Origin of the sequence: Caballeronia sp. ATUFL_M2_KS44 (assembly GCF_023630965.1) — a bacterium.
Taxonomy (GTDB): domain Bacteria; phylum Pseudomonadota; class Gammaproteobacteria; order Burkholderiales; family Burkholderiaceae; genus Caballeronia; species Caballeronia concitans.
On sequence record NZ_JALQEA010000058.1, the window covers coordinates 1 to 55891 of the forward strand.

Consider the following 55891-nt stretch of genomic DNA (forward strand, 5'->3'; position numbering starts at 1 on the left):
ACGAACTCGTCGGTGTTGAACTGCAGCGGCTCGCCTTTGCGTTGCGGAATCGCGATCGGCACGATTTCGTCGTTGAAACGGCCGGCCTTCTGCGCGGCTTCCGCCTTGTTCTGCGAGAGCGCCGCGAACTGGTCCTGCGCTTCACGCGTGATGCCGAATTCGCGCGCGACGTTCTCGGCGGTCGTGCCCATGTGGTAGTTGTTATAGACGTCCCACAGGCCGTCCACGATCATCGAGTCGATCAGCTTCGCATCGCCCATGCGGAAACCATCGCGCGATCCCGGCAGCACGTGCGGCGCCGCGCTCATGTTCTCTTGACCGCCCGCGACGACGATCTCCGCATCGCCCGCGATGATCGCGTTGGCCGCCAGCATCACCGCCTTCAGGCCCGAGCCGCACACCTTGTTGATCGTCATGCCCGGAACCATGTCCGGCAGACCGGCCTTGATGACCGACTGACGCGCCGGATTCTGACCCGAGCCGGCGGTCAGCACCTGACCCATGATGACTTCGCTCACCTGTTCGGGCTTCACGCCCGAGCGCTCGAGCACCGCGCGAATCACTGCTGCACCGAGATCCGGCGCCGCGATTTTCGCGAGCGAGCCGCCGAACTTGCCGACCGCTGTACGCGCGGCCGATACGATCACTACGTCAGACATGTTTGATCCTCGTCGAACAACCAGAAACATCGCGGAAGCCGGTTCCGGCCCGGTTGCGCGGGAAGCGCGGCTCCGCGTGGATTGAGGCCCGCACTACGCGGGGCGTGAGGGGGCGCACGGCTGAAGCAGACTGTCTGCCCGGACGGCGCCGCGCCGCATTCACGGCGCATTCTGGAAATCGGCATCAAGAAGCAGCCGATGTCGGCATTCCCATTGGGTCAAGCCGATCACTACGGGTTTCAAGCGAACTACGTGGTCCATTTATATGGGCCTTTAATTAAGTCTCTCAGGTCAAACACGAGCCAAATAAACCGGGGCGCAAAGCTCCATCCGCGTGAATGCCGCGCGAAGTTTCAATAGGGGCTTAAAAAGTTAATGGGCGAAGATGCTTGTGCGTCGCACCAATTGATCGCAATTCTAAACGGAAACTATCGACAAAAAATTGCATATTTCTAGGTAAAAACCCTAGGAATGGTAAGAATTCCCGCCGCCTTCGTGCGACAAAACGCGCCTGAGATCGAACGTACGTTCAATATAACCGTTTTTGAGCATTTTTTATTGTGCAGGCCATATGAGGAATGCGTAGGTTATGCGAACCTGCGACTATGCGACCCGCCGGCATTGAGAAATGAACATTGATTGCCCAAAAGTCGCAGACTATTGAAATGACGCTTAATAAAGAATGCATCAATTAATACATGCCTAATGCGTGGATATGACGCAGGCGTGAAATCGGTTTCATTCGTCGACTCGTCGCCTGCGTCGTGTGGATCGCAATTGGCTATTAAATCGCCAATACCAGTTTCATACCTTTCGCACGCGAACAGCACGTCATCATTCGCTGATTCGCCTGCCGTTCGCCTTTCGTCAACACGAGATCGCGATGATCGATCTCGCCCTCGATCACGCGCACTTCGCACGATCCGCACAGCCCTTCTTCGCAATCGCTCTGGACGTCGACGTTCGCGCGCCGGAGCGTGGCGAGCAGCGTCTGGTCGGCGGGCACCGTCAGCGTGAAGCCGGAGTCCCTGAGTTCGACCTCGAACGCGTGTTCCTGCGCGGCGTCCAGCGTGCCGAGCGTGGATTCGAAGTGCTCGATCTTCAGCGCATCGTCGGGCCAGGCGGCGCTCGCGGCGATGAGCGCATCGAGCATCCGCGCGGGACCGCACGCGTAGACCTGCGTGTCATCATCGACGCGCAAGGCCGCGAAATCGTTGCGCGCGCCCTCTTCCGACACGAACACGCGCAGGCGATCGCCGTGCAGCGCGCGCATCTCGTCGAGGAGCGCCATCGACGCGCGCGAGCGTCCGCTGTAGTGCACTTCATAGTCGATGCCGATTTCCCGCGCACGACGCGCCATCGCGCTGATCGGCGTGATGCCGATGCCGCCCGCGATCAGCACGAGCTTGCGCGCGGTTTCATCGAGCCGGAAGTGATTGCGCGGACCGCGAATGCGCCAGTGCGCGCCGGGCTTCACGTTGTCGTGAACCCACGCCGATCCGCCGCGGCTTTCCGTTTCGCGCAACACGGCGATTTCGAATGCGTGCGCGTCGGCCGGGTCGCCGCAAAGCGAGTATTGACGCGACAAGCCGCTGTCGCCGCACACGACGTCGATGTGCGAACCCGGCGTCCAGCGCGGCAGCGGACGGCCATCGGCGGAAACGAGCCGCACGCGCACGATGCGTTCCGCGCACGCCGACACCGATTCGACGATCACCGCGCGGTTCACCGCATGCGACGACGGCTCGCCGATGCGCACCACCGCGCGCGGCTCGCGCACGAAAGAATCGGTGCGTTCGGGATTCATCGCCGCGTCCCATTCGACGTAAAGATGCTCCGGCCCGCGAAACGACGTGTTCGGCACATACGTGAAGCGCTGCTCGGCGAGCCGCATGTGCGGCAGGCGGCGGGTGAGTTCGTCGAGAAAGACTTGCATCTCCATGCGCGCGAGGTTCTTGCCCATGCACTGATGCGCGCCGTAGCCGAAGGTCAGTTGATCGCTCGCATTTTCGCGGCGAATATCGAAGAGGTCGGCATCCACGAAACGATGCTGATCGTGATTTGCCGACGACGTCACGATCAGCAATTTCGCGCCCGCCGGAATGTCGATGCCGCCGATCTTCACGTCCTTCGTCGCGAGCCGCCGCCACGCCGCCACCGATCCGTTGTGCCGCAGGCATTCTTCGACCGCGTTCGGAATCAGGCTCGGGTCGTCGCAGATGTCGCGCCACGCATCGGGATGTTGCAGCAGCAGCTTGATTGCGTTCGCCGATGCGTTCGCCGTCGTTTCGTGCGCGGCGACGATGCCGGCCATCATCATCGAATGAAGATACGAATCCGTGACGACTTCGGGCATGTCCTTCTGCTTGCGGATGCCGTATTGCATCCAGCCGCCGCCGGACGGGTCCTCGCGCATCTTGTCGAGCACCTTGCCCGCGTACTGCCAGAACTTGCCGACCGCGTGCGCCACTTCGACCTGTTCCTCGGGCTTCGGTCGGCCCCACGTGTTCACCGTATGCGCGATCGAATATTCGCGCAGCGTGTCCATGTCCTCTTCGGGCACGCCGAGAAAATGCAGCGCGACGGTGAGCGGCACTTCCCACAGCATCTGATCGACGAGATCGGCGCGGCCCTCGTCGATGAAGCGGTCGACATACTCGCGGGTGAGCGCGCGGACCATCGGTTCGTGATGCGCGAGCGCCTCGGGCGTGAACGGGTCCATCAGCGCGCGGCGGCGCGGCATGTGCGCGGGCTCGTCCTCGTTGACGAGCGTGCGATTCAGCGCGAAGCCGTACGACGCGAGCACCGCGTTCGCTTCGGGGCCGGTCGGCGTGATCTTTTCGAGCGCGATCGACGGGCTGAACGTGAGGTTGTCGCGGAAGATCGCCTTGATGTCGTCGTAACGCGTGACGACCCAATAGCCGAGCTTCGGGCTATAGAACACGGGCTCCTGCTCGCGCGCCCAGCGCACGTATTCGGGCGGGTCTTGCTGATAGCCGTCGCTGAACGGATCGAAGCCGGCGGCGCGCGGGCTTACCGGACAGCCGTTCGGCGCGGCGATTTCTGAAGGTCCGCCCGCGTGAAAGGGGCACTGGGCCGCATCGGTCATTCAACTGTCTCCTGTTAGTTATTGTTAGTCAGATATCGGCGGCGTCAGATCGGCTTGCCTTCGCTCGACGCCCAGTTCGGCATCAGCGCGTTGCTCGGCAAAGTCTCGTCGATGAGTTTCTGCGCCGTCTGCCGCCCCGCGACCGGCAGCCCGGTCGGATCGAGCACGCCGATCTGCACCAGCACCGACGCCTGATCCCAATAGATATGCTCGTTGTAGAGCTTGTCGCCGCGAAAGCGGATGACGGCGAGCATCGGCACTTCGAAGTAGCGGCCGGTCGGCGCGAGTCCGGGCAGCAGCCAGTCGATTTCGCGATCGTGCGTCGCGCAGAACACGAATTCGTCGACGATGCGATCCGCGCCGATCGTGCGCGACACCGGAATCAGCTTCGTGTCGCTCGGGTTCGAATCGACGAAGTGGTACTTATAGAAGCGCTTGAGCTGATCGTGACCGACGCCGCCGGTCATCGTCGGCACGTGGTTGACGTAAGGCTCGGCGACCATCGTCGGCATGACGGCGTCGACATCGCGCGTCGCGAACTCGAAATAGCAATGCTGCTCCCACAAGTGATTCAGATCGAAGACCGGCCCGAGCACTTGGCGCAATAACGCGAGCGAGCGCGAATAGGCCATCAGCGCGGCGGGCTTGTCGTGCTGCGGGCTGTCGGGCCGAGCGAAGCCCGCGCGGCAGCCGGGATAGACATATCGCTCGATATCCTGCTTGCCCGCGAAGGCCTCGCTCTGCTGGTAGTCGGCGAAATGAAAGACCATCGGGCAGCGGATCGTGGCGAGGTCGTGCAGGCACGCGTTGGGATCGTCGGGATAGTAGGCGACCGCGCAGTCGATGTCCGTGTTCGCCGCCGCGTGCGTCGCGAGCCGGCCGCCCGCGCCGAAGCCGATCACGCCGACTTTGCCCGCCTGCTCTGGCAACGCGCGCAAGGCTTCCTCGATCGCGGCGAAATCTTCGATCGACACGCCTTCCCCGTTCGCCGCGCGGCCGGCGAGATCCGGCGCCAGCACGACGTAGCCTTCCTCGGCGAAACGGTCGGCCGTCGACTGGATGAAGGCGTCGAAACCGGATGCGTCGTGCAACAGCAGCAGCCCCGGACCGGAGCCGCGAGCGGGCCGGGCCGCGTAGGCGCGGATCGTGGCGCCCTCGCCCGCAGCGATGTCGATGAAAGTGCCGGTCATGGCGCGCGTCTCCCGTTTGTGGTCAGGAGAGCAGCGTATCGGCAAGCAGCTTTACGTTCAACACGACGATCACGCCCGCCACGAACCACGCGAGCGCGGCGAGCCATCGGCTGATCGTGAAAACGCCCATCTGGCGGCGGTCGGACACGAATCGCACGAGCGGGACGACCGCGAACGGAAGCTGCATCGACAGAATGACCTGGCTCAAGACGAGCAGTTGGCCGGTGCCTTTTTCGCCGTAGATCGCCGTGACGATGATCACCGGAACGATGGCGATGCCGCGCGTGATCAGCCGCCGCGCCCAGTTCGGCAGACGCAGGCGCAGAAAGCCTTCCATCACGATCTGGCCCGCGAGCGTCGCGGTGACCGTCGAGTTGAGGCCCGAGGCGAGAAGCGCGACGGCGAACAACGTCGATGCGATCCCGAGTCCGAGGAGCGGCGACAGGAGATGGAACGCGTCGCCGATTTCCGCGACCTCCGTGTGGCCGTTCGCGTGGAAGACGGCGGCGGCGACGATCAGGATCGCCGCGTTGATGAAAAGCGCGAGCGTCAGCGCGATGGTGCTGTCGAGGGTCGCCCAGCGGATCGCGTCGCGCCGGGCTTCGATCGATTTGCCGTACGCGCGCGTCTGCACGACCGACGAGTGCAGATACAGGTTGTGCGGCATGACCGTCGCGCCGAGGATGCCGATCGCGACGTACAGCATCTCCTTGTTCGCGACGATCCGCGGCGACGGCACGAAACCGCGGAGCACCTGCGCGATCGGCGGCGACGCGGCGACGATCTGCAACGCGAAGCACACCGCGATCACGATCAGCAGCGAAATGACGAACGCTTCCAGCAAGCGGAAGCCCTTGTTGACCAGAAGCAGCAGCAGGAAGGCGTCGAGCGCCGTCAGCAACGCGCCGGCGATCAGCGGAATGCCGAACAGCAATTGCAGCGCGATGGCCGTGCCGATCACCTCGGCGAGATCGCACGCGACGATCGCCGCCTCGCACGCGATCCACAGCGCGAGGTTGACCGGTTTCGAGTAGTGATCGCGGCACGCCTGCGCGAGGTCGCGGCCGGTCGCGACGCCGAGTCGCACGGCGAGCGCCTGCAGGAGAATCGCCATCAAATTCGACAACAGGATGACCGCGAGCAAGGTGTAGCCGAACTTCGAGCCGCCGGCGATATCTGTCGCCCAGTTGCCGGGGTCCATATAGCCGACCGAAATCATGTAGCCGGGGCCGGCGAAGGCGAGAAAGCGTCGAACCCATCCGACGCCGACGGGCACTCGCACCGACGCGTACACCTCGGGGAGACTCGGGCGGAATTCGTCGTTGCCCGGCTCTTTGTACGCGGGGCGTCGGGGGTCGCGCATCGGCACGTGTCTCCTGAAGAGTGCGCCTGTGGTGGCTCGAATATGCTCCGCAGGCCTGGAACATTCAAGCGGAGTGCTTGGCGCGTTCGCCCGACTCGCATACCTGATAATCAGTCTTATCAGACGTAGCGATTTACCTTGTCAAATTCGACGGCACTTGATAACCTCGCGCCAAATGGCTGATATCAAAGACAAAAAGCGCGTCGTGGCGACACGCTCTGTTGAGCGTGCAGCGCAATCCAGTGCGCCGCGACGGCTCACGCGGCAGCATTTTGCGCTCTATCGCGGTTACCTCGACGGCGTTTCGGAAGCCCAGCTCCACGCTTCGTATGGCGAAGCCGGAGCCGATGTCCGCAAGACGCGTCGACTAATCGCCGCCCTGCGCGACACGCTTTCGGTTCTCGCGCGCCGCGCACAAGACGTCGAAGCCGCGCATCTGCTTCGGCTGCGTCCCGGCAGCATTCCATCGCCAATTGACGACGCGGCTCCTTCGGAAGCACCGACGCTCGATGCGTTCCGCGAGCGGATCGACCCGGACGGCGTCTACGGCGAGTCCGAGCTGCTCGCGCTGTATCAGGAGGAGTTTCGACATAGCGCGTCGGCGGCATCGGACCGGCGGGCGACCCGGAACGCGCGCTTGCGTCGGCGGCAGGCGAACGCGCTCGCCCGCATGGAGGCGAGCCTCGTCCAGGATCCGAAGCCGGATCATCCGATCGACGGATGGTTCGAGCCGGTCGTGACCGCACGGCTTTCGGCGGCCGGGCTGACGACGATCGCGGATCTCATCGCGCTGATCGAGCGGCGGCGTCATCGCTGGTACACATCCGTGCCGCGGCTCGGGCCGAAGGGTGCGCAGCGGATCGTCGACTGGCTGACGCTGCATGCAGAACCGCTCCGGCACACGCTTTCGCCCTTTTCGCTCGTGCCTCGGCGGCAATGGCGGACCGATCTTCCGCCGGTCCAATCGACGGATGCGGTTCACGTCCAGATCGCGCCATTCGAAGCGCTGCGGGTTCCTGTCGCGCTCGATGGATCGCGAGGGACGAATCGTGCGACGAAATCCGCCGCCGCCAATTTCGGCACCGACTTGCGCGCCCTCACCGCCTGGCTCGATGCGCGCTCGGCAAGCGATCACACGCGGCGAGCGTATCGGCGAGAGGCGGAAAGGCTGGTGCTTTGGGCGTTGATTGAAAAGGAGAAGCCGCTCTCCTCGCTCAATTCGGACGATTGCGCGGCGTATCTGGCCGAATTTCTGCCCGACCCGAAACCTGCGGAACGCTGGATTGCTCGGGGTCGGATCGAACGATGTCTTCCGGGCTGGAAACCGTTCGCTGGCCCGCTCTCCGATCGCAGCCGGGAAGCGGCACGGGCCATTCTTAATGCGATGTGCGAATGGCTCGTCGAAAGCGGTTATCTGGCGACGAATCCCTTCGCGGGCCACGAACGCGTGGCGACGCCGCCGGCATTCGACGCGCAAGACCGCACGCTCGATGCCGGACAGTGGCGGGCGGTGCTGCTTTCCGTCGCGCGACCGCACTATACATTTGCGGAGCATCGGGACCGGCTGGCGCTGCTCCTCGCCTACGCCACCGGTCTGCGCCGGTCGGAACTTGCCGCCGCTACGACGGACGCACTTTCCGTCGGCCGGTTGTCCGGTGTGGCCGTGCCGGTTTGGCGGCTAAGCGTCGCGCCGGCCAGCGGGCGGCGCGCATTCCGAACCGTGCTGCTGCCGCCTGTCGTCGTCGAACTGTTGCACGAGAACCTTGCGCTGCGAGGTCTGCCGGATGCACTCGCGTGCCCGGCGGGCACGCCGATTCTGGCCCAGGCGCGCGGAGCGAGCGCCATCACGCCCGACGGGATCGGTAGACTGTTCAAGAATGTATTTGCAAATGCTGCGGCGGCGGCCGAAGCGCAAACGCCCGGCGCGGGACGACGCCTCGCCCGCGCCAGCACGCACTGGCTTCGTCACACTCACTCGGTTCATGCGCTCGCTCATGGCGCGAACTTATCCGAGCTAGGCAAAGGACTCGGCCACGCCGACGATTCGACCACGGCGTTCTACCTCCAAAGCGACGATTCCAGCCGTTTACTCGGCGTCGAACAGTTCCTTCGACGCACGCTTAAAGGTAAAGTCGACTCGGATCGGGTCTAAATCCCGCGGTTTACACGAACAGTGCGGCGTAAAACCGCCTGCGATCGCGCAACAAAGAGTTCAGAGTTTACTTGAGGTTTACCGGTTGGCCGTTTATTCTTCGGTTTGCAGTATGTTTTCCACAAACCGAATAATTTTTTGCTTACCCAGGCCCGCCAGTGACTGCGAACTCCATGCTAAGCGCTCGGCTTCCCGAAGTCGATCAATCCGTTTCGATCGAAACGCTCTTGGGGGTGGCCGCCCAAGCCACTGACATTCTCAATCAGATCCGCGACGCGATGCTGGAGCCGTATCCACGCAAGAGCGCGCCGACGTTCACGAGTGCGCAGGTCGCCTCGCTGTGTGGGATCGACAAGCAGCGCTTCCAGTACCTGACTACCAAGGGCGAACTGCCTGCGGGAACGTCGAAGGGCGCGGGCCGAAGCAAGGAATTCACGCTCGAAGAGGCACTGACTTGGGTCCGTGCCACGAAGGAGCGCGTCCGGCGGCCGGAAGGCAAGCGCGGACGGATCGTGACCGTCGCGAATTTCAAGGGCGGCGTCGCCAAGACGACGACCGCGGTATCGGCAGCTCAGGCGCTGACATTGCTGGGCCGGCGCGTCCTCGTGATAGATTGCGATCCGCAAGGCACCACGACGCAGCTCTGCGGCTGGGCGCCCGACGCCGAAATCTCGGACGACCAGACGCTTCTGCCGCTGATCTACGGCGACCAGACGACGCTGCAATACGCCGTGCAAGAGACGTACTGGCATAACCTCGATCTGATCCCCGCGTCGTCGTCACTATTCGACGCGGAATTCGAGATTCCGGCCAAGGTGCTGAACGACAGCACGTTCGAGTTCTGGGAAATCGTGCGCAAAGGCTTGATGCCGCTCACCGAGGAGTACGACGCGGTGGTCATCGATACCCCGCCCGCGCTCAGCTACCTGACGATCAACGCGCTCCTCGCATCCGACGCGATCTTGCTTCCCTGCCCTCCTGAAGCGCTGGACTTCGCCAGCTCGACGCAGTTCTGGCATCTCTTTGCGGATATCGCCAAGAAGCTGCCGGGAGTGCTCGAGCAGAAGCGCTTCGATTTCGTCAATGTCATTCTGACTAAAGCCAAATCCGATGACGTCTCACGTGTCGTGAGGGGATGGTTACAGAAAGCATACGGCGATCGCGTGCTGCCCTTCGAGATCCCGGAATCGACGGTGCCGAAGGGGGCGTCGGCGCAGCTTTCGACGGTCTATGACCTGTCGAAGCCCGACGGCAGCACGGCGGCGTACAACCGATTCAAGGAGCCGCTCGACCGGCTCGCAGAACACCTCGACGCGCAGTTCGTGCGCGCGTGGAATCAACCGGAGGCATAAATGGGCATCGGGGACAGACTTCTCGCGAAGACCGCGAACATCGGCAGCAAGCCGACTGAGCCGACCCAGCGCGTCGTTAATTCGGAGCCGCGCACCTCGCCCGGAAGGTTGATGGATGCCCAGCATCGGATCAACACGGCACAGACGCGAATCAAGGAACTAGAGGCACAACTGGAGCAACGAGCGGCATTCGAAGTGCCGCTCGACGCGCTTGTCGAAGTAGACGGCAGGCGACGCAAGTTGACCGCCGAGCAATTTCAGGAATTGAAGGCGAATCTGGCGCAGCACGCACTCGCCACGCCGATTCTGGTGCGCCCCGTATCGGACGGCCGCTACGAGATCGTCGCCGGGCACAACCGCGTTGCTGCTTATCGCGAACTCGGCCGGACCACGGTTCGCGCCAACGTCGCTGCTATCGAAGAAGGCGAGATTGAGTTCGCGGCGTTCTTTTCGAACCTGCTGTCGCCGTCTCTCACCGACTTCGAAAAGTATTGGAACTTTAAACGGCTGCAGGAGTTGAGCGGACTGTCACGCACTGAGATTTCGGAAAGCGCTGGTCTCAGCAAGAGCCACGTCACTCGCATCTTTTCGTTCGATGCTTTGCCCGACGCGGCAAAAGAAGCACTTGCGCAAAAGCCTGAGCGTCTTGGAAGTAACGCCGCACAGAAACTCGCGGCGCTGACGGAAGCCGGCAAGTCGGAGAAGGTCGTCGAGGCGGTTCGCCGGTTGATCAGCGATGAAGCCTTTACTCAAGACAAGGCTGTTGCCCTCGCGGCCGAGAAGCCTAAGGCGGTCGCACCTAGAACAACGGTTGTTCGTGCGGGCCGGAGGAAGGTGTGTGAAGTTTCGACCCGCAGCGGGGTTGTCGGCATCCGCTTTTACGAAAAGGATGCGAACGAGGCCGAGGCATGGGCGCAGCGCATCGCTGATTTCATCAACAAATCGATCGACGAGAGTGCGCCGGAATAAGGCTCTACTAGGTTTTCTCGCAGAATCAATGACTTAGCATCTTCATCAAAACAACGTTGCAGATGGCTCTAGTAGAAACTCCTGAAAAATCAATGACTAAGCAGAGACAAGTAACGAGGCAGCCATGTAATTACTGACTCTGAAAAGACAAAAGCCTTCGGCGCCAACCGAAGGCTTTTGAATTCGGGCTTTACTGCTTATCGCCCGTCCGCTTCCCGACGCCAATCGGGTCACGAGCTCCACAACTCGAAGTTTAGCGGATAGCGATTAGCAGTCAAGCGTTTGTCCTCCATTTTTCGAAATGGAAGCACTTGACATGCATATCGCGCAACTTTCCGTTGCAGGCGAGGTTCAAACTCGCCCGCAAGACTTCAAATCGAATGCCGATCACGAGGATCAGCAGGCGCTCGACGAGTACGCTTGCGATCGATCGAACCTGCCATGGATCATCTTCCGGGCAGCGCATCGCGCAAACCACATCGCCGCTCTTCCCGCTCGAGCCCGCGCGGTTCTCGCTGCACTCGCCCGAACGGTCGACGCTGCTCGGCCGTTCGCCGCCATTTTTGCCCGCCGCGAATTGCTGACTGGCCGCGCGCTGCAGTCGATGCGCACCCTCTATCGCAGCCTCGACGATCTGGAATCCGAGGGCTTCATCACTCGGCCTCCCCAGAGTCGATACGGCGGTGCCGGACTGTTCGGTCGCGCGTACATCCACCTGACCCACAAGGCAGCGGCGCTGCTCGGCTTGGTCGAGCAGCCGGCCCAGACGGATGAAGCTACCCACCGCCTGCAGGAGACTGACGTGCGCACCGCTCCGGAGTCTCTTTTGGCTCTGCCGTCTGTCACGGTGGCAGACGGTGCTATATATAAGGATCTAAACCCTTCTACTCAAAAGAGACAGCCAGGACGCCTCCCGCACGATCTCGCCCGCCTTTGCACGCTGGGATTTCGTGAATTTCTGATCTTCAAACTGATGCGCGAGGCGAGCTTCCACGGAAAGCGCCTCTCCGACGTCGTCGAAGCCACGTGGAAGCATCTGCGCAAAGCGACGCACCCGATCAGCTACCTGCGCACACTGCTGCGAGCGCCGGTTGACTTCGCCCACCGAGTTCGCAGCAAACAACACGAGACCATCGAACGCGAAACTGCCTCTGCTCACCAAAGCGACGTCCAGCGTGAAACCCAAACGCTCGCGGGACGCGCCTTCGTCAGCCACGACGGACTTCGCCGCTATGCCGTAGCCGACGACGCGAAGTCGATCACCGTCCATCATCGCGACGAAGCTCAACCTCGCGTGCATGCGGGCGCCTGGGCCAGCGATTTCATTGCGGCGCTTCACGCGGGCCGCATCGTTCCCGTCGACGCCGCCGCAACGGAATCGCGTGAGCAACGCGCTGTGCCCGTGCGCGAATTCCGGCCGTCGCCTGAAGCAGCGCCAGTTCGACACGCGTTGCAAAACCTCGACGCGCTCAAGCGCTTACTGCGGTTGAAACAGGCTGGAGCGGCCACAACATGGGGGATGAATGGGGAAGCAGGACCATCACCGAACGCCGCATGACGTTCAAGACCCAAAGCGCATTTCGAGGCGAGTTGCCTAAAGCAGGCGAGGGCGCGCATGAGGGTATTCACCGAGACGAAAATAAACCTGCTGCGTCGCAACAAACGCTGATATACTCTAAGGTTGCGTCTTTGATGGCGCTTTGGAATTTACGCAATGCACGTACTACGCGTGGATTGCGCGCTTTGCTCGATGCGATTCTCAGCAAGCCGTCCGTTGTCGAAGCTGTTATCGATGTCACGCGGGCCGTCACGCTCGCTCCGGGGACCTGTCATCGCCGAGCAAACCTGTCGAGGAGAAAGTATGGCAAGTTTTGATCGGGAAGATTCGGAGCTGGATATCGTCGCGCCGGTGCGTCGGTCTGCAGGACGCAAGGCGGGCAAGAGCAAAGGCCAGGCCGGCACGATGCAGCCCGATGTCGTCATGACGGCGGAGCAGGACGAAGAGCGTCAGCGTCAGATGCGTGCGTTGATTCAACTCGGCAAGGAGCGTGGCTATCTCACGCACGCCGAGATCAACGACCATCTGCCGGACAACTTCGCACAGACCGCGGCGATGGAAACCATCGTCAGCACGTTCAACGACATGGGCGTGGCCGTGTACGAGCAAGCGCCCGACGCCGAAACGCTGTTGCTGAGCGATAACGCGCCTGCGGTCGTGGCGGACGAGCAATCGGAAGAGGAAGCGGAAAACGCGCTCTCGACCGTGGACTCGGAATTCGGACGCACCACGGACCCCGTGCGCATGTACATGCGCGAAATGGGCGCGACCGAACTGCTCACGCGCGCCGGTGAAATTGCGATCGCGAAGCGCATCGAAGACGGCCTGCACGAGATGATCCAGGCGATCGCCGCGTGCCCGTCGACGGTCGGCACCATTCTGGCGGACGCCGCGCTCGTGGAATCCGGCGAACTGAAGATCGACGAACTCGTCGACGGCCTGAAGGAAGACGACGCGGTAGAGGAAGATATTTCGGCCCCCGAAGTAACGGAATCCGCTGATATCGATACGGACAGCGACGACTCCGACGGCGACGACGATGACGACAGCGACCTCGAAGGCGGCGATTCCGGCGCATCGAATGAAGCGCGTTTGAAGCAGTTGAAGGCCGATTGCCTCGAGATTTTCGCCCGCGTGCGCGACCTCGCCGAACAGGCAAGCAATCCTAAGGGATCGGGCGCGACGGCAGCGAAGGCCGTCGAGCGCGCGCGCGCCGAGATTCAGCGCGAACTCGGTTCCATCCGCTTCACGGCGAAGACCATCGACCGCCTGTGCGCCGACGTCCAGCAGCAAGTCGCGCGAGTGCGTGAAATCGAACGTCGTGTTCTGCAGATCGCGGTGGACCGCTGTGGCATGCCGCGCGAGAAGTTCGTCGAGTCGTTCGTCGGTCACGAAACCGATCTCGAATGGACCTCGCGTGCAGCGGCGGGTTCGAAGCAGTACGGCGCGTCGCTCGAGCGCAGCCTGCCGGCAATTCAGGCCGAACAGCAAAAGCTGATCGACATCGAAGGCGTCGTCGCGCTGCCGCTGCAGCAATTGAAGCAGATCAACCGTCAGATGACGGCCGCCGAGCTGAAGATGCGTCAGGCGAAGCGCGAAATGATCGAGGCGAATCTGCGTCTCGTCATCTCGATCGCGAAGAAGTACGTCAACCGCGGCATGCAGTTCCTCGACCTGATTCAGGAAGGCAACATCGGTCTGATGAAGGCGGTGGACAAGTTCGAATATCGTCGTGGCTGGAAGTTCTCGACGTATGCGACGTGGTGGGTTCGTCAGGCCGTGACGCGTTCGCTGGCCGACCAGGCGCGCACGATCCGCGTGCCGGTTCACATGATCGAAACGATCAACAAGCTGAACCGTATTTCGCGCGAGATCCTGCAGCAGACGGGTCAGGAAGCGCATCCGTCGGTGCTCGCCGAGCGCATGGAAATGCCCGAAGAGAAGATTCGCGGCATTCTCAAGATCGCGAAGCAGCCCGTGTCGCTGGAAACGCCGGTTGGTGAGGATGCCGACGCGACGCTCGGCGACATGATCGAAGACCAGGGCGCTGCATCGCCCGCCGATGCCGCCGTGCACGCGAACATGCGCGCTGCAATCGACGATGCGCTCAACGCGCTGTCGCCGCGCGAAGCGAAGGTGCTGCGCATGCGCTTCGGTATCGATACGGCGTCGGACTACACGCTCGAAGAGCTGGGCAAGCAGTTCGACGTGACGCGCGAGCGTATCCGTCAGATCGAAAGCAAGGCGATGCGCAAGTTGATGCATCCGAGCCGCGCCGACAAGCTGCGTCCGTTCCTCGATCGCTGATCGTCGAACCGCGTTCCGTAGCATTGAAAACGCGTGCTGCCCCTCGGGGTAGCACGCGTTTTTTTTCGTCCGCTGAATTCAGCCGTGCGCAGCGTTCTTCGGCGGCGACGCCGACGAGCACGCTTGCAGCGCGACCATCGCCTTGCTGGCGAGCGCGACCGTTTCTTCGCAGGCTCGCTTGTTGGCGAAGATCGAGCATCCGCCGCCCGCGTTGATCTTCGATACGGCGCCACGCACCCTGTCGAGCGCCGTCTGCGGCGATCCGCTGTCCTTGATGATCGCGGCCACGTCGAATGCGCTGCCGGCATCGGTTTCGACATAGCCGGGACATTCCGCCTGCGCATGGATGGATACGCCGACGGTGATCAGCGCGATGGCGGCGAGCGTGCGTCCGCGGTGCGCGCAACCGCGACCGGCGACGGGTGAGAAGGGAAGGGCGGTCATGACGTCGGCATCCGTTGAATGCATCGCAAGGGGACTCGCGCGTTGTCCACAGAAATCCTGAACAAGCATGTGGATATCCTGAGCATCGTCGAGCCAACGCGTTGATGTAAAACGTGTTTCGGCCGCCGTGCGATTTGCGCGCGTGATCGCTCATTGTGAACCCGTCACGCGCGCGCTGTCCGCTCGTCAAAAAACCGGGGCATGAAGCCGAAGACGAACGCGCCGTTATCCACAGAAATAGTGGGCAAGCATGTGGATATCCTGAGCAACACCGCCCCAACTCATTGATGCGAAACGCGTTTCATCTCGCGTGCGAAACGGCTGCGCCGGATCGCGAAGGAGGCACGAACACGCGCTTGACCCAGCATTTCCGATACCACCAATCGCCCGCGATCTCAATCCCGCTTCGGGATGGCCAGCCCGCGCTGCACCGCCGGCCGCGCGACGAAGGCATCGAGTGCGCGCTGAACGTTAGCAAACCGATCGAACTCGACCAGATCGCGTGCCTCGTAGAAACCGACCAGATTGCGCACCCACGGAAACACCGCGATATCCGCGATGCCGTATTCGTCGCCCATGATCCATTCGCGCCCGGCAAGGCGACCTTCGAGCACGCCGAGCAGCCGCTGCGATTCCGCGACATAACGCGCGAGCGGCCGCTTGTCTTCGTACTCCTTGCCCGCGAATTTATGGAAGAAGCCGACCTGGCCGAACATCGGGCCGATGCCGCCCATCTGGAACATCAGCCATTGAATCGCTTCATAACGGCGCGCCGGGTCGCGCGGCAGGAATTGGCCGCTCTTGTCCGCGAGATAAATGAGAATCGCGCCCGATTCGAAAAGCGCGAGCGGTTCGCCGCCCGGCCCGTTCGGATCGATGATCGCCGGAATCTTGTTGTTCGGATTCAGCGAGAGGAATTCGGGCGACATCTGATCGTTAGCATCGAAACGCACGAGATGCGGCTCGTACGGCAGGCCCGTCTCTTCGAGCATGATCGAAGCCTTCACGCCGTTGGGCGTCGGCAGCGAATAAAGCTGAATGCGCTCGGGATGTTGCGCGGGCCATTTGCGGCTGATCGGGAAATCGGAGAGCGAGGGCATCGGAGCATCCTGTGTGAATGAATCGCTCAATATAACGACTTCGGGGCCGGAACGCCGATGCCGCTACACGCCATTTGTAGGAATGGCCGCGACGTTCGATCGGCCATTTTCGAGAGCGCCGAATTCCTAAAGCGCTCGCTCGGCTGGCGCGCGAATTGCATGCCTTCGCGATGCATCGCATGAACTCAATCACCGTTGTCGTGCCGCCGCCATGAAAACCGTTCCTCTCGCAAGGTTCACCGTTCTGGCTGCCGTGGCCGGCGGAGTGCTGCCCGGTCCGAGCCACGCGCATTCGCTCGAACGTCAGCTCGATTGCCAGTCGAGCGCGCACCGGTTCATCGCGCCGCTCGTCGACGACGGCTCCATCGACGCAAGCCCGATGCGCGTCGAAGCCAATTCGGTCAACGCGTTCAAGCCGACGTACGACAGCCACCTCACCGCGTACGGCTTTCGCGTCTACGCGGTGCTCGGCTACGAACACGGCGATGCGATGTTCCAGCAGGGCAAAGGCCAGCCGATCAACGATTCCGCGTACGGCGTCGTCGTGGTCGGATCGAAGGATTCCGTCGAGGCGCGCGTGCGCGAGGCGGGCAGCACGGCCATCGTCCATGAAGTCGTGCCGATGCTGATGACCGCCGTCTTCTGCGATGGCAGCCACATGCGCAACGCGGCGGGCACCGTGCAGACGGAAGCGTCGAGCAGCCGCTGAAACGGCGCTGCAAGCCTTTTCGCCGATAATGTTCTCCCGATCGCAATCAAGCCAACGGGGCGCGACGTGTCGCGCTCACGCAAACAGGAGAACGGAGACATGCCCGAGGCAACCAACACTTCTTCACGCATTGCAATCGTCACGGGAGCGGGCAGCGGCATCGGCCGCGCGGCGGCGCTCGCGCTGCTCGCCGATGGCTGGTCCGTCGTGCTCGCGGGCCGGCGCGCGGCGCCGCTCGAAGCCGTCGTCGCGGAATCCGGCGCGGGCGATCGCGGATTCGCCGTGCCTACCGACGTCGCCGATCCGCAATCCGTCGAGCAGCTTTTCGCGGCGGCCGTCGAACGCTTCGGGCGCGTGGATCTGCTGTTCAACAACGCGGGCGTGAGCAATCCGCCGGGACCGTTCGAAGACTGGACGCCGGAGCAGTGGCAAGGCGTCGTCAACGTCAATCTGAACGGCATGTTCTATTGCCTTCAGCAAGCGTTCCGCACGATGCGCGCGCAGACGCCGAAAGGCGGGCGCATCATCAACAACGGTTCGATTTCCGCGAGCGCGCCGCGTCCGAACTCGGCGGCGTACACGGCGACCAAGCACGCGGTGTCCGGACTGACGAAATCCGCCTCGCTCGATGGCCGCAAGCACGATATCGCGGTCGGCCAGATCGATATCGGCAACGCGCTGACCGAGCTGTCCGAACGCATGTCGCGCGGCGTGCCGCAAGCGAACGGGGAGATCGCCATCGAGCCGATGATGGACGTGAAGATCGTCGGCCAGTCGGTGCTTTACATGGCGAATCTGCCGCTCGAGGCGAACGTCCTGTTCCACACGGTCATGGCGACCAAGATGCCGTTCGTCGGACGCGGCTGAGCGTTTTCGGTGCGACCCTATTCGGTGCGATACCAGACGCGAATGCCCGAGTACCAATGGCTGACGCTGGTATCGTCGCCGGCGCCGAAGGTCGAAAGACTCTCGATGTTCAACACGTCGACGCGATGCTCCGCAATCCACCGGTTCGCGCGGTCGACGAGCGCCGCGCCGTTCTCGTACACATTGCCCTTGATGAGGTGATGCTGCACCACCTGGCGCTCGAAGTCCTCATACGCGATCTTCGTCATCGGTCGTCTCCTTATCCGTAATCGTTTTGGTTTCGCCGGTGCCGCACTGCAGCAAGCCCGGCGAATGACTCGTTCTGCCGATTCGAGCATCATATGGCCTGAAAGACGCCGCGCGCGGGCCGGTCTGACCCGTGTTTTCCCGACATCGAGCGGCGCAAACGACGCAACAACGCAAAATAAAAGACGCGCCGGAAGGAGACACTCAAGGAGAGCACGATGGACATGCGGCAACGCGAGCACATCGAGGCGGTCGTCGCGGCGACCACGCGGGCGCAGATGCTTGCGCCGGCGCGCGCGCACGACGCGATCATCCAGAGTTCGTGGCGGCGTTGCGTGCATCAATACGGGCTCGATCCGTCGCGAATGCAGGAAGCGCGCATCCTGCCGCAGACGCGGCTGCGCGAGCATCAGCAGCGCATCGACGATTTCGCGCGCATCGCGCGGCACGGCCTCCAGACCTTGTACGGCCAGGTCGCGGGCATGGGCTACGTGGTGCTCCTGACCGATGCGCTCGGCGTCACGGTCGACTACATCGGCGACGCCAGCACCGACGCCGCGCTGCGCCGCGCGGGCCTTTATCTCGGCGCGGAGTGGAGCGAGACCGGCGCGGGCACGTGCGCGGTCGGCACCGCGCTCGCGACGGGCCAGGCGCTGACCGTGCATCAGGTCGATCATTTCGACGCCACGCATATTCCGCTCACGTGCACCGCCGCGCCGCTCTTCGATTCGCGCGGCGCGCTCGCCGCGATCCTCGACATTTCCGCGCTCTCATCGCCGCAGCCGCGCGACAGCCAGAATCTCGCGCTGCAGCTCGTGCGCATTTACGCGGGGCATATCGAGAACGCGAACTTTCTGCGGGCGCATCGGCAGGACTGGATTCTCAAGCTGCATACGTCGCCCGAATTCGTCGATGTCGATCCGGAATATCTGATCGCGCTCGATGAAACCGGGCGCATCGCCGGACACAATCGACGCGCGCACGAAATGCTCGCGGCGGAAGTCGGGCGGCCGATCGCGCCGGGCGAACCGGCGGCGTCGCTGATCGGCGTGCGCTTCGATGCGCTGTTCGAGGCGCGCGTCGAAGACCTCGGGCGCTTCGTCTATTCGCGGCCGAGCGAGTTGCGCGCGTTGCCGCTCGCGAAAAGCGGCGCGCTGCTCTATCTCAGCGTGATGCCGCCCGCGCCGTGCTTCACGCCGGCATCGACCGCGAACGCGAACACGAACGCCAGCCGCGCCATTCAGATTCCCGCGCCGCTCGCCGCGCTATCCGGCGGCGACGCCGCGCTCATGCGCCAGCTCGAACGCGCCGCGAAGCTCGTCGATTCGCCGATCAATCTGCTCGTCAACGGCGAAACCGGCAGCGGCAAGGAATACTTCGCGAAGGCGCTGCATCGCGCGAGCGCGCGTCGCGCGGGGCCGTTCGTCGCGGTGAATTGCGCGGCGATTCCGGAGACGCTGATCGAAAGCGAATTGTTCGGGCATCTGCCGAACAGCTTTTCGGGCGCGGGCGCGAAGGGAAAACGCGGGCTGATTCAGGAAGCCGACGGCGGCACGCTCTTTCTCGATGAAATCGGCGACATGCCGCGCGAACTGCAATCGCGCCTGCTGCGCGTGCTGGCCGAAGGCGAAGTACTCGCGATCGGCGCGTCGCGGCCCGTGTCGGTCGACGTGCGCGTGATCTCGGCGACGCATCATTCGCTCGACACGCTGATGCGCGAAGGGCGCTTTCGCGAAGACCTTTACTACCGGCTGAACGGCGCGCGCTTCACGCTGCCGCCATTGCGCGAGCGAACCGATCTGGACTGGCTGATCCGCACGCTGCTCGACGCCGATACCGATACCGCACGCGGCGGCGTCACGCTGTCGCCCGCGGCGCGCGAGCGGCTGCATCGGCATGCGTGGCCGGGCAATCTGCGTGAGCTGAGCAATGTCCTGCGATACGCGCGCGCGGTGTGCGCGCACGGTTTGATCGACATCGACGATTTGCCCGAAGGCTTCGGCGCATCCTCGCCCGCGCCGGTCACGCATCAATCCGCGGCCGCCGTCGATGACTTCGATCCGCATCGCCTGCCGCCCGAGGGCATGCTGCTGATGCAGTACCTGCGCGCGGCGAGCTGGAATCTGAGCGCGGTCGCGCGGCAGATCGGCGTGAGCAGGATGACGCTTTATCGGCGGATGGAGCGTTACGGAATCCGCTCGCCGAATCAGCGCGACGCGTCACGCTAGCCCGCCGATACGCCTGTCCACCTTCGCGATACACCTGCGCTGTGACACCTGTCACGCGAACGCGCGGCAATCGGCGCTTCTCCCAGGCTAGTCGCGCCGTGCGCGCATTGGCATACCCCTTGCCTTAATCCGCGCCACAACGATTCCAATGCATTCAGGAGACACAGGCATGCGTGAAAGCGCGAAGGCCGGGCCGGCGCTCGTCGGCATCATCGCGAATCCTGTATCGGCGCGCGACATTCGCCGCGTGATCGCGAACGCGAACAGTCTGCAGCTCGCGGACCGCGTGAATATCGTGCTGCGGATTCTTTCGTCGCTTGCGGCGTGCGGCGTGCCGCGCGTCACGATGATGCCCGACCGCGAAGGCCTGAAGGTCATGCTCCAGCGCCATCTCGCGCGACGGCAAGGCCCCGACGCCACGCTGCCCGCCGTCGATTTCCTCGACATGCCCGTGACCGCGCGCGTCGACGATACGTTCCGCGCCGCACGCACGATGCGCGACGCCGGCGCCGATGCGCTCATCGTGCTCGGCGGCGACGGCACGCATCGCGCGGTCGTGCGCGAATGCGGCGCGGTGCCGCTCGCGGGCCTTTCGACCGGCACGAACAACGCGTTTCCCGAGATGCGCGAGCCGACCATCTCCGGACTCGCGACAGGCTTGTACGCAACCGGCCGCATTCCGGCAGGCGAGGCGCTCGTCGCGAACAAGCGGCTCGACATCGATATCCGCGATGCCAACGGCGGCCTGCGTCACGACATCGCGCTCGTGGACGCCGTGATCTCGCACGAGCATTTCGTCGGCGCGCGCGCGCTCTGGAAGATCGACACGCTCGCCGCCGTGTATGTGTCGTATGCCGATCCGCAGGCCATCGGCATGTCGGCGATAGCGGGGCTGCTCGAACCGCTCGGACGCCACGAGCCGGGCGGTCTCGCCGTCGAACTCGCCGCGCCCGGCCACGGCGAATTCGATCTTCACGCGCCGATCGCGCCCGGCCTCACGGAACCCGTGCCGATCGCGAACTGGCAGCGCCTGACCGATGGCGTGCCGCATCGCGTGAAGCAGCGCGCGGGCATCGTCGCGCTCGACGGCGAACGCGAGCTTGCCTTCGGCACCGGCGACGAAGTGACCATCACCCTGCGCGAAAACGCGTTCCGAAGTATCGACGTCGCCGCGTGCATGCGTTACGCGGCGCGCGCCGGACTCATGCGTGAGCCATGCACCGTAGTTCAACCAGCCGAAAGGAGACAGAGATGACAGCGTCGCAACAGCATGCGGGCGGCTTGCCCTTGTCGAAGGACGAGTTGCTGGCGGTCTATCGCAAGATGCGCACGATCCGCGATTTCGAAGAACGCCTGCACGTCGATTTCGGACGCGGCGACATCCCCGGCTTCGTGCATCTGTACGCGGGCGAGGAGGCGGCGGGCGTCGGCATCATGCATCACCTGAACGACGGCGACCGCATTGCGAGCACGCATCGCGGCCACGGACACTGCATCGCGAAGGGCGTCGATCCGGTCGCGATGATGAAGGAGATCTACGGGAAGAAAGGCGGCTCGTGCAACGGCAAGGGCGGCTCGATGCACATCGCGGATCTGTCCAAGGGAATGATGGGCGCGAACGGCATTCTGGGCGCGGGCGCGCCGCTCATCTGCGGCGCGGCGCTCGCGGCGAAGTTTCGCGGCAAGGGCGAAGTGGGCATCACGTTCACGGGCGACGGCGCGTCCAACCAGGGCACGTTCCTCGAAAGCATGAACCTCGCGGCGGTGTGGAATCTGCCGGTGATCTTCGTGATCGAGAACAACGGCTACGCGGAATCGACGGCGCGGGATTACGGCACGGCGGTGGACAGCTATGTCGATCGCGCGGCGGGCTTCGGCATTCCCGGCGTGACCGTGGATGGCACCGACTTCTTCGCCGTCCACGAAGCCGCGGGCGAAGTGATCCGCCGCGCGCGCGAAGGCGGCGGCCCGGCGCTGCTCGAATGCAAGATGATCCGCTTCTACGGCCATTTCGAAGGCGATGCGCAGACGTATCGCGCGCCCGGCGAACTGGACGATATCCGCTCGAACAAGGATTGCCTCAAGAAGTTCGCGCAGGCCGTGACGAACGCCGACGTGATCGCCCCCGGCGAACTCGATGCGATCGACCGCGAAGTCGCCGCGCTGATCGATCGCGCGGTGCAGGAAGCGAAAGACGCGCCGCAGCCGACCGCCGCCGATCTGCTCACCGATGTCTACGTGAGCTACTAAAACGCCGACCACCAGGAGACAACCATCATGGCCCGCAAACTGAGCATGAAGATGGCGATCAACGAAGCCATCGATCAGGAAATGACCCGCGATCCGAGCGTGATCGTGCTGGGCGAGGATATCGTCGGCGGCGCAGGCGCGGACGGCGAGAAAGACGCGTGGGGCGGCGTGCTCGGCGTGACGAAGGGACTCTACGCGAAGCACGGCGACCGGCTGCTCGACACGCCGCTGTCCGAATCCGCGTACGTCGGCGCGGCGATCGGCGCGGCGGCGTGCGGCATGCGGCCGATCGCGGAGCTGATGTTCATCGACTTCATGGGCGTGTGCTTCGACCAGATCTTCAATCAGGCCGCCAAGTTCCGCTACATGTTCGGCGGCAAGGCGGAAACGCCCGTCGTGATCCGCGCGATGGTCGGCGCGGGCTTTCGCGCGGCGGCGCAGCACAGCCAGATGCTGACGCCGATCTTCACGCATATTCCCGGCCTCAAGGTCGTGTGCCCGTCGACGCCGTACGATACGAAGGGCCTCTTGATCCAGGCGATCCGCGACAACGATCCCGTGATCTTCTGCGAGCACAAGAACCTGTACGGCTTCGAAGGCGAAGTGCCGGAGAACTCGTATGCGATTCCGTTCGGCGAAGCGAACATCGTGCGCGACGGCCGTGACGTGTCGATCGTCACGTACGGGCTGATGGTGCATCGCGCGCTCGAAGCGGCGTCGATGCTCGCGAAGGAGGGCATCGAAGCGGAAGTCGTCGATCTGCGCACGCTGTCGCCGCTCGACATGGACACGGTGCTCGAAACGGTGGAGAACACGGGGCGGCTCGTCGTCGTGGATGAAGCGAATCCGCGCTGCAACATCGCCACCGACATTTCCGCGCAGGTCGCGCAACAGGCGTTCGGCGCGCTGAAGGCGGGCATCGAAATGGTCGCGCCGCCGCATACGCCGGTGCCGTTTTCGCCGACGCTCGAAGACCTGTACATTCCGGGCGCCGCGCAGATTGCCGACGCCGCCCGCAAGACCATGAAAGGAGGCAAGCACTGATGAGCGCAATCACTCCAATTGTGATGCCCAAATGGGGCTTGTCGATGAAGGAAGGCACGGTGAACGAGTGGCTCGTGGAAGAGGGCGCGCAGATCACCGTCGGCATGCCGATTCTCGATGTCGAAACCGACAAGATCGCCAACGCGGTCGAAGCGCCGGACGCGGGATTGCTCAGGCGCCGCGTGGCGTCGGCGGGCGATACGCTGCCCGTGAAGGCGCTGCTCGGCGTGCTCGCGCCGGCCGAAGTGAGCGACGCCGATATCGACGCCTACGTGTCGTCGTACGTGACGCCCGCCGATGAGGAAGGCGAGGGCGAGGAAGCGGCGTCGGCGTATCACTTCGTCGATGTCGACGGCATTCGCGTGCGCTACGCGTCGCGCGGCGGCGACGATGCGAGCCGGCCCGCAGTGCTGTTCATCCACGGATTCGGCGGCGATCTCGACAACTGGCTCTTCAATCTCGATGCGCTCGCCGATCAGAATCGCGTGTTCGCGCTCGATTTACCCGCGCACGGGCAATCGACGCCACGCCTGGCCGGCACGACGCTCCCCGAGCTGGCGCAGTTCGTCGCGCGTTTCATGGACGCGGTGAGCATCGATCGCGCGCATTTCGTCGGGCACTCGCTCGGCGGCGGGATCGCGGCGCAACTGGCCGTGGATGCGCCGGAGCGCGTGCAATCGCTCGCGCTGATTTCGCCGGCCGGTTTCGGCGATGAGATCAACAACGCGTACACGGATGGCTTCGTCAACGCGCAGTCGCGTCGCGAGTTGAAGCCGGTCGTCGAATTGCTGTTCGCGAATCCGGAACTCGTGAGCCGTCAGATGCTCGACGACCTGCTGAAGTACAAGCGGCTCGATGGCGTCAGCGAAGCGCTGACCGCGCTCGGCGGCGCGCTGTTCGCGGGCGGCAAGCAGGGCGCGCAGCCGGCGCGGGGTATAGCGTCAGGCGCGTCCGACAAGCCGGTGCTCGTGATCTGGGGCGCGCAGGATCGCATCATTCCGGCGGCTCATGCGCAAAGCGCACCGAAGAACGCGACCGTGCGCGTTTTCGACGACGCCGGCCACATGAGCCAGATGGAGAAGGCGAATGACGTCAACGCGCTGTTGAAGGAGCACGTCAAGCGCGCCGAAGGCTGACGCCGCCGCGCATTTGGCCGCCGCCGCCGTTCTTCGCTACCATGCGACATAGCGTCGATGGCGGCGCGGCCAAGCATCCATCTCATGCCCTTCGAACTGCTCGACTCCGCTTCGCTTCCCGGCGATCCGCTCGACGCCGAAGAAGCGCTTCTCGCGCGCGCCGGCGCCGGCCATGCCGTTGCGCATTTGTGGACCGCGCCGGTATCGCTCATCGTGCCGCGCAGCTATCAGCGATACGCGCCGCTCGCCGATGCCCGCGCGGCCTTCGCGCAACGCGGCTGCCCCGTCCGGCTGCGACTGTCGGGCGGCGGGCTGGTGCCGCAAGGCCCCGGCATCCTGAATCTGAGCCTTGCCTACCCTGTTCGCGCGACGATGGGCGCGCTCGCCGAGCCGGTCTATCTGCACCTGTGCGGCATCCTCGCCGATGCGCTCAACACGCTCGGCGTCCTCACGCACTATAAGGCCGTGGAAGGCTCGTTCTGCGACGGGCGCTTCAACCTCGCGTGGGGCCCCGGCGGCGATGCGCGCAAGATCGCGGGCACGGCGCAGTACTGGCGACGCGTGCCGCATCGACCGGACGAAGATGACGCGCCGCACTATGCCGTGCTCGCGCACGCGGTCCTGCTCGTGAACGCCGATCCTATCGAAATCAACGAGCGCGCCAATGCGTTCGAAGCGATGATCGGCAGCGGCCGGCGCTACGAGGAAATGAAAGTCGTGACCGTCGCGCAAGCGCTCGCGTACGAGTGCTTCGACATTCCCGCCGACCTGTTCGCGCGCGTGCGCAATGCGATCGCCGCGCGCGTGGCGGGCGCGGCTTTGCCCGAGGGAAGCTGAGTTTCAACCCGCATCGAGGTGGCCATGCCGCTCAGACGTGCATCGAACGGCTTCTTTTTTGCGTTATGGGTGGCCATCTGCGCCGCCGCGCCCGAGTTTCTCTGGCAAGGCCTGTTCTCCCTCTTCGGACATTTTTCGCTCACCGATGCCGCCGCCGCGCTGCTGATCGGCGCGATCCTCGCGTTTTTCGTCGATCCGGTGCTCGAGCGCGTGCGCGGCCTCGCATCGGATTCCGCGCATGAACGCGCAGCCAAATCGCCGGCGTTCGCCGCCTGCGAGGCGCTGAGCTTCGCGTTCGTCGCCGTGTGCGTGCACGAGGCGATCACCGTGTATGTCGCCGCGAGCCATTCGAACGAGCAGGCAAGCGAGAACCTCGCGACGGCCGTGGCACTCGCGCTGCAATGGGCGGCGCTGCCGTTCGTCATCACGATAGCGTGGCTCGCGGCGCGCGGCCCGGCGTGGATCGCGTGGCCGTCGGCGATATTCGCGGTCGTCGTCGGGCTGCTATGCGGCGTCGTGTTCGAGTGGGAAGCGCGCGTGCTCATCACGAGCTTCATCCCCGCGATGCTGATTCTGCTCGCGGGCTGCGTGATCGTGCGGCAACAGTGGGATGCATCGACGTTCGAACGCTGCGCCCGCGCGACCGGCGTGATCGCGCTGACGTGGCTCGTGCTCACAGGCTTGCTGCAAACGGCGCTGTGGCTCGCGCACGTCCAGGCGTTTCGCGTCTACGAGAGAGCGGAATTCTGGAGCGATCTGCGGTTTTACATCGGCTGGGTGATCGGGCTGCTTGTGGCACCGGGGCTTGTCGCCCCGGTGCATCCGCGTTCGCGTCCCGCCAACGATCCGCGCCACTAACTCTTTAAGACACGTGTGCCCGGTCAACTCGACGGCGGCGGCGGCTGAACGCCCGGCGGCGGCAATGGCGGCGTGGAGTAAGCGCCGTTCGGCGGAGCGGTGCGCATCGGGCCGTACACCGGCACTTTGTCGCCGGCGGCGTACATGCACTGGAGATACGCGTAATCGTAACGGCGCTGCACGCCGTATCCCGATGTCTGCGCCGCGCCGACGCCGAACGCGCTGCCCGTGAGCAGCCCCGCGCCCGCGCCGATGGCCGCGCCCGATCCGCCGCCGAACGCCGCGCCCGCCGCCGCGCCGATGGCGGTGCCGACCACCGCGCTGCCGACCGCGCTGTTCGCCGCCGCCTGATCCGCGCTGACGCCGCCGACTTGCTGGAAGGCGAACTGCCGGCACGATGCGTCGTCGGCGCGGAACTGATCGAACGTCTTGCTCGATCCGGGCAGCGCCATCACGCTGGGTCCGGTGGGCATCACCGTGCACGCGGTCAGGCCGGTAAGCGAAAGAAGAATAACGAGCCTTCGATAATTCATGAAAGTGACTTTGCCATGACTGCGTTTTTTAATTCGAGGGCGAAGGCGGCGGCTGCGCCGGTACTTCGCGCCATCCGCCGGGACATTCCTTCACATACGGGTAGTAGGTGCGCGAGCCGTCGCAGTAGTACCAGGAGCCGCTCGGCTGCGCGGGCGCGGCGGCGGGCTGGCCTTGCTCGACGTATGCGGTCGGCGCGGCGGGCACGGCCACGACGGGCGGCGGCGGATAGTAGTAATACGGCACGGGCGCGACCGGGTAATACAGCGGCCCGCCGATCCACACTCCGACATGGCCGTATGCATGCGCGGTGGCGGCCACGCCCGCCGACGCGAGCACCGACACCGCAACGAAAGCCTTGAGGCGATTCACGACGTTCTCCAGAAAAAATCCCGCGCCGTTGCTTCTTCGCAGGAAATTTTGGACTCCCGCTCGAACCCCGTCCGGCGCATTTTTCAACGCTATGCCAGTTGCGGAAGAATTTCAATCACATCGCGGCCGATGTTTTTTTCGGCGCGTTACCCGGTAATAATCGGCGGCCGGAGTGACGGCGCTATCGTCGGAAAACTGATCGGAGGAGGCTCGAATGACGGATGGAATCGCGACGAAGGACCGCGTGCGAATTGTCGATACGGTGGTCTTGTCGGACGACTGGTACGTGCTCAGAAAGGTAATCTTCGATTTCCGCCGACGCGACGGCGCGTGGCAGCGCCAGAGCCGCGAAGCCTACGACCGCGGCAACGGCGCGACCATTCTGCTGCACGATCCGCGCACCGGCAACGTGCTGCTCACGCGCCAGTTCCGCATGCCCGCGTTCGTCAACGGCCACGACGGCATGTTGATCGAAGCGGTCGGCGGTCTGCTCGACGACGCATCGCCGGAAGCGCGCATCCGCGCCGAAATCGAGGAGGAGGCGGGGTATCGCGTCGAACGCATCGAGAAGATTTTCGAGGCGTTCATGAGCCCCGGTTCCGTGACCGAAAAGCTCTACTTCTACCTCGGCGAGTACGAAAGCGCGATGTGTATCGGCGACGGCGGCGGCGTCGTCGATGAAGGCGAGGAAATCGAAGTGATCGAACTGCCGCTGCACGAGGCGATGTCGATGATCGCGCGCGGCGAAATCGTCGATGGCAAGACCATCATGCTCTTGCAGCACCTCGCGCTCAGGCAAGCAGCGACACGGCCTTGACCTGCGCCCACACGCGCATGCCGGCCGCGATCCCCAGCCGGTCGAGCGAATAGCGCGTGACGCGCGCGAGCAGCGGCGAGCCGTCGATGTCCAGCCGCACGACGGCTTGCGACGGATGCGTGTCCGCCGCGATCGCGACGACCGTCGCCGCGAGCACGTTCAGCACGCTGCTTTGCGTGTCGCCGCGCTCGCCGGTGATGAGGCTCACGTCGCGCGCCTTGACGGCGACGCGCATTGTCTGCCCGATGCCGGCCGGCGCGTGGACCACGGTCAGCGTCGCGCGGGCGCCGGGCAGCGCGAGCGTCAAGAGCTGGTAACGCGCGTCGTAGCCGGCGACGACGCCTTCCAGCACGACGGATGCGTCGTCGGCGAGCGCCATCGGCAGATCGAGCCGCGCGAGCGTTTCGGTGATCGGACCGCTCGCGATCGCGCGGCCGCCGTCGAGCAGCACGAGATGATCCGCGAGCCGCGCGACCTCCTCGGGCGCGTGGCTCACGTAGAGCATCGGAATGTCGAGCTGGTCGTGCAGGCGTTCCAGATACGGCAGGATTTCGAGCTTGCGCTTCTGATCGAGCGATGCGAGCGGCTCGTCGAGCAGCAACAGACGCGGACTCGTGAGCAGCGCCCGCGCGATGCCCACGCGCTGCTTCTCGCCGCCCGACAACCCGGCCGGCATCCGGTCGAGCAAATGCGCGATGCCGAGCAGTTCCGCCGCGTGCATCAGATCGACGCGGCGCATCGCGGCCGGCACGCGGTCGAGCCCGAAGCGCAGGTTTTTCATCACGCTTAAGTGCGGAAAGAGGCTCGCTTCCTGAAAGACGTAGCCGAGCGGGCGCTTGTGCGTCGGCAGGAAGATGCGGCGTTCGGTGTCGAGCCAGACTTCGCCGTTGACGACGAGCCGTCCTTTCTTCGGCCGCGCGAGTCCCGCGAGGCAGCGCAGCAGCGTCGTCTTGCCGGAACCGGAATGGCCGAAGATCGCGGTGATGCCGCGTCCCGGCAGCGTCAGGTCGAGATCGAGCGTGAAGCCGCCCTGTTCGACGACGAAGCGTGCTTCGATGGCTTTCGCGTTGTCGCGGTTCGTCGCGCCGTCGAGCGCCGCGCGGGATGAAATGAGTTCAGACATGGACGGCGGCGGGTCGGCGCGTCGAATACAACAAGAGAAGAACGGCGAACGAGAACAGCACCATGCCGCCCGCGAGCCAATGCGCCTGCGCGTATTCGAGCGCTTCGACGTGATCGTAGATCTGCACGGACACCACGCGCGTGCGCCCCGGAATATTGCCGCCGATCATCAGCACGACGCCGAATTCCCCCACGGTGTGCGCGAAGCCGAGAATCGCCGCCGTCACGATGCCCGGCCGCGCGAGCGGCAGCGCCACCGCGAAGAACGTGTCCCACGGACCGGCGCGCAAGGTCGCGGCGGCTTCGAGCGGGCGGCGGCCCATCGCTTCGAATGCGTTCTGCAATGGCTGCACGACGAAGGGCATCGAATACAGCACCGAACCGGCGACGAGTCCCGCGAACGTGAACGGCAACAAGCCGATGCCCGCCGCCTGCGTGAGCTTGCCGACGAAGCCGTTCGGCCCCGACAGCACGAGCAGATAGAAGCCGATGACCGTCGGCGGCAGCACGAGCGGCAACGCCACGACCGCGCCGACGACGCCTTTCCAGCGCGACGCGGTGCGCGCGAGCCACCACGCGATCGGCGTGCCGATGACGAGCAAGAGCGCCGTCGTCAGCGACGCGAGTTCGAGCGTCAGCGCGATAGCCTGGAGATCGGCGGAATCGATCGGCATGGTTGGATCAGAGCTGATAGCCGAAGGACTTGATGACGGCCGCGGCTTTCGGGCCTTTCAAATAATCGGTGAATTGCTTCGCGACCGGATTGTCCTTGCCCTTTTCGAGAATGACTGCGTCCTGCTTGATCGGCTCGTGCAGCGACGCCGGCACGATCCACGCCGAGCCGCTCGTGATCTTGCCGTTCTTGTAGATCTGCGACAGCGCGACGAAGCCGAGTTCCGCGTTGCCCGTCGCGATGAACTGCTGCGCCTGCGAGATGTTCTGTCCTTCGACGATCTTCGACGACACCGCTTGCGTCAGGCCGAGCTTCTCGAGCGCCTGCGTCGCGGCGAGACCGTACGGCGCGGCCTTCGGATTGGCGATAGCGAGATGCGTGAACGCGTTCTTCTTGAGCACGTCGCCGTTTGCATCGACGTAGCCGTCTTTCGCGGACCACAGCGCGAGCGCGCCCGTCGCGTAGGTGAAGCGGCTGCCCGGCACCGTCATGCCTTCGTTTTCGAGCTTGGCGGGCGTGGTGTCGTCGGCGGCGAGGAACACTTCGAAGGGCGCGCCGTTCTTGATCTGCGCGTAGAACTGGCCGGTCGCGCCGTAGGAAGCGACGACCTTGTTGCCCGTGTCCTTCTCGAAGTCGGCGGCGATGGCTTGCACCGGCGCAGTGAAATTCGCCGCGACCGCGACCTGCACTTCGCCTGCGAACGCCGACGCGCACGCCATGCCGAGCGCAACGGAAAGCATCGTGCGGATGAAACCTTTCTTCATTTGAAGCCCCTTTGTTATTGGATGGACGGCGCGGTAGCCGCGCGAGCACCGTAATATAGCTGAGTATATTGCGTTCGCGCGCGGCGGCTTCGTGACATGATGGATAGCAACGATCCGCGCGCATCGTGTGAGTCGCGCTCACGTGGCCGAGTTGACGATGCGGGCGGTTATCGTGGAGACTGGTCGCAACTGAACAGACGGCGCGTGCGAAACCTGAGCGACGCTCAAGCGATGCGCCAACGGAGACGAAAAGCATGAGCGACGCAATGAACCTGCAACGCCTGAAGCTCGCGGTCGATGGTCCTGTCGCGCGCGTGACGCTCGATCGCCCGGACGTGCGCAATGCGTTCGACGACGCGGCCATCGTCGAACTGACCGCCGCTTTCCGCGCGCTCAACGACGACGCCAGTGTGCGCGTGATCGTGCTCGCCGCGAACGGCCCCGCGTTTTGCGCGGGCGCGGACCTCAATTACATGAAGCGCATGGCGGGCTTCACGGAAGCCGAAAACCGCGCGGACGCGCTCGGCCTCGCGACCATGCTCAACACCATCTACACGAGCGCGAAGCCGGTGATCGCGCGCGTTCAGGGCGATGCCTACGCGGGCGGCATGGGCCTCGTCGCCGCGTGCGATATCGCGGTCGCCGCCGATACGGCGCAGTTCTGCCTCTCCGAAGCGAAACTCGGCCTGATGCCCGCGACGATCGCCCCTTACGTGATCCGCGCGATGGGCGCGCGCGCCGCGCATCGGTACTTCGTGAGCGCCGAGCGTTTCGATGCGGGCGAGGCATTGCGCATCGGCTTCGTGCATCAGGTCGTCGCGAGCGATGCGCTCGATCAAACTGTCGAAGGCATCGCGGCGAGCGTCGCGTCGAACAGTCCGAACGCGGTGCGCGAGTGCAAGCGGCTGGTGGTGGAACTCGCGGACCGCGCCATCGACGACGTGCTCGTCTCCGATACCGCCGACCGCATCGCGCGCATCCGCGCATCGGACGAAGGACGCGAGGGCGTGCGCAGTTTCCTCGAGAAGCGCAAGCCGTCGTGGCTCTCGTGAGTTTTCGGCAGCGAGCGGCGGCGTGATCACGCTGCATCACTGCGTCAGCGCGCGGTCGTTCCGGCCGCTTTGGGCGCTGGAGGAAATCGGCGTGCCGTACGCGCTGAAAATGCTGCCGTTTCCGCCGCGCATGATGGCGCGTGTTTATCTCGATGTGAATCCGCTTGGCACCGTTCCCGCCTTCGAGGACGATGCGCTTTTCATGACGGAATCGGCGGCGATCTGCCAGTATCTGGCGGCGCGCTATTCGGCGGGCGCGCTCGATGTCGCCCCGCACGAGGCCGATTTCGGGCGTTATCTCAATTTCCTGCATTTCGGCGAAGCGACGCTCACGTTTCCGCAGACGCTCGTCTTGCGCTACACGCATTTCGAGCCGCCGGAGCGCAGACAGCCGCAAGTCGCCGAAGATTACGCGAAGTGGTTTCACGCGCGGTTGCGCACGCTCGCGCCGCTGCTGGAGCGTCAGGATTTCTTGTGCGCGGGGCGTTTCACGGCGGCGGACATTTCCGTCGGCTATGCGCTGATGCTCGCGGAACATTTGGGCTTGAGCGAGCGATTCGCCGACTCCATCGCCCGATACTGGACGCGGCTGCGCGAACGCGAAGGCTTTCGACGCGCGATGCGCGCGCAGGACGACGCCGCGCGGGCGCAAGGCGTGTCGCCGGTTCCGGCGCCGGACACGCGCTGATTCCCTTTCCCTCCTTCAAGTCCCTCCTTCCGCGGGGCTGTCTGCGCGGCTGCGGGGCTCTACTCTGCACATGAGGCGCTGACGTTCGCGAGCGCCGATCCAGACGACGAGTTTCCTGCGAGGTGCCGGCGATGTACGTCTTTTCCTGGTTCTTATCGATGATCGTGGCGCTGGTCGCGGCCGGCACGATTGCTTTCGCGATGCCGCGCTCCGCCGCCGAAGAACTGGACGCCGTGACTGCGCCGCAATCGATGATCGGTGCGGAGATTCATCGCGTGGGCGCGATGCTGGCGTCGTGCGCGCCTGAAGGTCGTTGATGGCCGCTAACCGATGCGGGCGCGTTGTGCGGCGCGGGCGGTTAGTGCTTTGGGATCAACGCGTTAGGCGGTTGGCTAGACGGATATCCACAGGGTCTTCCACTTTTTCTGTGGAAAAGAAGGGGGCTGGCGGCGTTCATGGGGCCGATCTTTCCTCCGATGAGGTCGTCGACTGAACGACCCGCACGCCACGCGCACGGGACGCGAAACACGTTTCGGATCAACGCGTTGGGGCGGTGTTGCTCAGGATATCCACATGCTTGCCCACTGAAATTGTGGACAACCAAGGGATCGGACGCGAGACCGAGGCCGTCGCGAACTCACAAACCACGAGGCCAAAAAAAAGCCCGCTCATTGAGCGGGCTTGAATCCACATCGGTTGAGACATGGAGGAGACAAGAGCTAGTATAAACCCTTAGTCCGCCAAGTCAAGCGTTTACCCGAAAAAATTCGATGTCGCCCGGCAACACGCGCCGGAAGCCCGTCACTGCTTCCCGAGCCCGTGATAGTAAGCCGCCAGATTCGCGATATCCGCATCCGACAAGCCCTTCGCCACCACCGACATCAACTCGTTCTGGCGCGCGCCCGACCGGAAATCGTTGAGCGACTTCGCGAGATACTCCTCCGTCTGCCCCGCGAGATTCGGCGCTTCCGGCAGCTTCGACATCCCGTCCAGCCCGTGGCACGCCTGACACTGCGCCGCCTTCGCGCGCCCCGCCTTGGCATCGCCGGCAGCGAGCGACGCGTGCGAAAGCGTCAGCAGCACGCAAGCGAGCGCGCCCGCGACCGCCGCGCGCCTCACTTCGCCCCCGAATACGAAATGCGGTAGATCGCGCCCGCGTAGTCGTCCGAAACGAGCAGCGAGCCGTCCTGCAGCACCTGCACATCGACCGGACGGCCCATGTACTCGCCGCTGTCCGTCAGCCAGCCTTCCGCGAAGATCTCGGTTTCGCCGGCCGTGCCGTCTTCCTTGATCTGCGTGTACATGACGCGCGCGCCGATCGGCTTCGTGCGGTTCCACGAGCCGTGCTCCGCCACGAAGATGCCGCCCTGATACTTCTGCGGGAACATCTTGCCCGTGTAGAACGACATGCCGAGGTCCGCCGCGTGCGCCGCGTATTCGACCTGCGGGAACACCACGCCCGCCGGCGGATTCTGGTCCTTGTAGTCCGCCGTGCGCACCTTGCCGCCGCCGTACCACGGAAAGCCGAAGTTCTCGCCGGCCTTCGTCGCGTGATCCAGTTCGCCGGGCGGCGTGTCGTCGCCCATGCCGTCGACCTGGTTGTCCGTGAACCACAGCGTCTTGTCCTTCGGATTAAAGTCGAGACCGACGGAATTGCGCACGCCATGCGCATAGACTTCGCGGTTCTTGCCGTCCTGATCCATGCGGATGATGCCCGCGAGCCCGTTGCGGTCGAGTTCCGCGAGCTTGTCCTTCGGCGGCACGTTCCACGGCTGCCCGAGCGCGATGTACAGCTTCTTGTCCGGTCCGACGCGGCACGCACGCGCGCCGTGGTTGAAGCTCTCGAACTGCGTCGGTATCAGCTTGCCTTGCGGCACGACGACGGCCGCCGCCACGTCCGGTCCGCCCTCGCCGAAGAACTGCGCGGCGGGAAAGCCCAGCACGCGATTCTGTTCCGCGACGTAGAGCACGCCGTCGGGCGAGAAGCACACGCCGTTCGGCACCTTGAACGACACCGACGACGCGAACTGCACGACATCGCTCGCCACGCGCTGCTTCGTCCGATCCGTCACCTGCCACACGCGATTCTTCCGCGTGCCGACGAACACGACGCCCGTCGACGGCTCGATCGCCATGTGCCGCGCCTCGGGCACGACCGCGTACAGCTCGATCTTGAAGCCGGGCGGCAGCTTGATCTGCTTGAGGTTGTCGCGCAGCGCGTCGGCGGTCTTGCCGGTCTGGGGAATGGTCTCGGCCGGCTGCGTGTTGCCCGTCTGCCGGAAATTCGAAAGCGCGTTGACGTTGTCCTGAGCCGCGCGGGCGGCGGGCAGGCAGGCGAGCATCGCGCCGACGGCCAACGGCAAAAGCTTGAAAGTTGCGTTCATTCGTTGTCTCCAGTTATTGACACTTGGGAAAGCTCTTTTTCGAACAACACGACTACTTTCGCCGAAGCTGCGGCGGTCGAGCCGACGCGTGCCTTTCATGCCGCTGCCTGCGGTGAGAAGAATCTTAGGATACGAATCGCGCGATGTAAGCGCTGTGCGAATCATTTTCGTCAACGCCCGGCGACGGATGCGGCCGTTATTTCCGACCGTCGAAGAGAACGGCGTGTGCGCGGTCCGGAATCAGCCGCGCGCCACGTCGCCGCTCGTCCTCATTTCGTCCTCATTTCGCGCTCATTCGGCGTGGCTACGATGCCTTCCAACCCATCACACGCCGAGGAGAAAATCATGAACAAGTCGATCATCGCGGTCTGCACGCTGGCGGCCGCCTGCACCGTGGGCATGAGCGGTTGCGCGACCATGGGCGATTCCGCCGATGTCTACAGCAACCTCCAGACGCAGCGCGAGCAGACGGTGCGCATGGCGACCGTCGAGAGCGTGCGCGGCGTGACGATCGATGCCGGCAACGGCCAGCCGAACGCATTCGGCGCAATCGGCGGCGGGTTGCTCGGCGCGGTGGCGGGCAGCGCGTTCGGGCACGGACATGGCTCGCTCTTGACGGGCGTGATCGGCGGGCTGGCGGGCGCCGTCGCGGGCGATGAAGTGCAAGGGCGGCTCGAGCGCCATCATGGAGTGGAGATCACGGTGCGGCTCGCCAACGGCGATCTGCGCGCGATTACCCAGGCCGACGATGGACAGATGTTCTACGCCGGCGAGCGCGTTCGCCTGCTGTCGAGCGGCGGCGTGACGCGCGTGACGCTTTGACGGCGCGTCCGCGTTCCGATGGACAACGAATCGCTGACCAAGGAGGCCATTTGCCCAACGCTTCGGCTCAAGCGCTCGCGCCGCGGCCCGTCATCGTTTTCGGCGCTTTCGACCGGCACAACTTCGGCGACATCCTGTTCGCGCACGTCATCGCGCGATTGCTGCGCGAGCATCGGCCGGATGCGCAGCCGGTCATCGCCGGTCTCGCGGCGCGCGATCTGCGCGACTGCGGCGGTCACGACGTCGCGGCTCTGGCCCCGCTCGCGGCGCGTTGGCGCGATGCGCCCGTCAGCGTCATCCACGCGGGCGGCGAAGTGCTGACCTGCGACGCCTGGGAAGCTGCCGTGATGTTCACGCGGCCCGAGGACGCGCAAGCGTGCATCGCGCGTCACGGCGCACGGGCCGACGACCGCCGCGCATGGGCGCGCGCGACGCTTCATACCGGCGCGCTTGCACCGTACATCGCCGGGCGCGAGACGTTCGCGCGAGCGTCGTCGATATGCTGCAACGCCATCGGCGGCGTGATGCTCGATTCGCGCGACGCCGCCTTTCGCGCCGAAGTCCTGACGAAACTCCGCTCTGCCGACTTCATCGGCGTGCGCGACATGCACACGCAAAACGCGCTGCAAGCGGCGGGCATCGCGGCGCGGCTGATGCCCGATCCGGTGTCGATCGTCGCGGAGCTATTCGATGAGCGCATTCGCGCCCGCGCGCGCCACGACGCCGTGGCGAACGTGCGGCACGCGTTTGCACGCGGCTACGTCGCGGTGCAATTCAGCGCGGATTTCGGCGACGACGCCACGCTCGCGCGCCTTGCGCATCAACTGGATTCGCTCGCGGCGAAGAGCGGCTTCGGCATCGCGTTGTTCCGCGCGGGCGCGGCGACGTGGCACGACGACATCGCCGTGTACGAGCGCCTCGCGGCGCGCATGCGTCATCGCGATGTGACGGTCTTCCGTTCGCTCGACGTGTGGGACATCTGCGCGCTCATCGCGCACAGCGCGGGATTCGCGGGCAGCAGCCTGCACGGACGCATCGTCGCGATGGCGTATGCGTTGCCGCGCGTGAACATCGTTCATTCGGACGATACGGCGCGCATCGGCAAACAGGCCGCGTATGCGCAGACGTGGGAGATCGAAGATATGCCGCGCACGGTGCGGATCGACGACCTCGCAGCCGCGATGCACGATGCACTCGACGCGAACCTCGATGCGCTCGTGCATCGCGCGCGCGAACTGGCGGGGATGTATCGGAAGGCGGTGGCGCCGCTCGTGGCCAAGGCGCTCGAACGATGAACGCTCAGCCGTCCGACAGCATCGTGCCCCGGCATTGCTTCGCCTGGCATCGGCAGGCGTAAAGCCGTTTGAGCGCCGCCGTGCGCCGCCCTTCGACCGTCAACTGATAGTCGATGAACAACTCCTGCCCTTTGCCGATTGCGCGGATGGCGCGGATGAACACGCGCTCGCCGTCCTGCTCCGCTTCGCAATTCGGCGCGCAACTGTGATTGAGCCAGCGCGCCGAGTTGCCGCCGCGCGCGCCGTCGATCACGCGGCCATCGTCCAGTCCGAAGAAAAAAGTGTGGCCGTCTTCCGCGCTGGATTTTTCGTACGCGCGCTGCGCTTCCTTCCACGACAGACGCTGCCCCTTGTATTCGAAGAGCATGGCGCCCGCGGGCAGATCGGCGAGGGCGAACACGCCCCGGCCATGAACGGGCGAATTGCGGACAATGGTTCGACGCATGGTGTGGCGGGTCGCAATATTGAGGGATTGTCGTTTGAGCGCGGGCGCGGGCATCGTTATGATGGCGCCGTCATTCACCGCCTTCACGCCCATGCACGCCGTATTCGTCCGAAGGAGCGCCAGCCGCAAGACACGCGAGCCGCGCAAGCCACCGAGAGGCACACTCGCGCGCTATCGTAACCGCATCGTGGAAGTATTGGGAGAGGCGCGCGGCGAGCGTGTGATGATTCGTTCCATTCACGATGACGGCATCGAGCGGCGCACCGCGGTCAAGTGGGCGAGCCTGCTTCCGCTAGACACCGCACTCTTCTGACGCGTCCTCATTCTTCGCTCATTCTCGCGCTGCAAAATGGTTTCATCGACGAACCGGACAGCAGCTCTCAAGGAGAACGAGATGAAGACCATTCGACACATCGCGCTGGCGCTCGCACTGAGCGCGGGATTCATGACGGCGGCAGAAGCGCATCCGTTCATCGGCGTGGGCATCGTGGGCGGGCCGCTCTTTCCGGTCGCGTCGAGCGGACAAAGCGCGCCTCCGGTGCCGGTGTATCCGCAAGCAACCGATTCAGGTCCCGCGCCGCTGCCGCTCGATGCGCCGCCGCCCGTCTATGTGCAGCCGGCCGTGGGCAACATCGCAGCGGTGATGCATGGCGTCGAAGGCGGCGCGATGACCCCGGCCAGCGCGATGTGAAAGCGGCTCACATACACGCCAAAACGATTCGTTTGCCCGATCGATGCGCGCCGGATTAGCCTGCTCTTTTGAAAGGAGCCGACGATGATCCAGCCCATCACTCCCGAAGCCATCGCGGACGCCGTGCGCGATGGCTACATGAATCGCGTGATTACGAGCGTCAACGATCACGACATCCACATCAGCGTGATGCACGCGCCTTACAAATGGCACTTTCATCCGGATTCGGACGAAACGTTCATCGTCGTCGAGGGCACGCTCGTGATCGATCTCGATGACCGCGCCGTGCAACTGCACGCGGGCCAAATGCTGACCGTGCCGGCGGGCACGCGGCATCGCACGCGGCCGCTCGGCGCGCGTTCGGTCAATCTCACCGTCGAACGCAAAGACGCGGCCACCGTGCTGTGCGACTGATCGGCTGCGTTTTGAAGTAAATGCTGCACGGCATATAGACGCGCGTCTTTCACGAAGACTACTATCGCGACAAAGTCAGCTTTCGCATGATTCAGGAGCTTTCAGTTCCCTGTCGGTAGTCTTCAAAGGAGACGCGTCATGAGAAGGGCTGGCTTGCTGCACACATTGACCGTCGCGGCGATTGCAACGACCTCGTTGCTATCCGCGTGCGGTCACGACCACAACGATTCCGGCATCACGCCGGCCAACGCAGCGGACGCTCCGCTCTCGTCCGATCCCGCGTGTCAGAGCCTCGTGCCGGCGTCGCAAGGCGGACCGCTTCCTCAAGGCGACACCGCCGTGCTGCGCTGGCTCGGCACCGCGAACTACGAGCTCGCGTATCACAACGTGGTCGTCATCATGGACACGTATTACGACCGGCCCGCGCGCACGGCGTCGGTCGGCTTCACCGTATCGCAGGTGCAGAAGGCGAATGTGATCCTGATCGGACATGCGCACTCGGATCACATCAGCGATGTCGCCGCCGTCGCCGCGCAGACGAAAGCGCAAGTCATCGGCTCCGCGATCACGACGAAAGAAGCGCAAGTGCTCGGCGTGCCCGCCGCGCAGACGACCACCGTCACGGGCAACAACACGGAGAATTTCACGTATGGCGATATCACCATCAGCCCGACGCACATCATTCACAGCACGATCGAAGCGGGACTGACGACGCAACTCGCCGCGCTCTACGCGCTCGATGCCCCGCCGCTCACCGCCGCCGAACAGCAGCAACACGATGCGGTGGCGGCGCGCGGATCGAACGATCCGAACATCATCACGCAGGGCACGATGGGCTTCACGTTCACGTTTCCGAACGGCTTCAAGATCGTATGGTTCGACAGCGTGAGCAATCCGAGTCCCGAGGAATTGCAGCTTGCGACGAGTGTCGCGCCGGGCGTGGACGTCGGCATCTTTCCGTGGACGCCGCATCCCATCGCGGAAACGCAGTTGGGTTATACGTTCCAGCATCTGCAGCTCTTCAAGCCGAAGCTCTTCCTGCCCGATCATCACGATGCGATCTGGGGCGCGTGGCTCGACAACGGACTCTCGCCGCTCTTCACGAAGATCCGCGACGAACTGCCGGGCACGAAGTACGCGGAGCCGTTGTACCGCTCGCCCATTTGCGTGCGCACGTCGGGCAATAACCGCGACGAGTTCTACATGGGCGGAAGCGGCACGTAATGCGACGACGCGCGGCGGCTTCCTGGAGCCGTCGCGCCTACATTCAATCGCGAGTCACGCCGATGCCGGCCAGCAATGCTATAACTGACGAAGACTGGCTAAAGGCGGCGTGTCATCGTTCGCCGGCGATGCGGGATCGCCGCTTGCTCACGCCGTCGCTCCCCAACAGAAACGCGCGTCTCTTCCGGCGCCGGCTTAGACCATGACCACCCAGCTCAGTGACGAATGCAGATCGCGGCTCTTTCGCGTGACATTGGCGACGCCAGTGGAAGGCATTGCATTCGTCATGGCCGATAGCCGTGAGGCGGCATCGCGCATCGGCAAGACGGTGATCGCGGTATTGAACAGCGTGGCCATCTACGACGTCGCGCTAAAAGACGTGCATTCGTTCAGCGAACTCGTGAGCATGGGCGCATGCGACGACGAAGACATGCGCGTGTTCGAAATCGCTCATGCCGATGCGAAAGCACCCGCCTTTGCCGATGCGCCGTATTTCCTGACCAACGATCCCTCGCTGCTCGGCAAATGGGCCGAGCTTCGCGCCGACATCGCGGCAAGCGAAGCACACGCCATCATACGGCGAGCGAAATAGGGCGATCCGAACGGAGTGGGGCGAGCCGAGCGTCGATGCGAGCGCTCGCGCTTGGATCAGGCGGCGACGCGCCTGTTTTGTCGTTCTTGCGCGTCGGCGGCGGCCGAGGCGGTGTTGAGCGCGGCATCGAGAAGAGCGAGCTTGCGCTGCAGCGATGCCACGCGATGGCTTTGCGAAGGCACGAGTTCGTAATCGCTATCGAGTTGCGCGACGCGCATGTCCCAGTATTTGGTCGGCAAACGTCCCGGTGCGACGCTGCCTTCGACGAAGCAGGCCAGGATCGATTCCAGATGTTTCAGCTCCCCTTCCGCGAGTTGCGCCGGTCGGCGCTGTCGTGAATCGGGGGCGGTGGTCGCGTCAATGCTTCTCATCGTGATTCTTCCGGCTGGATTCAAGAAGCGAAGATAACAGCAAGCCTCATACCATTCGACCCTTTCCGCCCGTAAAAGATGTATCGGTTTGAAACGACCGTGCCAGGACACCCGCCACGCGGAGCTGTGCAGTTGTTCGTTCGTTGCGCAGTTGCTCTGCTTTTTTCCTCCGTCGCATCGGTCGGTGCGGTGCTTAACATTGCAACGCGCAAACTTTGCATGCCGCTTTGTTGTTTCTTCCATTGCGATCGCTGGGTCTGCTGCTTGCTTGATGACCGCACCTTCATCGACACCACGAATGTCTCGAACAAATGCGAATCGTTTTAACGCGGACGCGAAGTCATCACGTCACGTCATCGTTTGAATGAAGCATGGGAAAGACCAAGGCGCGGCGACATTAAAACGACATACATGAACGACAACACACGCAGTGCCATTGCGCGCGCCCGCAGACCGCTGGATCGCGAACTCGAAAACGCGCTACGCAAAGTCTTCGGTTTTCCGCATCTACGTCCCGGACAGGATCAGGTCATACGCAGCGTTATCGACGGCAACGACACACTCGCCGTCATGCCCACAGGCGCAGGCAAATCGCTTTGCTATCAGTTGCCCGCGTTGCAACTGGATGGCATGACGATCGTCGTATCGCCGCTCATTTCGCTGATGCGCGATCAGGCCGTGAAACTCATCGAAGCCGGTGTCGCGACGACGGTCATCAACAGCACGCTCTCCGCCACCGAAGAACGCGAAGCGATGGAAGCGGTCACGTCCGGCGCGATACGCATTCTCTTCGTCACGCCGGAGCGCCTTGTCAACGCCGAATTCACCGCGACGCTCACAGGCAAGGACATGCCGTCGGTGCCGCTGGTTGTCATCGACGAGGCGCATTGCATCTCGCAGTGGGGCCACGATTTTCGTCCCGCGTATGTCGAGCTTATTCACGCGGTGAAGACGCTTGGCCGGCCGCCCGTGCTCGCGCTCACCGCGACGGCCACGCCTTCCGTCATCGACGATATCGTGCGCGAATTGCAGATGCGTCGCGCGAAGGTAATTCATACGGGCGTGTATCGCGACAACCTGCACTTCGCGGTCGAGCAGTTGACGAACCCTGAGGACAAGCGCGCGCGTGCCGTCGAACTGGCGCGCACGCTGGAAGGCAGCGGCATCATCTATTGCGCGACGGTTGCCGAATGCGAGTCGCTGCACGCCGCGCTCGTCGAAGCGGGCGTCGCGGCGGAGCGCTATCACGGCAAGCTCTCGGCGAACGCGCGAAGCGAAGCACAGGACGCGTTCATGGCCGACGACGTGCGCGTGATGGTCGCGACGAACGCATTCGGCATGGGCATCGACAAGCCGAACATCCGCTTCGTGCTGCACGCGCAAGTGCCGGGCAGCCTCGACGCGTACTACCAGGAAGCAGGACGCGCGGGCCGCGACGGCGAAGCCGCGCAATGCATTCTGCTTTTCGAACTGAAGGACAAGCAGGTCCAGCAATTCTTTCTCGGCGGGCGCTATCCCAGCGCGGAAACGATACGCCGCGTCGCCGAGAGCGTGCGCGACCTTGCACGCGAGAACGCGAGCCAGACCGTCGAGAAGCCGATCGAACGCTTGCGTGAAGCGTTGCCTCAAGTGGGCGTGAACAAGCTGCGCGTCGCGGCGACGCTGTTGAACGACATGGGCGTGACACGGCGCACGCGTCGTGGCGGGCTGAAGCTCATCGACGATGGAAAGGCCATCCTGCAACTCGACGATGCCGCGCAAGGTTACGCCGCCCGCGCCGAGCGCGACCGTGCGGTGCTCGAACGCATGATCGGCTATGCGCAAAGCGCGCGTTGCCGCTGGCGCATGCTGCTCGACTACTTCGCATCCGATGCGGGCAATGCGCACACGCAGGAAGCCGAAGTCGAATATGAAGCGCCCGACGATGAACTGAAAGGCGGCGCGTGCGGCTCATGCGACAACTGCCTGCATCCGCCGGAAGTGATGGAAAGCCCGCGCGAGGTGCGCGAACACGCGCTGTCGCACGAGCATGCGGGCGAGGGCGCGAACATCAAGCGCAAGACGCACGCGTTCAATGAGGGCGATCGCGTGCGCGTGCGTCGTTATGGCGAAGGCACGGTTGAGATGGTGAGCGGAGATCGCGTGGCAGTGCGTTTTCCGGACGACGAGTTGCGCACTTTCATCGCGCGCTATGTGAAGCGCGCGGCGTGATGCGTTGAAGAGAAAAGGGCGGGGCGGGCTTACTTGTTGGTCGGCTCGCCCGGATCTTCGACGCCCTTTTCTATGTTGTCCTTTTGATCGCCATAGTCCTTGCGGTTCGCGCCATTGGTGATTTCGACATCGCCCTTGAGCTTGCGGTCTTCGTTGCCGGTGACGGTGCCGACGGCCGTATCGACCCAGCCCTTCACCTGTTCCTTGATGCCTTCTGTCGTGTCCTTGTTCATGGTGCGCTCCTGTGAGGAAGGTGTGAGATCGCCTTGAAAACACGCAACCGAACACGCAACCGCTATGCCCGCCGAAAGCGGGCGCGCGCGTTGCTGCCGACGGTTTGATCCACGCAATCAAAGGAGCCGGACAATGAAAGCAGTCGTATTTCACGGCGTAGGCAACATTTCGCTCGACAACGTAGCCGACCCGTCGATCCAGCACGATCACGATGCGGTCGTGCGCCTCACATCGAGCGCGATATGCGGGACGGATCTGCACATGGTGCGCGGCACGCTGTCGGGCATGGTGCCCGGCACCATACTCGGCCACGAAGGCGTGGGCGTGATCGAGGAAATCGGCAAGGGCGTGCGCAATCTCAAACGAGGCGATCGCGTGCTGATTCCATCGACCATCTCGTGCGGATGCTGCTCGTATTGCCGCACCGGTTACACCGCGCAATGCGACCTCGCCAATCCGAACGGACCGTCCGCGGGCACCGCGTTCTTCGGCGGACCGAAATCGACCGGGCCGATCAACGGCCTGCAAGCGGAATACGCGCGCACGCCGCTCGCCAACGCGAGTCTCATCAAGCTGCCCGACAATGTCGATGACGATCGCGCGATCCTCATCTCCGACATCTTTCCCACGGGCTACTTCGGCGCGCAACTCGCGGAAGTGCGCCCCGGCGATACCGTCGCCGTGTTCGGCGCGGGTCCCGTGGGACAGTTCGCGATTGCAAGCGCGTGGATGCTCGGCGCGGGGCGCGTGATCGCCGTGGATCGCCTGAACGACCGGCTCGACATGGCGCGCGCGCAAGGCGCGGAAACCGTCAATTTCGATCAGGAAGACCCCGTCAAGGCGATACTCGAACTCACGCACGGCATCGGCGTGGACCGCGCGATCGATGCCGTCGGCGTCGATGCAGTGCATCCCGAAGGCGGGCCGGCTGCATCGGAAGAACAGACGAAGCAGGCGGAAGAGGAGAGCCGCACCGTCACGCCGGAGCGCAATGTCGATGGCGGCAACTGGATTCCGGGCAATGCGCCCACGCAAGCATTGGACTGGGCCGTGAACGCGCTCGCGAAGGCGGGCACGCTCGGCGTGATCGGCGTCTATCCGCCCAACGACCGGTTCTTTCCGCTCGGCATCGCGATGAACAAGAACCTCACGATCAAGATGGGCAACTGCAATCATCGCGCGATCACGCCCGCGCTCGTTGAACGCGTGAGCAACGGATCGTTCGATCCGCTTCGCGTGCTCACTGTGCGCGAACCGATGATGAACGTGATCGACGCATACAAGGCGTTCGATCTGCGTCAGCCGGGCTGGATCAAGGTCAAGCTCGATCCGGCGGCGTGACATAAAAGGCATCGAAGACGATGCGGGGCGGTCTCCTCTCGCGAGACCGCCCCATGTCTTCAGGCTGCTACTCGGAGTCGAGACATCAGACGGAGCGTAGATTAGCAAGCCTCGGAAGCGCCATTAAGACCATGAGCCGCAAGGCACTTCTCCAGAATCCGGTTGAATCGCGTCGTCGTTCTGCAACACGAAAAACGCCCTGATGTATGTATCGATGACGCTAAACGTCTGACCTTAAAGCACTATAAAACTTCGGACTACTGCCATTCCAGTTTCAGCAATACATTCTTTCCGACGAAACTCGCTGAAACGGGGCGACGCGATTGAAGCAGTCACATAAAGTGTGTCCAGTTTCCCGAGGCAGAGAGATGCATCGCCTCGAGAAGCCTTTGCTCTACAAAGGACACATAGCAACCATGAAAAAAACTCTCCTCGTCGCAGGCGTGCTCGGCGCCTTCGCTGCATCGGCACAAGCGCAAAGCAGCGTCACCCTGTACGGCATGCTGGATGCGGGCCTCGTGTACACCAACAACTCGGCCGGCCATAGCAACTGGCAACAAGGCAGCGGTTCCGTTTCGGATACGTACTTCGGCCTGCGCGGCAGCGAAGATCTGGGCGGCGGTTTGCACGCGCTCTTCAGGTTGGAGAGCGGCTTCGACCTGAACAACGGCGGCTTCAACGGCAACGGCATGTTCAACCGTCAGGCATACGTCGGCCTGAAGAGCGATCAGTTCGGTACGGTGACGCTCGGCCGTCAATATGATTCGATGGTCGATTTCCTCGCGCCGCTCTCCGATGCAGGCGCGGGCTACGGCAACAACCTGAGCGCGCACCCGCTCGACAACGACAACCTCGACAACTCGATCTCGGTCAAGAACTCGGTCAAGTATCGCAGCGCGAACTACGCGGGCTTCACGTTCGGCGGTTTGTACGGCTTCAGCAACCAGGCTGGCCAGTTCGCGAACAACCGCGCATGGAGCGCGGGCGCATCGTACAACAACGGCCCGTTCAACTTCGCCGCAGCTTACCTGCAGACGAACACGTCGCGTAACGGCAACGCGGGCGGCGCGGTATCGGCGGGCGAAGGCAACAAGACCAACCTGACCGCCGATCTTCAGCGCACGTTCGGCGCGGGCCTGAACTACACGTACGGCCCGGCGACGGTCGGCTTCGTGTGGACGAACACGCACTACGACAACCTGATCGCGGCATCGCAAGGCGGCGCGACGTTCACGATTCCGACCGGCACGAATCTGCATCTGAACAACTTCGAACTGAATGGCCGCTATGCACTGACGCCGGCATTGAGCCTCGATGCTGCCTACACGTACACCGACGGCAAGCTGAGCGGTTCGAACGGTTCGGGCGATCCGAAGTGGCACACCGTGTCGCTGCAAGCGGACTACTCGCTGTCGCGCCGCACGGACGTGTACGTCGAAGGCGTGTACCAGCACGCGGCCGGTCAGTTGGGCGATGCAGGCGCGAACGTCGCGATGATCAACACGCTGTCGCCTTCGACCACGCAGAATCAGGTCGCAGCGACGGTGGGTCTGCGTCACCGCTTCTAAGCGTCACGCATAAGCACCACGCTTCTCAAGAAGCAAAACGGCCGCGATCTTCAGGATCGCGGCCGTTTGTCTTTGCGGCATCGAGCGATTACTTCTTGTCCTGATGCGAGCGCTTCACGAGCTGTTCGATGTCGTGTCCCGTGCCGCCCGTGCCCGCCGCGAGCCTCGCGAGCGCGGAAGCCGCCGTATCGCGCCGCACGCCGCTTTCCGGACGGAACTGCTTCGGCAGCGCCATGAAGAACGTCGCGCCCTGATCCAGCACGCCTTCGGCCCACACCTTGCCGCCGTGCCGTTCGATGATCCGCCGCACGTTCGCAAGCCCGATGCCCGTGCCCTGAAACTGCTCGTTCACGTGCAGGCGCTGGAACACGCCGAAGAGCTTGTCGACGTATCGCATGTCGAAGCCCACGCCGTTGTCGCGCACGAAGTAGATCTCGTGCCCGGCGAGTTCGCCGGTCCCTTCATACGCGCCGACTTCGATCGCCGGCTTCTCGCGCGGCGCGCTGAACTTCACCGCATTGGCGATGACATTCGCGAACGCCACGTGCAGGAACACGTGATCGCCTTCGATGGACGGCAGCGCATCGACGGACCAATGCACCCGCGATGAGCTTTGCTCTTCGATATCGTTCTGAATGACGGTATGTACGAGCGCATGCACGTCCACTTTGTGCGGACGCAGCGCCGCACGCCCGAGTTGCGCGAAGGAGAGCAGGTCGTCGACGAGCCGGCCGCCGAATCGCGCGGATGTCACCACGCGATCGAGATAGCCGCGCCCGCGATCGGAGAGCTTGTCGCCGTCGATCTGACGCAACAGGTCCGCGAAGCTCACGACATGTCGCAACGGCGCGCGCAGATCGTGCGACACGGTGTACGAAAAGCCTTCGAGTTCGTGATTCGCGCGGCCCAGTTCGGTCGCGAGCTGCGCGATTTCCTCGGCACGGCGCAACACGATGCCGAGCACCGCCGCGCGAAACTCCAGCGCGATCTCGCGTTCGGCGGCGCGCCACGGCAACGAGCGGTTGCGCACGACATCGGTCCATGTGTCGAAGCTCACGCGCGGCGAAAGCGACGTGGCGAGTCCCGTGAGCTTCGCGCGCGGATCGCCCGCCCATTCGATCGTCTGCACGACCTCGCGCCGGAACCACACCACATAGTTGCGATAGATCTTCGAGATCGACACCGCGAGAAAGCCCGCGATATCCGCCGCGTCCTTCAGCACCGGACATTCTTCCGAAGCGCGGTCCGACATCACCACGTCTTCGCTCTGATTGTCGAGCCAGTCGACGAGCGCGCTCACCTGTTGCTCGCTCGGCGTCACGCCGATCAGCGACGTGCGCCCTTCGAAGATCACAGCCGCGCCCGACGAACGCGTGAAGCCGAGCAGGTCGGGCGCGTCGTTGACGAGGGCTTCGACGAAGCTGTCGGTATTGGCCATCGACGAAAGCAGCTTCGACAGCATGCGCCGCAATTCGAGGCGGTATTGCGCTTCGGCCTGCGTCTCGCGCGCTTCGATCTGCAACGAGACGATCTGCGCGACGTGCTCGCATGCGGTGCGCACTTCGAACGGCGGCAGACGCGGCGTCGCGTGATGACACGAGATCAGGCCCCACAGCTTGTCGTCGACGAGAATGGACATCGACATGGACGCGAGCGTGCCCATGTTGCGCATGTATTGCAGATGCACGGGCGACACGCTGCGCAACGACGCATACGTGAGATCGGTGGGCCGGCCGGTCTGCGGATGCAGCGGCGGCACGAGCGGCGCGGCCTCGTAATTCGCGTTGGAAATGAGGCGAATCGGGTTGCGCCGATACAGCTCGCGCGCCTGCGCCGGAATATCCGAGGCCGGAAAGTATTGATTCAGGTAAGACGGATAGCCCGGCTCGATGGCTTCGGCGAGCACGTGGCCGTGACCTTCTTCATCGAACCGGTAGACGAGCGTGCGCCCGAAGCCCGCAATGCGCTGAATCTCGGTCGCCGCGAACTGGCAGATCTGCTCGACCGTGCGCATGGACTGCACTTCGGTGACGAAGGTGCGCACGAGCGGATACATCGTGGAGAAGACGTCGGCCGTGTCCTGCGCGGGCTCGACTTCGACGAAGAGCAGCCCTTCATGCCGATGCACGACGATGGCAAGCGGCCCCTGATGCGCCCAGCCTTCGATGTTCACGTTGCCGACATGAATGGCGGCGCCGTCGCGCGTGAGTTCGCGAAGGCGCGTGCGCGTGCGTTCGCTCGTGTGCTCGCCGAGCAGAATCGAGAGCGGCTGCCCGATGCACGCGTGCGGCGCCATGCGCGCGACCGGTTCGATGTTGCCGCTGATCTGCAGGATGACGCCTTCGGCGTCCACGCTGATGAGCACGCCGTGCGGCTGGATACCGCCGGGAATATGAATGGGCTCGCGGGCGCATTCTGCGTAAGCGGATGCGTCGGTGGCGCCCGGTTCGTTGATGTGTGCGGTGGTGGTGTTGTCCATCATCGTCTGGAAGAAGCCGCGCCATCGCGATTGGATGCGCGCGAAACGTGGCAGTGTGCACGATTTCGCCGTGCCGCGTGCGTGGAAGTCGCAACGAAGATGGTGCTCGCGCTTTTATCCGCGATCAACGCGGAAATAAAGCTTCGCGTCGAACTTTTGTCGCAGCGAATGCCTGTCTAGCTGTGCTCGCACGTGCGTGCATTTCCGGCGCGGCTCTCGCCTGCAAGCCTCAGGCGCAATGCGTTCGCCGTTCGAAGGCGCGGAACACGCGTTGCTTGAAGCGCATTGCGGTTGTGCCGGCGTGCGTGATGACGCCGGCCGATCCATTCGCATGCATCGCGCGCGACGCGACCATCCATCCCGAGCAGGAGGCAAGCAATGAAGGCGCTGATTTGGCAGGGCAAGAAGGACATTCGATACGAGACCGTGCCCGACCCCGTGATCGAGCATCCGCGCGATGCGATCATCAAGGTATCGACGTGTGCAATCTGCGGTTCGGACCTGCATCTCTTCGATGGCTTCATGCCCGGCATGGAATCCGGCGACATCATGGGCCACGAGTTCATGGGCGAAGTGGTCGAAGTGGGCAGCGAGAACAGCGCGCTCAAGAAGGGCGACCGCATCGTCGTGCCGTTCACCATCACGTGCGGTGAGTGCGAGCAGTGCCGCCGCGGCAACTTTTCCGTGTGCGAGCGCAGCAACCGCAACAAGGATGTCGCCGACAAGCTCTTCGGCCATACCACGGCGGGACTCTTCGGCTATACGCACCTGACGGGCGGCTATCCCGGCGGACAGGCCGAGTACGTGCGCATTCCGTTCGCGGACAAGACGCACATCAAGATTCCCGACGGCCTCACCGACGAGCAAGTGCTCTTTCTCGGCGACATCTTCCCGACCGGCTGGCAGGCCGCGGTGCAATGCGACATCGAACCGACGGACACGGTCGCGATCTGGGGCGCGGGTCCGGTCGGCCAGATGGCGATCCGCAGCGCCGTGCTGCTCGGCGCGAAGCAGGTGATCGCGATCGACTGGGTGCCGGAGCGTCTGGAGATGGCGCGCGCGGGCGGAGCCACGGTCATCAACTTCAAGGAAGAGAGCGTGGTGGAGCGTCTGCGCGATCTCACGCAGGGCAAGGGTCCGGAGAAATGCATCGATGCAGTCGGGATGGAATCGCACGCGACGCGCTCCATCGACGCCATGTACGACCGCGCGAAGCAGGCCGTGATGCTGGAAACGGACCGTCCGCACGTGCTGCGCGAGATGATCTACGTGTGCCGTCCGGCGGGCACGCTTTCGGTGCCGGGCGTGTATGGCGGACTCATCGACAAGATTCCGTTCGGGGCGTCGATGAACAAGGGGCTCACGTGGCGCATGGGGCAGACGCATGTGAATCGCTGGAGCGGCGATCTGTTGAACCGCATTCAGGAAGGCCAGATCGATCCTTCGTTCGTGATCACGCATACCGTGCCGCTGTCCGAGGGCGCAGGCATGTACGAGACCTTCCGCGACAAGAAAGATGGGTGTATCAAGGTCGTATTGAAGCCTTGAGTTGATCGACGCGCGCCGCGTTCATTTCGCAACGCCGGCGCGCCCATCCGTCCCTCCTCACGGAACAGGAACCCAGCAATGGCCCATATGTGCGATATATGCGGCGCGCGGCCGGCCACCGTGCGGCTCGCGGTGCTGCGCGAAGGCCGCCGGCACGTGCTCGATGTCTGCGACTTTCACTATGCGCAACTGACGCGGCATCAGCGCGCGCTCTCGCCGTTCGAGGCGCTGTTCATGGGCGGCATGCCCGAGCAGCCCGTCGCGCCGGAGCAGGCGAGCGCGGAACGCGCGACGGGCGCGGAAGGCGTCGGACTCGAACGCTATCTGAGCGACGGCGCGAAGGAAATGCTCATGCGCGCAGCCGAACGCGCCGCGCAATTCGGCCGCCCCGAAGTGGATACGGAACATCTGCTTTACGAACTCGCCGATAACCCCGTCATCGGGACGATGCTGCAGGGCATGGGCATCGATCCGGCGGAATTGCGCAACGTCATCGATACGACCGCGCAGCGCCGCGAAGGCGGCACGCCGCCCGCCGACGGCATGATCCGCGTGTCGCCGCGCCTCAAAAGCGCGCTCGATCGCGCGTTCATCGCGTCGCGGCAACTGCGGCATAGCTATGTCGCGCCGGAGCACTTGCTGATCGGCCTCGCGGAAGTGCCCGAGAGCTTCGCGGGGCATCTGCTGCGCAAGATGAGCGTCGATACCGCGACGCTGCGCCGCGAGACCGCGCAGACCGTGGGCGCGGGCGGTCCGCCGCGCGGCGATGGACCGCCTTCGCGCACGCCGCATCTCGACAAGTTCGCGCGCGATCTGACCGCGCTCGCCCGCGAAGGCCATCTCGATCCGGTGATCGGCCGCGCGACCGAAATCGAGACGATGGTCGAAGTGCTCGCGCGCCGTCGCAAGAACAATCCGGTGCTGATCGGCGAGCCGGGCGTCGGCAAGACGGCGGTTGTGGAAGGGCTCGCGCAACGCATGATTACCGGCGACGTGCCCGAATCGCTGCGCGACAAGCGGCTCATCGAGCTGAACGTGAATTCGCTCGTCGCGGGCGCGAAGTATCGCGGCGAGTTCGAAGAGCGCATCAAGCAGATCGTCGATGAAATCGCCGCGAACCGCGAAACGCTGCTGCTTTTCGTGGACGAAGTGCATACGATCGTCGGCGCGGGGCAGGGCGGCGGCGAAGGCGGCCTCGATATCGCGAACGTCTTCAAGCCCGCGATGGCGCGCGGCGAGTTGAACCTGATCGGAGCGACGACGCTCGCCGAATACCAGAAGCACATCGAAAAGGACGCGGCGCTCGAGCGGCGCTTTCAGCCGGTGCTGGTCGCGGAGCCGAGCGTCGCGCAGACCATCAACATCCTGCGCGGCCTGCGCGACAGGCTCGAAGCGCATCACAAGGTGACGATTCAGGACGACGCCATCGTCGGCGCGGCGGAACTGTCGGATCGCTATATCACCGGTCGATTCCTGCCGGACAAGGCGATCGATCTCGTCGATCAGGCGGCGGCGCGCGTCAATCTCTCGGCCACATCGCGGCCCGCCGCGATTCTCGAACTCGAATCCGAACTCGCGCAATTGCGGCGCGAGCAGGACTATGCGGCATCGCGCAAGCAGTTCGATCGCGCGCATGCGCTCGATGCGGAAATCGCCGCGAAGGAAAAGCAGCTCACAGAAGGCACCGATGAATGGAAGAAGCGCATCGGCACGAACACGTCGAACGTGACGGTCACGCAGATCGCGGAAATCGTCGCGACGCTGACGGGCATTCCCGTCACGCAACTGACCGAGCAGGAGCGCGAGCGTCTGCTGAACATGGAGGCGCGTCTGCACGAACGCGTGATCGGCCAGGACGAAGCCGTCACCGCCGTCAGCGACGCCGTGCGCCGCGCGCGCACCGGCCTGCAAGGGCGCAACCGGCCGATCGCGGTGTTCCTGTTTCTCGGACCCACGGGCGTCGGCAAGACCGAGCTTGCGAAGGCGCTCGCGGGCGTCGTGTTCGGCGATGAAGACGCGATGTTGCGCGTCGACATGAGCGAGTACATGGAGCGTCACGCGGTCGCGCGGCTGATCGGTTCGCCGCCGGGTTACGTCGGCTATGAGGAAGGCGGGCAGTTGACCGAGCGCGTGCGCCGCCGCCCGTACAGCGTGATTCTGCTCGACGAGATAGAGAAGGCGCATCCCGACGTTTATAACGTGCTGCTGCAAGTGTTCGACGATGGCCGCCTCACCGACGGCAAAGGGCGCGTCGTCGATTTCAGCAATACGCTGATCATCGCGACGAGCAATCTCGGCTCGGACGTGATCGCCGGACAAAAGCGCGCGACGCTCGGTTTCACGAGCACGGACACGGACGCGGATGCATCGCTGCAAAGCGGCGTGATGAACGTGCTGCGGCAGCATTTCAGGCCGGAGTTCCTGAACCGGATCGACGACATCATTCTGTTCAAATCGCTCGGGCGCGACGAGATCGGGCATATCGTGCGGCTGCAGCTCGAACAGGTGAAACGCATGGCGCATAGCCAGGACATCGCGCTCGACTTCGATGAATCCGTGATCGGTCATCTGGCCGAGGCAGGGTATCGGCCGGAATTCGGCGCGCGCGAGTTGCGCAGGCAGATTCGTCAGTTGATCGAGAACGCACTGGCGAAGGAATTGCTCAAGGGCGATATCGCGGAAGGCGCGCGCGTGGTGTGCCGCTACGACGCCGAGTCGCGGCGGATCGTGTTCGATGCGCAACGCGCGAGCGCGGGCGATCTGGGAACGCCTCCGACGCCCTGATTCGCTTTCAATCCCGATGCAGGACGGCGGCGCGTTTCCCGCGCGGATGCGCCGCCTATCGCGAAGGCCGCCGCCGCTCCGTCAATTCGATCACGCAGGCGCGGTGAATGCGCTGCACCAGCACGCTGTCGTAATCGAGTTCGTCGCCTTCGATGATCTGCTCGATCACGCGCCGGCCCGCGTCGGTATCGAGCATCGACGAGAAGCGCGATGCCAGCGCCTGCGCCTTCACCGACAGCTTCGCGGTCTCGATCCAGTCGGCGGCGCGCTGATGCCGCTCCAGCCAGCGATGCGCCGCGCGCACCTGAAACGACGGATCGGGCCACGCGCCTTCGAGGTAGTACGCGCCGAGAAAGCCGCACGTCAGCCAGCAGAGGAGATGCACCCGATCGTCGGGGCCGAGCGGATAGCGGACTTGACTCATGATGGCGGCAGCTTCGGACATCCACGCGCGACGCTTTAAAAATAGCACGCGGGGCGCCGGCGCGTGGCGCGCATCAGTCCTCTTCGAACAAATTCCGGTACTTGTGCGGCTGCGAGCGCAAATACTGCTTCGGCGCGCGCACGTGCGCACCGAGTTCGGCCGCCGCGTGCCACGGCCAGCGCGGATCGTAGAGCGCGGTGCGGGCGAGCGCGATCATGTCGGCGTCGCCGGTTCCGATAATTCCTTCCGCCTGCTCGATGCCCGTGATCAGCCCGACCGCGACCACCGGCATCTTGACGGCCGATTTCACCGCGCGCGCGAGCGGCACCTGATAGCTCGGCCCGACGGGAATTTTCTGCGCGGGATCGAGGCCGCCGCTCGATACGTGGATCGCATCGCAGCCGCGCGCCGCAAGCGCCCGCGCGAAGGCAATGGTCTGCTCGATGTCCCATCCGCCATCGACCCAATCCGTGCCGGACACGCGAATCGTCACGGGACGATCTTCGGGGAACGCGGCGCGCACGGCATCGAAAATTTCGAGCGGAAAGCGCATGCGGTTTTCGAGCGAGCCGCCGTATTCGTCGTCGCGCCGGTTCGAAAGCGGTGACAGAAATTGATGCAGCAAATAACCATGCGCCGCGTGAACCTGGATCAGGTCGATGCCGAGCCGCGCGGCGCGGGCAGCGGACGCGGCGAACGCATCGCGGATACGCTGCAATCCCGTGCGATCCAGCTCGACGGGCGGCGTTTCGTTCGCGGCGAACGCCACCGCCGATGGCGCTTCGGTTTGCCAGCCGTGCGGGTCATCGGACGGAACCTGGGCGCCGCCTTCCCACGGCACTTCCGTCGACGCCTTGCGTCCCGCGTGGCTCAACTGGATAGCGATCGGCATGTCGGACCAGCGGCGAATGCCCTTGAGCGTGCGTTCGATGGCGGCTTCGGTTTCGTCGTTCCATAAGCCGACATCCGCCCACGTGATGCGGCCTTCGGGCAGCACGGCCGTCGCCTCGATGGTCAGCAGCGCCGCGCCCGACAGCGCCAGTTGCCCGAGATGAATCAGATGCCAGTCGTTCATGCAGCCGTCTTCGGCCGAGTACTGGCACATCGGCGCAATGACGATGCGGTTCGCGAGTTCGAGGCCGCGCAGCCGCGCGGGGGTGAAGAGTGCGGGTGTCGGTGCCATGCGATGCTCCTGTTCGTTTCCAATCGCCGATGAGGCGGCGTCATCGCGCGAGGGCAGCAATCTGTATTCCGCTGCGTAATCAGTGCATTACACCGCCGCAATATGCACGAAGGCCGTTCCGGCATGCACCGGAACGGCCTTCCTATTTACGCCGATTGACGGAATCGCGTCAGAACGCGTGCCGCATCGCCACGCGCGCGACGAACTGCTTCGAGTTCGACGAGACGCCCTGCGCACCGGGGATAAACGCCTGATCGAGCACCGAGTGCGTCGACGGGCCGCCGACCTTCTGATACACGCCCTGCACGTAGACGTCCGTGCGCTTCGAGAGCAGGTAGTCGGCCATGAGGCCTGCGGACTGGATATGCGGTTCGACCTTGCCCGCGGTGGAATCGTACGTTTCGCGCGTGTAGACGTACCGCGCGCCGATGAAGAACGCCGGTCCGAACTGATACTTCCCGTTCACTTCGAAGTTCTGGTAACGCAGGTTCCGCAGCGTGTTGCCATCCGCTGCGAGCGATCCGCCGATATAGCCGTTCGTCACCGGATCGCGATAGCTCGCGTTCGTGTACGCGAAGCCCGCCGTGGCCGCGCCGAACGTGTAGTCGATGCCCGCGCCGAAGACCTGCATGCGCGACGCGATGAAGCTCGCGTCGTTGGTCGCGATGGCGCCGTTGTCAGTGCCGCCGGGGTTGTTCGCGTGCAGATACGCCACGCCGGCCGCGAGGCCGCCGTTTTCGTACGATGCGCCGACGCTGTATTGCCGGTTGTTCGCGAAGCCCGAAGCATTGCTGAAGCTATACGTGCCGCCGAACCGGAAGCCGCCGAGCGACGGGCTCGCGTACTTGACCGTGTTGTTCACGCGGAACGAGTTGTCCGTGTTGTCGTTGTCGAACGGATGCGCGAACAGGTAGCCCGCGAAGTTGCCGTTGGCGGTCGTCGGCGCGAGATAGTCGACGACGGAATCGTACTGGCGGCCGAGCGTCACCGCGCCGAGACGCGCGTTCTGCACGCCGACGTACGCTTGTCGCCCGAACATGCGGCCGCCCTGGCCTGCCGCGCCGTTGCTCACGTTCACGCCGCTTTCCAGTTGAAACACGGCCTGAGTGCCGCCGCCCAGATCTTCGACGCCGCGCATGCCCCAGCGGCTGCCCGACGCATAGCCGCTCGTCATTTCGTAGACCGCTTTCGATGCGACGTTGCTCGTGTAATCGAAGCCTTCGTCGAGCACGCCGTACAGCGTGACGCTGCTTTGCGCGAAGACGGTGGAGGACACGCAGCCCAGTGCCGCGAGCATGATGGTTCTGATTCTCATGACTGTCTCAAAGTCTTAGGTATTTAGGACATCTTCTAATGAAGCGTCGCCGGGGCCGCGCGATGGCGGGCGACGGATTGTCCTGCAACCGGTGCCGTTCGCCAAGGATTTGGCCGCAGATCAAGCGTGAGTTTTTCGAATGTTTGGCCAGCGAATTCTTCGCTTGTCG

The 55891-nt window shown here is 64.1% G+C and carries 52 protein-coding genes; 31 read left to right on the plus strand and 21 right to left on the minus strand.

Annotated elements, in window-relative coordinates; translation table 11 throughout:
• From NCR39_RS25790 to NCR39_RS25805, 4 genes are all read right to left on the minus strand, one after another.
• A partial coding sequence (locus tag NCR39_RS25790) for a thiolase family protein (RefSeq protein ID WP_284507370.1) occupies positions 1-659 on the minus strand: 659 nt, incomplete at its 3' end.
• Between the two features lie 784 nt (positions 660-1443).
• Positions 1444-3768: a cytochrome P450/oxidoreductase gene (locus NCR39_RS25795; protein WP_250455198.1), complete on the minus strand. Its 2325-nt coding sequence runs from the start codon at positions 3766-3768 to the stop codon at positions 1444-1446.
• A 44-nt stretch (positions 3769-3812) separates the two neighbouring features.
• Positions 3813-4958, minus strand: a complete 1146-nt coding sequence (locus NCR39_RS25800; protein ID WP_250455200.1) for a dienelactone hydrolase family protein — start codon at positions 4956-4958, stop codon at positions 3813-3815.
• Positions 4959-4980: 22 nt separating this feature from the next.
• Positions 4981-6321 carry an Nramp family divalent metal transporter gene (locus tag NCR39_RS25805; protein ID WP_250455202.1) on the minus strand — a complete coding sequence of 447 codons (1341 nt, stop codon included), beginning with the start codon at positions 6319-6321 and terminating at the stop codon, positions 4981-4983.
• Here NCR39_RS25805 and NCR39_RS25810 point away from each other — a divergent pair.
• From NCR39_RS25810 to rpoD, 6 genes are all read left to right on the plus strand, one after another.
• On the plus strand, positions 6281-8473 hold the full coding sequence (locus NCR39_RS25810; RefSeq protein ID WP_250455204.1) for a site-specific integrase: 2193 nt from the start codon (positions 6281-6283) through the stop codon (positions 8471-8473). The two genes, NCR39_RS25805 and NCR39_RS25810, sit on opposite strands and share 41 nt — an antisense overlap.
• A 173-nt stretch (positions 8474-8646) precedes the next feature.
• On the plus strand, positions 8647-9825 hold the full coding sequence (locus NCR39_RS25815; RefSeq protein ID WP_250455207.1) for a ParA family protein: 1179 nt from the start codon (positions 8647-8649) through the stop codon (positions 9823-9825).
• Complete coding sequence (locus NCR39_RS25820; protein ID WP_250455209.1) at positions 9826-10794, plus strand: ParB/RepB/Spo0J family partition protein; 969 nt, start codon at positions 9826-9828, stop codon at positions 10792-10794. It begins immediately after the preceding gene.
• Between the two features lie 316 nt (positions 10795-11110).
• Entirely contained in the window at positions 11111-12352 is a 1242-nt protein-coding gene (locus NCR39_RS25825) for a replication protein O (RefSeq protein WP_250455211.1), read from the plus strand.
• On the plus strand, positions 12349-12669 hold the full coding sequence (locus tag NCR39_RS25830; RefSeq protein WP_250455213.1) for a hypothetical protein: 321 nt from the start codon (positions 12349-12351) through the stop codon (positions 12667-12669). The genes NCR39_RS25825 and NCR39_RS25830 overlap by 4 nt, the downstream gene beginning before the upstream one ends.
• Positions 12656-14659, plus strand: coding sequence for an RNA polymerase sigma factor RpoD (gene rpoD / locus NCR39_RS25835; protein ID WP_040052652.1), 2004 nt, complete (start codon positions 12656-12658; stop codon positions 14657-14659). Before NCR39_RS25830 ends, rpoD begins: the two co-directional genes overlap by 14 nt.
• Positions 14660-14737: 78 nt before the next feature.
• On the opposite strand, the gene NCR39_RS25840 is transcribed toward rpoD, so the two are convergent.
• Complete coding sequence (locus tag NCR39_RS25840; RefSeq protein ID WP_250455216.1) at positions 14738-15103, minus strand: hypothetical protein; 366 nt, start codon at positions 15101-15103, stop codon at positions 14738-14740.
• 395 nt (positions 15104-15498) lie between these two features.
• Entirely contained in the window at positions 15499-16203 is a 705-nt protein-coding gene (locus NCR39_RS25845; RefSeq protein ID WP_250455217.1) for a glutathione S-transferase N-terminal domain-containing protein, read from the minus strand.
• Positions 16204-16414: 211 nt separating this feature from the next.
• On the opposite strand from NCR39_RS25845, the gene NCR39_RS25850 reads away from it, so the two are divergent.
• Positions 16415-16912: a hypothetical protein gene (locus tag NCR39_RS25850; protein WP_250455218.1), complete on the plus strand. Its 498-nt coding sequence runs from the start codon at positions 16415-16417 to the stop codon at positions 16910-16912.
• 99 nt (positions 16913-17011) lie between these two features.
• Entirely contained in the window at positions 17012-17779 is a 768-nt protein-coding gene (locus NCR39_RS25855) for an SDR family oxidoreductase (RefSeq protein ID WP_250455219.1), read from the plus strand.
• A gap of 17 nt (positions 17780-17796) precedes the next feature.
• Here NCR39_RS25855 and NCR39_RS25860 read toward each other — a convergent pair whose 3' ends face one another.
• Positions 17797-18027 (minus strand): hypothetical protein, encoded by a 231-nt coding sequence (locus NCR39_RS25860; protein ID WP_250455220.1) that lies wholly within the window; start codon positions 18025-18027, stop codon positions 17797-17799.
• Positions 18028-18243: 216 nt separating this feature from the next.
• Between NCR39_RS25860 and NCR39_RS25865 the strand changes: the two genes are divergently transcribed.
• The 7 genes from NCR39_RS25865 (at position 18244) to NCR39_RS25895 (ending at position 26378) form a co-directional block, all read left to right on the plus strand.
• Positions 18244-20253 carry a sigma-54-dependent Fis family transcriptional regulator gene (locus tag NCR39_RS25865; RefSeq protein ID WP_250455221.1) on the plus strand — a complete coding sequence of 670 codons (2010 nt, stop codon included), beginning with the start codon at positions 18244-18246 and terminating at the stop codon, positions 20251-20253.
• 169 nt (positions 20254-20422) lie between these two features.
• Entirely contained in the window at positions 20423-21508 is a 1086-nt protein-coding gene (locus NCR39_RS25870; RefSeq protein WP_250455224.1) for an ATP-NAD kinase family protein, read from the plus strand.
• Complete coding sequence (locus tag NCR39_RS25875; protein WP_250455226.1) at positions 21505-22503, plus strand: thiamine pyrophosphate-dependent dehydrogenase E1 component subunit alpha; 999 nt, start codon at positions 21505-21507, stop codon at positions 22501-22503. The genes NCR39_RS25870 and NCR39_RS25875 overlap by 4 nt, the downstream gene beginning before the upstream one ends.
• Positions 22504-22530: 27 nt before the next feature.
• Positions 22531-23547, plus strand: a complete 1017-nt coding sequence (locus NCR39_RS25880; RefSeq protein WP_250455228.1) for an alpha-ketoacid dehydrogenase subunit beta — start codon at positions 22531-22533, stop codon at positions 23545-23547.
• Entirely contained in the window at positions 23547-24683 is a 1137-nt protein-coding gene (locus tag NCR39_RS25885; RefSeq protein ID WP_250455230.1) for an acetoin dehydrogenase dihydrolipoyllysine-residue acetyltransferase subunit, read from the plus strand. Before NCR39_RS25880 ends, NCR39_RS25885 begins: the two co-directional genes overlap by 1 nt.
• 84 nt (positions 24684-24767) lie before the next feature.
• Positions 24768-25520, plus strand: coding sequence for a lipoyl protein ligase domain-containing protein (locus NCR39_RS25890; RefSeq protein ID WP_250455232.1), 753 nt, complete (start codon positions 24768-24770; stop codon positions 25518-25520).
• A 24-nt stretch (positions 25521-25544) separates the two neighbouring features.
• Entirely contained in the window at positions 25545-26378 is an 834-nt protein-coding gene (locus tag NCR39_RS25895; protein ID WP_250455234.1) for a hypothetical protein, read from the plus strand.
• Positions 26379-26401: 23 nt separating this feature from the next.
• On the opposite strand, the gene NCR39_RS25900 is transcribed toward NCR39_RS25895, so the two are convergent.
• Complete coding sequence (locus NCR39_RS25900) at positions 26402-26911, minus strand: glycine zipper family protein (protein ID WP_250455236.1); 510 nt, start codon at positions 26909-26911, stop codon at positions 26402-26404.
• 28 nt (positions 26912-26939) lie between these two features.
• Positions 26940-27281, minus strand: coding sequence for a hypothetical protein (locus NCR39_RS25905; protein ID WP_502800283.1), 342 nt, complete (start codon positions 27279-27281; stop codon positions 26940-26942).
• A gap of 214 nt (positions 27282-27495) precedes the next feature.
• Between NCR39_RS25905 and NCR39_RS25910 the strand changes: the two genes are divergently transcribed.
• Positions 27496-28098 carry an NUDIX domain-containing protein gene (locus NCR39_RS25910; protein WP_250455237.1) on the plus strand — a complete coding sequence of 201 codons (603 nt, stop codon included), beginning with the start codon at positions 27496-27498 and terminating at the stop codon, positions 28096-28098.
• Here NCR39_RS25910 and modC read toward each other — a convergent pair.
• The 3 genes from modC to modA are packed head-to-tail and all read right to left on the minus strand — an operon-like array spanning position 28073 to position 30657.
• A complete protein-coding gene (gene modC, locus NCR39_RS25915; protein ID WP_250455239.1) occupies positions 28073-29221 on the minus strand; it encodes a molybdenum ABC transporter ATP-binding protein in 1149 nt (382 codons plus the stop codon). The two genes, NCR39_RS25910 and modC, sit on opposite strands and share 26 nt — an antisense overlap.
• The gene (gene modB, locus NCR39_RS25920) at positions 29214-29894 is read right to left on the minus strand and encodes a molybdate ABC transporter permease subunit (protein WP_040052637.1); all 681 of its coding nucleotides are present in this window, start codon (positions 29892-29894) and stop codon (positions 29214-29216) included. The genes modC and modB overlap by 8 nt, the downstream gene beginning before the upstream one ends.
• A gap of 7 nt (positions 29895-29901) precedes the next feature.
• On the minus strand, positions 29902-30657 hold the full coding sequence (gene modA / locus NCR39_RS25925) for a molybdate ABC transporter substrate-binding protein (protein ID WP_250455241.1): 756 nt from the start codon (positions 30655-30657) through the stop codon (positions 29902-29904).
• Between the two features lie 254 nt (positions 30658-30911).
• On the opposite strand from modA, the gene NCR39_RS25930 reads away from it, so the two are divergent.
• From NCR39_RS25930 to NCR39_RS25940, 3 genes are all read left to right on the plus strand, one after another.
• A complete protein-coding gene (locus tag NCR39_RS25930; protein WP_250455243.1) occupies positions 30912-31709 on the plus strand; it encodes an enoyl-CoA hydratase/isomerase family protein in 798 nt (265 codons plus the stop codon).
• Between the two features lie 22 nt (positions 31710-31731).
• Positions 31732-32397 carry a glutathione S-transferase family protein gene (locus NCR39_RS25935; RefSeq protein ID WP_250455245.1) on the plus strand — a complete coding sequence of 222 codons (666 nt, stop codon included), beginning with the start codon at positions 31732-31734 and terminating at the stop codon, positions 32395-32397.
• A 131-nt stretch (positions 32398-32528) separates the two neighbouring features.
• Entirely contained in the window at positions 32529-32714 is a 186-nt protein-coding gene (locus NCR39_RS25940) for a hypothetical protein (protein ID WP_250455247.1), read from the plus strand.
• A 484-nt stretch (positions 32715-33198) separates the two neighbouring features.
• Here NCR39_RS25940 and NCR39_RS25945 read toward each other — a convergent pair whose 3' ends face one another.
• Together NCR39_RS25945 and NCR39_RS25950 are read right to left on the minus strand one after the other, a co-directional pair.
• Positions 33199-33516, minus strand: coding sequence for a c-type cytochrome (locus NCR39_RS25945; protein WP_502800284.1), 318 nt, complete (start codon positions 33514-33516; stop codon positions 33199-33201).
• The gene (locus tag NCR39_RS25950) at positions 33513-34781 is read right to left on the minus strand and encodes a PQQ-dependent sugar dehydrogenase (RefSeq protein WP_250455249.1); all 1269 of its coding nucleotides are present in this window, start codon (positions 34779-34781) and stop codon (positions 33513-33515) included. Before NCR39_RS25950 ends, NCR39_RS25945 begins: the two co-directional genes overlap by 4 nt.
• 345 nt (positions 34782-35126) lie before the next feature.
• Between NCR39_RS25950 and NCR39_RS25955 the strand changes: the two genes are divergently transcribed.
• Together NCR39_RS25955 and NCR39_RS25960 are read left to right on the plus strand one after the other, a co-directional pair.
• Entirely contained in the window at positions 35127-35603 is a 477-nt protein-coding gene (locus tag NCR39_RS25955) for an outer membrane lipoprotein (protein ID WP_250455251.1), read from the plus strand.
• A gap of 50 nt (positions 35604-35653) precedes the next feature.
• Entirely contained in the window at positions 35654-36898 is a 1245-nt protein-coding gene (locus NCR39_RS25960) for a polysaccharide pyruvyl transferase family protein (RefSeq protein WP_250455253.1), read from the plus strand.
• A gap of 4 nt (positions 36899-36902) precedes the next feature.
• On the opposite strand, the gene NCR39_RS25965 is transcribed toward NCR39_RS25960, so the two are convergent.
• Positions 36903-37343, minus strand: a complete 441-nt coding sequence (locus NCR39_RS25965; protein WP_250455255.1) for an SET domain-containing protein — start codon at positions 37341-37343, stop codon at positions 36903-36905.
• A 34-nt stretch (positions 37344-37377) separates the two neighbouring features.
• Between NCR39_RS25965 and NCR39_RS25970 the strand changes: the two genes are divergently transcribed.
• From NCR39_RS25970 to NCR39_RS25990, 5 genes are all read left to right on the plus strand, one after another.
• The gene (locus NCR39_RS25970; RefSeq protein ID WP_250455256.1) at positions 37378-37656 is read left to right on the plus strand and encodes a hypothetical protein; all 279 of its coding nucleotides are present in this window, start codon (positions 37378-37380) and stop codon (positions 37654-37656) included.
• Positions 37657-37737: 81 nt separating this feature from the next.
• The gene (locus NCR39_RS25975; RefSeq protein WP_250455258.1) at positions 37738-38034 is read left to right on the plus strand and encodes a hypothetical protein; all 297 of its coding nucleotides are present in this window, start codon (positions 37738-37740) and stop codon (positions 38032-38034) included.
• A gap of 84 nt (positions 38035-38118) precedes the next feature.
• The gene (locus tag NCR39_RS25980; protein ID WP_250455260.1) at positions 38119-38448 is read left to right on the plus strand and encodes a cupin domain-containing protein; all 330 of its coding nucleotides are present in this window, start codon (positions 38119-38121) and stop codon (positions 38446-38448) included.
• Positions 38449-38586: 138 nt separating this feature from the next.
• The gene (locus NCR39_RS25985; protein WP_250455262.1) at positions 38587-39672 is read left to right on the plus strand and encodes an MBL fold metallo-hydrolase; all 1086 of its coding nucleotides are present in this window, start codon (positions 38587-38589) and stop codon (positions 39670-39672) included.
• A 202-nt stretch (positions 39673-39874) separates the two neighbouring features.
• The gene (locus NCR39_RS25990; protein WP_250455264.1) at positions 39875-40264 is read left to right on the plus strand and encodes a hypothetical protein; all 390 of its coding nucleotides are present in this window, start codon (positions 39875-39877) and stop codon (positions 40262-40264) included.
• Between the two features lie 56 nt (positions 40265-40320).
• Here NCR39_RS25990 and NCR39_RS25995 read toward each other — a convergent pair whose 3' ends face one another.
• Positions 40321-40878 carry a hypothetical protein gene (locus NCR39_RS25995; protein WP_250455266.1) on the minus strand — a complete coding sequence of 186 codons (558 nt, stop codon included), beginning with the start codon at positions 40876-40878 and terminating at the stop codon, positions 40321-40323.
• Positions 40879-41046: 168 nt separating this feature from the next.
• Here NCR39_RS25995 and NCR39_RS26000 point away from each other — a divergent pair, with 168 nt between their 5' ends.
• The gene (locus NCR39_RS26000; protein ID WP_250455268.1) at positions 41047-42846 is read left to right on the plus strand and encodes a RecQ family ATP-dependent DNA helicase; all 1800 of its coding nucleotides are present in this window, start codon (positions 41047-41049) and stop codon (positions 42844-42846) included.
• Positions 42847-42875: 29 nt separating this feature from the next.
• Here the strand turns inward: NCR39_RS26000 and NCR39_RS26005 are convergent, their stop codons facing one another.
• The gene (locus NCR39_RS26005; RefSeq protein WP_250455270.1) at positions 42876-43079 is read right to left on the minus strand and encodes a CsbD family protein; all 204 of its coding nucleotides are present in this window, start codon (positions 43077-43079) and stop codon (positions 42876-42878) included.
• 133 nt (positions 43080-43212) lie between these two features.
• Here NCR39_RS26005 and NCR39_RS26010 point away from each other — a divergent pair, with 133 nt between their 5' ends.
• Complete coding sequence (locus tag NCR39_RS26010; protein WP_250455272.1) at positions 43213-44421, plus strand: zinc-dependent alcohol dehydrogenase; 1209 nt, start codon at positions 43213-43215, stop codon at positions 44419-44421.
• A gap of 416 nt (positions 44422-44837) precedes the next feature.
• Positions 44838-45989: a porin gene (locus NCR39_RS26015; RefSeq protein ID WP_250455274.1), complete on the plus strand. Its 1152-nt coding sequence runs from the start codon at positions 44838-44840 to the stop codon at positions 45987-45989.
• Between the two features lie 88 nt (positions 45990-46077).
• Here NCR39_RS26015 and NCR39_RS26020 read toward each other — a convergent pair whose 3' ends face one another.
• Positions 46078-48471, minus strand: a complete 2394-nt coding sequence (locus tag NCR39_RS26020; RefSeq protein ID WP_250455276.1) for an ATP-binding protein — start codon at positions 48469-48471, stop codon at positions 46078-46080.
• A gap of 375 nt (positions 48472-48846) precedes the next feature.
• Here NCR39_RS26020 and NCR39_RS26025 point away from each other — a divergent pair, with 375 nt between their 5' ends.
• Both NCR39_RS26025 and NCR39_RS26030 read left to right on the plus strand, forming a co-directional pair.
• Positions 48847-50016 (plus strand): zinc-dependent alcohol dehydrogenase, encoded by a 1170-nt coding sequence (locus tag NCR39_RS26025; RefSeq protein ID WP_250455279.1) that lies wholly within the window; start codon positions 48847-48849, stop codon positions 50014-50016.
• A 78-nt stretch (positions 50017-50094) separates the two neighbouring features.
• Positions 50095-52800: an ATP-dependent Clp protease ATP-binding subunit gene (locus NCR39_RS26030; RefSeq protein WP_250455281.1), complete on the plus strand. Its 2706-nt coding sequence runs from the start codon at positions 50095-50097 to the stop codon at positions 52798-52800.
• Between the two features lie 55 nt (positions 52801-52855).
• Here NCR39_RS26030 and NCR39_RS26035 read toward each other — a convergent pair whose 3' ends face one another.
• The 3 genes from NCR39_RS26035 to NCR39_RS26045 form a co-directional block, all read right to left on the minus strand.
• Complete coding sequence (locus tag NCR39_RS26035) at positions 52856-53224, minus strand: hypothetical protein (RefSeq protein WP_250455283.1); 369 nt, start codon at positions 53222-53224, stop codon at positions 52856-52858.
• A gap of 73 nt (positions 53225-53297) precedes the next feature.
• On the minus strand, positions 53298-54407 hold the full coding sequence (locus NCR39_RS26040) for an NADH:flavin oxidoreductase/NADH oxidase (RefSeq protein WP_250455284.1): 1110 nt from the start codon (positions 54405-54407) through the stop codon (positions 53298-53300).
• Between the two features lie 169 nt (positions 54408-54576).
• Positions 54577-55722, minus strand: coding sequence for a porin (locus NCR39_RS26045; protein ID WP_250455287.1), 1146 nt, complete (start codon positions 55720-55722; stop codon positions 54577-54579).
• Positions 55723-55891: the final 169 nt, after the last annotated feature.

What these genes read in the sequence shown, in the direction of transcription:
- NCR39_RS25860 (WP_250455220.1), bottom strand. Translation starts at nt 18,027, where the DNA reads ATGACGAAGATCGCGTATGAGGACTTCGAGCGCCAGGTGGTGCAGCAT.
- NCR39_RS25880 (WP_250455228.1), top strand. Translation starts at nt 22,531, where the DNA reads ATGGCCCGCAAACTGAGCATGAAGATGGCGATCAACGAAGCCATCGAT.
- NCR39_RS25800 (WP_250455200.1), bottom strand. Translation starts at nt 4,958, where the DNA reads ATGACCGGCACTTTCATCGACATCGCTGCGGGCGAGGGCGCCACGATC.
- NCR39_RS26020 (WP_250455276.1), bottom strand. Translation starts at nt 48,471, where the DNA reads ATGATGGACAACACCACCACCGCACACATCAACGAACCGGGCGCCACC.
- NCR39_RS26005 (WP_250455270.1), bottom strand. Translation starts at nt 43,079, where the DNA reads ATGAACAAGGACACGACAGAAGGCATCAAGGAACAGGTGAAGGGCTGG.
- NCR39_RS25900 (WP_250455236.1), bottom strand. Translation starts at nt 26,911, where the DNA reads ATGAATTATCGAAGGCTCGTTATTCTTCTTTCGCTTACCGGCCTGACC.
- NCR39_RS26040 (WP_250455284.1), bottom strand. Translation starts at nt 54,407, where the DNA reads ATGGCACCGACACCCGCACTCTTCACCCCCGCGCGGCTGCGCGGCCTC.
- NCR39_RS25865 (WP_250455221.1), top strand. Translation starts at nt 18,244, where the DNA reads ATGGACATGCGGCAACGCGAGCACATCGAGGCGGTCGTCGCGGCGACC.
- NCR39_RS25870 (WP_250455224.1), top strand. Translation starts at nt 20,423, where the DNA reads ATGCGTGAAAGCGCGAAGGCCGGGCCGGCGCTCGTCGGCATCATCGCG.
- modC (WP_250455239.1), bottom strand. Translation starts at nt 29,221, where the DNA reads ATGTCTGAACTCATTTCATCCCGCGCGGCGCTCGACGGCGCGACGAAC.
- NCR39_RS25795 (WP_250455198.1), bottom strand. Translation starts at nt 3,768, where the DNA reads ATGACCGATGCGGCCCAGTGCCCCTTTCACGCGGGCGGACCTTCAGAA.
- NCR39_RS25850 (WP_250455218.1), top strand. Translation starts at nt 16,415, where the DNA reads ATGAAAACCGTTCCTCTCGCAAGGTTCACCGTTCTGGCTGCCGTGGCC.
- NCR39_RS25965 (WP_250455255.1), bottom strand. Translation starts at nt 37,343, where the DNA reads ATGCGTCGAACCATTGTCCGCAATTCGCCCGTTCATGGCCGGGGCGTG.
- NCR39_RS25805 (WP_250455202.1), bottom strand. Translation starts at nt 6,321, where the DNA reads ATGCGCGACCCCCGACGCCCCGCGTACAAAGAGCCGGGCAACGACGAA.
- NCR39_RS26015 (WP_250455274.1), top strand. Translation starts at nt 44,838, where the DNA reads ATGAAAAAAACTCTCCTCGTCGCAGGCGTGCTCGGCGCCTTCGCTGCA.
- NCR39_RS25845 (WP_250455217.1), bottom strand. Translation starts at nt 16,203, where the DNA reads ATGCCCTCGCTCTCCGATTTCCCGATCAGCCGCAAATGGCCCGCGCAA.
- NCR39_RS25985 (WP_250455262.1), top strand. Translation starts at nt 38,587, where the DNA reads ATGAGAAGGGCTGGCTTGCTGCACACATTGACCGTCGCGGCGATTGCA.
- NCR39_RS26045 (WP_250455287.1), bottom strand. Translation starts at nt 55,722, where the DNA reads ATGAGAATCAGAACCATCATGCTCGCGGCACTGGGCTGCGTGTCCTCC.
- NCR39_RS26000 (WP_250455268.1), top strand. Translation starts at nt 41,047, where the DNA reads ATGAACGACAACACACGCAGTGCCATTGCGCGCGCCCGCAGACCGCTG.
- NCR39_RS25840 (WP_250455216.1), bottom strand. Translation starts at nt 15,103, where the DNA reads ATGACCGCCCTTCCCTTCTCACCCGTCGCCGGTCGCGGTTGCGCGCAC.
- NCR39_RS25930 (WP_250455243.1), top strand. Translation starts at nt 30,912, where the DNA reads ATGAGCGACGCAATGAACCTGCAACGCCTGAAGCTCGCGGTCGATGGT.
- NCR39_RS25895 (WP_250455234.1), top strand. Translation starts at nt 25,545, where the DNA reads ATGCCGCTCAGACGTGCATCGAACGGCTTCTTTTTTGCGTTATGGGTG.
- NCR39_RS25990 (WP_250455264.1), top strand. Translation starts at nt 39,875, where the DNA reads ATGACCACCCAGCTCAGTGACGAATGCAGATCGCGGCTCTTTCGCGTG.
- NCR39_RS25820 (WP_250455209.1), top strand. Translation starts at nt 9,826, where the DNA reads ATGGGCATCGGGGACAGACTTCTCGCGAAGACCGCGAACATCGGCAGC.
- NCR39_RS25910 (WP_250455237.1), top strand. Translation starts at nt 27,496, where the DNA reads ATGACGGATGGAATCGCGACGAAGGACCGCGTGCGAATTGTCGATACG.
- NCR39_RS25950 (WP_250455249.1), bottom strand. Translation starts at nt 34,781, where the DNA reads ATGAACGCAACTTTCAAGCTTTTGCCGTTGGCCGTCGGCGCGATGCTC.
- NCR39_RS25855 (WP_250455219.1), top strand. Translation starts at nt 17,012, where the DNA reads ATGCCCGAGGCAACCAACACTTCTTCACGCATTGCAATCGTCACGGGA.
- NCR39_RS25955 (WP_250455251.1), top strand. Translation starts at nt 35,127, where the DNA reads ATGAACAAGTCGATCATCGCGGTCTGCACGCTGGCGGCCGCCTGCACC.
- NCR39_RS26035 (WP_250455283.1), bottom strand. Translation starts at nt 53,224, where the DNA reads ATGAGTCAAGTCCGCTATCCGCTCGGCCCCGACGATCGGGTGCATCTC.
- rpoD (WP_040052652.1), top strand. Translation starts at nt 12,656, where the DNA reads ATGGCAAGTTTTGATCGGGAAGATTCGGAGCTGGATATCGTCGCGCCG.
- NCR39_RS26030 (WP_250455281.1), top strand. Translation starts at nt 50,095, where the DNA reads ATGGCCCATATGTGCGATATATGCGGCGCGCGGCCGGCCACCGTGCGG.
- NCR39_RS25980 (WP_250455260.1), top strand. Translation starts at nt 38,119, where the DNA reads ATGATCCAGCCCATCACTCCCGAAGCCATCGCGGACGCCGTGCGCGAT.
- NCR39_RS25890 (WP_250455232.1), top strand. Translation starts at nt 24,768, where the DNA reads ATGCCCTTCGAACTGCTCGACTCCGCTTCGCTTCCCGGCGATCCGCTC.
- NCR39_RS26010 (WP_250455272.1), top strand. Translation starts at nt 43,213, where the DNA reads ATGAAAGCAGTCGTATTTCACGGCGTAGGCAACATTTCGCTCGACAAC.
- NCR39_RS25825 (WP_250455211.1), top strand. Translation starts at nt 11,111, where the DNA reads ATGCATATCGCGCAACTTTCCGTTGCAGGCGAGGTTCAAACTCGCCCG.
- NCR39_RS25885 (WP_250455230.1), top strand. Translation starts at nt 23,547, where the DNA reads ATGAGCGCAATCACTCCAATTGTGATGCCCAAATGGGGCTTGTCGATG.
- NCR39_RS25995 (WP_250455266.1), bottom strand. Translation starts at nt 40,878, where the DNA reads ATGGAAGAAACAACAAAGCGGCATGCAAAGTTTGCGCGTTGCAATGTT.
- NCR39_RS25815 (WP_250455207.1), top strand. Translation starts at nt 8,647, where the DNA reads ATGCTAAGCGCTCGGCTTCCCGAAGTCGATCAATCCGTTTCGATCGAA.
- NCR39_RS25875 (WP_250455226.1), top strand. Translation starts at nt 21,505, where the DNA reads ATGACAGCGTCGCAACAGCATGCGGGCGGCTTGCCCTTGTCGAAGGAC.
- NCR39_RS25830 (WP_250455213.1), top strand. Translation starts at nt 12,349, where the DNA reads ATGACGTTCAAGACCCAAAGCGCATTTCGAGGCGAGTTGCCTAAAGCA.
- NCR39_RS26025 (WP_250455279.1), top strand. Translation starts at nt 48,847, where the DNA reads ATGAAGGCGCTGATTTGGCAGGGCAAGAAGGACATTCGATACGAGACC.
- NCR39_RS25975 (WP_250455258.1), top strand. Translation starts at nt 37,738, where the DNA reads ATGAAGACCATTCGACACATCGCGCTGGCGCTCGCACTGAGCGCGGGA.
- NCR39_RS25940 (WP_250455247.1), top strand. Translation starts at nt 32,529, where the DNA reads ATGTACGTCTTTTCCTGGTTCTTATCGATGATCGTGGCGCTGGTCGCG.
- modA (WP_250455241.1), bottom strand. Translation starts at nt 30,657, where the DNA reads ATGAAGAAAGGTTTCATCCGCACGATGCTTTCCGTTGCGCTCGGCATG.
- modB (WP_040052637.1), bottom strand. Translation starts at nt 29,894, where the DNA reads ATGCCGATCGATTCCGCCGATCTCCAGGCTATCGCGCTGACGCTCGAA.